At 60.1% G+C, this 56,528-nt stretch carries 56 protein-coding genes, 1 tRNA gene, 1 pseudogene and 2 riboswitches (1 of these 60 running past the window's edge); of the genes and pseudogenes, 31 read left to right on the top strand and 27 right to left on the bottom strand.

Features of this window, described 5'->3' with window-relative positions; translation table 11 throughout:
- Positions 1-1,011, bottom strand: the 5' portion of a protein-coding gene (gene tyrS / locus A6U87_RS24085; RefSeq protein WP_065693850.1) for a tyrosine--tRNA ligase. Its footprint begins 246 nt before the window's first position; only the first 1,011 of its 1,257 coding nucleotides appear in the window; its start codon is at positions 1,009-1,011; its stop codon lies off the left edge, out of view.
- A gap of 116 nt (positions 1,012-1,127) precedes the next feature.
- Here tyrS and A6U87_RS24080 point away from each other — a divergent pair, with 116 nt between their 5' ends.
- Entirely contained in the window at positions 1,128-2,246 is a 1,119-nt protein-coding gene (locus tag A6U87_RS24080; RefSeq protein WP_065693849.1) for an anhydro-N-acetylmuramic acid kinase, read from the top strand.
- 73 nt (positions 2,247-2,319) lie between these two features.
- On the opposite strand, the gene A6U87_RS24075 is transcribed toward A6U87_RS24080, so the two are convergent.
- Positions 2,320-2,997, bottom strand: coding sequence for an alpha/beta hydrolase (locus A6U87_RS24075; protein WP_065693848.1), 678 nt, complete (start codon positions 2,995-2,997; stop codon positions 2,320-2,322).
- 203 nt (positions 2,998-3,200) lie between these two features.
- On the opposite strand from A6U87_RS24075, the gene A6U87_RS24070 reads away from it, so the two are divergent.
- The 9 genes from A6U87_RS24070 to A6U87_RS24030 all read left to right on the top strand — a co-directional run bounded on the left by A6U87_RS24070 (position 3,201) and on the right by A6U87_RS24030 (position 11,139).
- Positions 3,201-4,367, top strand: coding sequence for a cysteine desulfurase family protein (locus A6U87_RS24070; RefSeq protein WP_065693847.1), 1,167 nt, complete (start codon positions 3,201-3,203; stop codon positions 4,365-4,367).
- 143 nt (positions 4,368-4,510) lie between these two features.
- Complete coding sequence (gene sufB / locus A6U87_RS24065) at positions 4,511-5,980, top strand: Fe-S cluster assembly protein SufB (RefSeq protein ID WP_065693846.1); 1,470 nt, start codon at positions 4,511-4,513, stop codon at positions 5,978-5,980.
- Positions 5,980-6,216, top strand: coding sequence for a hypothetical protein (locus A6U87_RS29980; RefSeq protein WP_065693845.1), 237 nt, complete (start codon positions 5,980-5,982; stop codon positions 6,214-6,216). Before sufB ends, A6U87_RS29980 begins: the two co-directional genes overlap by 1 nt.
- Before the next feature lie 5 nt (positions 6,217-6,221).
- The gene (sufC, locus tag A6U87_RS24055) at positions 6,222-6,977 is read left to right on the top strand and encodes a Fe-S cluster assembly ATPase SufC (RefSeq protein WP_065693844.1); all 756 of its coding nucleotides are present in this window, start codon (positions 6,222-6,224) and stop codon (positions 6,975-6,977) included.
- A gap of 23 nt (positions 6,978-7,000) precedes the next feature.
- Complete coding sequence (gene sufD / locus A6U87_RS24050) at positions 7,001-8,275, top strand: Fe-S cluster assembly protein SufD (RefSeq protein ID WP_065693843.1); 1,275 nt, start codon at positions 7,001-7,003, stop codon at positions 8,273-8,275.
- Positions 8,276-8,287: 12 nt separating this feature from the next.
- Complete coding sequence (locus A6U87_RS24045) at positions 8,288-9,529, top strand: cysteine desulfurase (protein WP_065694093.1); 1,242 nt, start codon at positions 8,288-8,290, stop codon at positions 9,527-9,529.
- 11 nt (positions 9,530-9,540) lie between these two features.
- The gene (locus A6U87_RS24040) at positions 9,541-9,921 is read left to right on the top strand and encodes an SUF system Fe-S cluster assembly protein (protein ID WP_065693842.1); all 381 of its coding nucleotides are present in this window, start codon (positions 9,541-9,543) and stop codon (positions 9,919-9,921) included.
- Positions 9,922-9,997: 76 nt separating this feature from the next.
- On the top strand, positions 9,998-10,390 hold the full coding sequence (sufA, locus tag A6U87_RS24035; RefSeq protein WP_065693841.1) for a Fe-S cluster assembly scaffold SufA: 393 nt from the start codon (positions 9,998-10,000) through the stop codon (positions 10,388-10,390).
- A 131-nt stretch (positions 10,391-10,521) separates the two neighbouring features.
- Positions 10,522-11,139, top strand: a complete 618-nt coding sequence (locus A6U87_RS24030) for a LysE family translocator (RefSeq protein WP_065693840.1) — start codon at positions 10,522-10,524, stop codon at positions 11,137-11,139.
- A 9-nt stretch (positions 11,140-11,148) separates the two neighbouring features.
- Here A6U87_RS24030 and A6U87_RS24025 read toward each other — a convergent pair whose 3' ends face one another.
- The gene (locus tag A6U87_RS24025) at positions 11,149-11,496 is read right to left on the bottom strand and encodes an acyl carrier protein (protein WP_065693839.1); all 348 of its coding nucleotides are present in this window, start codon (positions 11,494-11,496) and stop codon (positions 11,149-11,151) included.
- A gap of 133 nt (positions 11,497-11,629) precedes the next feature.
- Complete coding sequence (locus A6U87_RS24020; protein WP_065693838.1) at positions 11,630-11,935, bottom strand: flagellar basal body protein; 306 nt, start codon at positions 11,933-11,935, stop codon at positions 11,630-11,632.
- 337 nt (positions 11,936-12,272) lie between these two features.
- Here A6U87_RS24020 and A6U87_RS24015 point away from each other — a divergent pair, with 337 nt between their 5' ends.
- Positions 12,273-13,118: a class I SAM-dependent methyltransferase gene (locus tag A6U87_RS24015; RefSeq protein WP_065694092.1), complete on the top strand. Its 846-nt coding sequence runs from the start codon at positions 12,273-12,275 to the stop codon at positions 13,116-13,118.
- A 23-nt stretch (positions 13,119-13,141) separates the two neighbouring features.
- On the opposite strand, the gene A6U87_RS24010 is transcribed toward A6U87_RS24015, so the two are convergent.
- Positions 13,142-13,525, bottom strand: a complete 384-nt coding sequence (locus tag A6U87_RS24010; RefSeq protein ID WP_141684044.1) for a hypothetical protein — start codon at positions 13,523-13,525, stop codon at positions 13,142-13,144.
- Between the two features lie 697 nt (positions 13,526-14,222).
- On the bottom strand, positions 14,223-15,203 hold the full coding sequence (locus A6U87_RS24005; RefSeq protein ID WP_065693836.1) for an AraC family transcriptional regulator: 981 nt from the start codon (positions 15,201-15,203) through the stop codon (positions 14,223-14,225).
- A gap of 124 nt (positions 15,204-15,327) precedes the next feature.
- Between A6U87_RS24005 and A6U87_RS24000 the strand changes: the two genes are divergently transcribed.
- The 4 genes from A6U87_RS24000 to A6U87_RS23985 all read left to right on the top strand — a co-directional run bounded on the left by A6U87_RS24000 (position 15,328) and on the right by A6U87_RS23985 (position 20,632).
- Positions 15,328-16,353 (top strand): aldehyde reductase, encoded by a 1,026-nt coding sequence (locus A6U87_RS24000; RefSeq protein ID WP_065694091.1) that lies wholly within the window; start codon positions 15,328-15,330, stop codon positions 16,351-16,353.
- 276 nt (positions 16,354-16,629) lie between these two features.
- Complete coding sequence (locus A6U87_RS23995; RefSeq protein ID WP_065693835.1) at positions 16,630-17,262, top strand: CatB-related O-acetyltransferase; 633 nt, start codon at positions 16,630-16,632, stop codon at positions 17,260-17,262.
- 281 nt (positions 17,263-17,543) lie between these two features.
- Complete coding sequence (locus A6U87_RS23990; protein WP_065693834.1) at positions 17,544-18,758, top strand: alpha/beta hydrolase; 1,215 nt, start codon at positions 17,544-17,546, stop codon at positions 18,756-18,758.
- A 149-nt stretch (positions 18,759-18,907) separates the two neighbouring features.
- Positions 18,908-20,632, top strand: coding sequence for a SulP family inorganic anion transporter (locus tag A6U87_RS23985; RefSeq protein WP_065693833.1), 1,725 nt, complete (start codon positions 18,908-18,910; stop codon positions 20,630-20,632).
- 43 nt (positions 20,633-20,675) lie between these two features.
- On the opposite strand, the gene A6U87_RS23980 is transcribed toward A6U87_RS23985, so the two are convergent.
- Positions 20,676-21,599 carry a DMT family transporter gene (locus A6U87_RS23980; RefSeq protein WP_083199669.1) on the bottom strand — a complete coding sequence of 308 codons (924 nt, stop codon included), beginning with the start codon at positions 21,597-21,599 and terminating at the stop codon, positions 20,676-20,678.
- A 219-nt stretch (positions 21,600-21,818) separates the two neighbouring features.
- Between A6U87_RS23980 and A6U87_RS23975 the strand changes: the two genes are divergently transcribed.
- The 4 genes from A6U87_RS23975 to A6U87_RS30610 all read left to right on the top strand — a co-directional run bounded on the left by A6U87_RS23975 (position 21,819) and on the right by A6U87_RS30610 (position 24,072).
- Positions 21,819-22,694 carry an amino acid ABC transporter substrate-binding protein gene (locus A6U87_RS23975; protein ID WP_244499565.1) on the top strand — a complete coding sequence of 292 codons (876 nt, stop codon included), beginning with the start codon at positions 21,819-21,821 and terminating at the stop codon, positions 22,692-22,694.
- A 110-nt stretch (positions 22,695-22,804) separates the two neighbouring features.
- Positions 22,805-23,158, top strand: a complete 354-nt coding sequence (locus A6U87_RS23970; RefSeq protein WP_141684043.1) for a hypothetical protein — start codon at positions 22,805-22,807, stop codon at positions 23,156-23,158.
- Positions 23,159-23,308: 150 nt separating this feature from the next.
- On the top strand, positions 23,309-23,881 hold the full coding sequence (locus tag A6U87_RS23965) for a cation transporter (protein ID WP_065693829.1): 573 nt from the start codon (positions 23,309-23,311) through the stop codon (positions 23,879-23,881).
- Between the two features lie 65 nt (positions 23,882-23,946).
- Positions 23,947-24,072, top strand: a complete 126-nt coding sequence (locus A6U87_RS30610; protein WP_275078420.1) for a hypothetical protein — start codon at positions 23,947-23,949, stop codon at positions 24,070-24,072.
- Positions 24,073-24,223: 151 nt separating this feature from the next.
- Here the strand turns inward: A6U87_RS30610 and A6U87_RS23960 are convergent, their stop codons facing one another.
- The 7 genes from A6U87_RS23960 to A6U87_RS23930 form a co-directional block, all read right to left on the bottom strand.
- Positions 24,224-25,252, bottom strand: coding sequence for a hypothetical protein (locus tag A6U87_RS23960; RefSeq protein ID WP_244499564.1), 1,029 nt, complete (start codon positions 25,250-25,252; stop codon positions 24,224-24,226).
- Positions 25,253-25,612: 360 nt separating this feature from the next.
- Positions 25,613-25,885, bottom strand: coding sequence for a DUF982 domain-containing protein (locus A6U87_RS23955; RefSeq protein WP_065693827.1), 273 nt, complete (start codon positions 25,883-25,885; stop codon positions 25,613-25,615).
- A 39-nt stretch (positions 25,886-25,924) separates the two neighbouring features.
- On the bottom strand, positions 25,925-26,572 hold the full coding sequence (locus tag A6U87_RS23950; RefSeq protein WP_065693826.1) for an alpha/beta hydrolase: 648 nt from the start codon (positions 26,570-26,572) through the stop codon (positions 25,925-25,927).
- A 106-nt stretch (positions 26,573-26,678) separates the two neighbouring features.
- Positions 26,679-29,543, bottom strand: a complete 2,865-nt coding sequence (gene gcvP, locus A6U87_RS23945) for an aminomethyl-transferring glycine dehydrogenase (protein ID WP_065693825.1) — start codon at positions 29,541-29,543, stop codon at positions 26,679-26,681.
- Positions 29,543-29,905: a glycine cleavage system protein GcvH gene (gcvH, locus tag A6U87_RS23940; RefSeq protein ID WP_065693824.1), complete on the bottom strand. Its 363-nt coding sequence runs from the start codon at positions 29,903-29,905 to the stop codon at positions 29,543-29,545. Before gcvH ends, gcvP begins: the two co-directional genes overlap by 1 nt.
- 23 nt (positions 29,906-29,928) lie before the next feature.
- Positions 29,929-31,065, bottom strand: a complete 1,137-nt coding sequence (gene gcvT, locus A6U87_RS23935; protein ID WP_065693823.1) for a glycine cleavage system aminomethyltransferase GcvT — start codon at positions 31,063-31,065, stop codon at positions 29,929-29,931.
- Between the two features lie 73 nt (positions 31,066-31,138).
- Positions 31,139-31,220: riboswitch (glycine riboswitch) on the bottom strand.
- Positions 31,221-31,223: 3 nt separating this feature from the next.
- Positions 31,224-31,311, bottom strand: a riboswitch (glycine riboswitch).
- A gap of 105 nt (positions 31,312-31,416) precedes the next feature.
- Positions 31,417-31,686 (bottom strand): hypothetical protein, encoded by a 270-nt coding sequence (locus A6U87_RS23930; RefSeq protein ID WP_065693822.1) that lies wholly within the window; start codon positions 31,684-31,686, stop codon positions 31,417-31,419.
- A 457-nt stretch (positions 31,687-32,143) separates the two neighbouring features.
- Between A6U87_RS23930 and crcB the strand changes: the two are divergent.
- From crcB to A6U87_RS23895, 7 genes and pseudogenes are all read left to right on the top strand, one after another.
- Positions 32,144-32,521 (top strand): annotated as a pseudogene (gene crcB, locus A6U87_RS23925) (fluoride efflux transporter CrcB).
- An 89-nt stretch (positions 32,522-32,610) separates the two neighbouring features.
- Positions 32,611-33,606: an RluA family pseudouridine synthase gene (locus A6U87_RS23920; RefSeq protein ID WP_065693821.1), complete on the top strand. Its 996-nt coding sequence runs from the start codon at positions 32,611-32,613 to the stop codon at positions 33,604-33,606.
- Positions 33,603-34,256: an HAD-IA family hydrolase gene (locus A6U87_RS23915; RefSeq protein ID WP_065693820.1), complete on the top strand. Its 654-nt coding sequence runs from the start codon at positions 33,603-33,605 to the stop codon at positions 34,254-34,256. The genes A6U87_RS23920 and A6U87_RS23915 overlap by 4 nt, the downstream gene beginning before the upstream one ends.
- 9 nt (positions 34,257-34,265) lie before the next feature.
- Positions 34,266-35,051 carry an ATP12 family chaperone protein gene (locus A6U87_RS23910; RefSeq protein ID WP_065693819.1) on the top strand — a complete coding sequence of 262 codons (786 nt, stop codon included), beginning with the start codon at positions 34,266-34,268 and terminating at the stop codon, positions 35,049-35,051.
- A 70-nt stretch (positions 35,052-35,121) separates the two neighbouring features.
- Positions 35,122-35,580, top strand: coding sequence for a hypothetical protein (locus tag A6U87_RS23905; RefSeq protein ID WP_065693818.1), 459 nt, complete (start codon positions 35,122-35,124; stop codon positions 35,578-35,580).
- A 32-nt stretch (positions 35,581-35,612) separates the two neighbouring features.
- Entirely contained in the window at positions 35,613-37,145 is a 1,533-nt protein-coding gene (locus A6U87_RS23900; protein WP_065693817.1) for an acyl-CoA carboxylase subunit beta, read from the top strand.
- A gap of 126 nt (positions 37,146-37,271) precedes the next feature.
- Complete coding sequence (locus A6U87_RS23895; RefSeq protein WP_065693816.1) at positions 37,272-37,664, top strand: DoxX family protein; 393 nt, start codon at positions 37,272-37,274, stop codon at positions 37,662-37,664.
- Between the two features lie 123 nt (positions 37,665-37,787).
- Here the strand turns inward: A6U87_RS23895 and fghA are convergent, their stop codons facing one another.
- From fghA to A6U87_RS23845, 10 genes are all read right to left on the bottom strand, one after another.
- On the bottom strand, positions 37,788-38,621 hold the full coding sequence (gene fghA, locus A6U87_RS23890; protein ID WP_065693815.1) for an S-formylglutathione hydrolase: 834 nt from the start codon (positions 38,619-38,621) through the stop codon (positions 37,788-37,790).
- Between the two features lies 1 nt (position 38,622).
- Positions 38,623-39,084, bottom strand: coding sequence for a YaiI/YqxD family protein (locus A6U87_RS23885; protein ID WP_065693814.1), 462 nt, complete (start codon positions 39,082-39,084; stop codon positions 38,623-38,625).
- Positions 39,085-39,135: 51 nt separating this feature from the next.
- Positions 39,136-40,263 (bottom strand): S-(hydroxymethyl)glutathione dehydrogenase/class III alcohol dehydrogenase, encoded by a 1,128-nt coding sequence (locus tag A6U87_RS23880; protein ID WP_065693813.1) that lies wholly within the window; start codon positions 40,261-40,263, stop codon positions 39,136-39,138.
- 135 nt (positions 40,264-40,398) lie between these two features.
- Positions 40,399-41,667: a hypothetical protein gene (locus A6U87_RS23875; RefSeq protein ID WP_065693812.1), complete on the bottom strand. Its 1,269-nt coding sequence runs from the start codon at positions 41,665-41,667 to the stop codon at positions 40,399-40,401.
- Positions 41,668-41,768: 101 nt separating this feature from the next.
- A complete protein-coding gene (locus tag A6U87_RS23870; RefSeq protein WP_065693811.1) occupies positions 41,769-43,778 on the bottom strand; it encodes an acetyl/propionyl/methylcrotonyl-CoA carboxylase subunit alpha in 2,010 nt (669 codons plus the stop codon).
- An 87-nt stretch (positions 43,779-43,865) separates the two neighbouring features.
- Positions 43,866-44,570: a hypothetical protein gene (locus tag A6U87_RS23865; RefSeq protein ID WP_065693810.1), complete on the bottom strand. Its 705-nt coding sequence runs from the start codon at positions 44,568-44,570 to the stop codon at positions 43,866-43,868.
- Positions 44,571-44,667: 97 nt separating this feature from the next.
- Positions 44,668-45,594 (bottom strand): DMT family transporter, encoded by a 927-nt coding sequence (locus tag A6U87_RS23860; protein ID WP_065693809.1) that lies wholly within the window; start codon positions 45,592-45,594, stop codon positions 44,668-44,670.
- A gap of 137 nt (positions 45,595-45,731) precedes the next feature.
- Positions 45,732-46,127 carry an adenylyltransferase/cytidyltransferase family protein gene (locus tag A6U87_RS23855; RefSeq protein ID WP_065693808.1) on the bottom strand — a complete coding sequence of 132 codons (396 nt, stop codon included), beginning with the start codon at positions 46,125-46,127 and terminating at the stop codon, positions 45,732-45,734.
- Positions 46,128-46,178: 51 nt separating this feature from the next.
- Complete coding sequence (locus A6U87_RS23850) at positions 46,179-47,714, bottom strand: CDP-glycerol glycerophosphotransferase family protein (RefSeq protein ID WP_065693807.1); 1,536 nt, start codon at positions 47,712-47,714, stop codon at positions 46,179-46,181.
- A 391-nt stretch (positions 47,715-48,105) separates the two neighbouring features.
- A tRNA-Leu gene (locus A6U87_RS23845) sits at positions 48,106-48,190 on the bottom strand.
- Between the two features lie 176 nt (positions 48,191-48,366).
- Here A6U87_RS23845 and lipB point away from each other — a divergent pair.
- The gene (lipB, locus tag A6U87_RS23840; protein ID WP_065693806.1) at positions 48,367-49,086 is read left to right on the top strand and encodes a lipoyl(octanoyl) transferase LipB; all 720 of its coding nucleotides are present in this window, start codon (positions 48,367-48,369) and stop codon (positions 49,084-49,086) included.
- A 63-nt stretch (positions 49,087-49,149) separates the two neighbouring features.
- On the opposite strand, the gene A6U87_RS23835 is transcribed toward lipB, so the two are convergent.
- A complete protein-coding gene (locus A6U87_RS23835) occupies positions 49,150-49,515 on the bottom strand; it encodes a hypothetical protein (RefSeq protein WP_065693805.1) in 366 nt (121 codons plus the stop codon).
- Positions 49,516-49,771: 256 nt separating this feature from the next.
- Positions 49,772-50,476 (bottom strand): HAD family hydrolase, encoded by a 705-nt coding sequence (locus A6U87_RS23830; RefSeq protein ID WP_065693804.1) that lies wholly within the window; start codon positions 50,474-50,476, stop codon positions 49,772-49,774.
- Positions 50,477-50,671: 195 nt separating this feature from the next.
- On the opposite strand from A6U87_RS23830, the gene rpiA reads away from it, so the two are divergent.
- The 3 genes from rpiA to gor all read left to right on the top strand — a co-directional run bounded on the left by rpiA (position 50,672) and on the right by gor (position 53,468).
- Positions 50,672-51,370, top strand: a complete 699-nt coding sequence (gene rpiA / locus A6U87_RS23825; protein ID WP_065693803.1) for a ribose-5-phosphate isomerase RpiA — start codon at positions 50,672-50,674, stop codon at positions 51,368-51,370.
- A gap of 17 nt (positions 51,371-51,387) precedes the next feature.
- Entirely contained in the window at positions 51,388-51,969 is a 582-nt protein-coding gene (locus A6U87_RS23820; RefSeq protein WP_065694090.1) for a DUF2059 domain-containing protein, read from the top strand.
- 113 nt (positions 51,970-52,082) lie between these two features.
- A complete protein-coding gene (gene gor, locus A6U87_RS23815) occupies positions 52,083-53,468 on the top strand; it encodes a glutathione-disulfide reductase (protein WP_065693802.1) in 1,386 nt (461 codons plus the stop codon).
- On the opposite strand, the gene A6U87_RS23810 is transcribed toward gor, so the two are convergent.
- Complete coding sequence (locus A6U87_RS23810) at positions 53,469-54,806, bottom strand: pilus assembly protein TadG-related protein (RefSeq protein WP_275078419.1); 1,338 nt, start codon at positions 54,804-54,806, stop codon at positions 53,469-53,471.
- A gap of 318 nt (positions 54,807-55,124) precedes the next feature.
- Between A6U87_RS23810 and A6U87_RS23805 the strand changes: the two genes are divergently transcribed.
- Entirely contained in the window at positions 55,125-56,498 is a 1,374-nt protein-coding gene (locus A6U87_RS23805) for a class II 3-deoxy-7-phosphoheptulonate synthase (protein ID WP_065693801.1), read from the top strand.
- Positions 56,499-56,528 lie beyond the last annotated feature (30 nt).

The raw sequence follows: 56,528 nt of genomic DNA, 5'->3' as shown, positions 1-56,528 counted from the left end.
CGGAAGATTGTCGGCAAGCGCGCCTTCCTCGAACGTCTTACGGGCGGTTTCCGCAGCTTCTTCTGCAGCCTTGCGGCCGTGGAGAATGGCGGTCACTTCCGTTGCGAGGATCTTCTTGACCTCGTTGATCTCGGAGCCGGCGAGGGCCGACAGCCGCGCAACCTCATCCATCGGCAGCGTCGTGTAGAGCTTCAGGAAGCGGGACACGTCGGCATCTTCGGTGTTGCGCCAATACTGCCAGAAATCATAGGCAGACAGCATGTCCGCGTTCAGCCAGACGGCGCCGGTCGCGGACTTGCCCATCTTCGCCCCGGAGGCGGTCGTCAGAAGCGGCGAAGTGAGTGCGTAGAGCTGCCCGGTCCCCATGCGGTGACCGAGGTCGATGCCGTTGACGATGTTGCCCCACTGGTCCGAACCGCCCATCTGCAGCCGGCAGCCGTAGCGCTTCGCCAGTTCGACGAAATCGTAGGCCTGCAGGATCATGTAGTTGAATTCGAGGAACGACAGCGACTGCTCGCGATCGAGACGCGTCTTGACGCTGTCGAAGGCCAGCATGCGGTTGACCGAGAAATGGCGGCCGACGTCGCGCAGGAATTCCAGGTAGTTGATCGAACGCAGCCATTCGGCGTTGTTGATCATCAGCGCGTCCTTCGGACCTTCGCCGTAATTGAGGTAGTTCGAGAACACCTGCTTGATCGACGCGATGTTGCTTTCGATCGTGTCGATAGTCATCAGTTGGCGCGCTTCGTCCTTGAACGAGGGGTCGCCGACCATGCCGGTTCCGCCGCCCATGAGCGAGATCGCGCGGTGGCCGGTTGCCTGCAGCCAGTGCAGCATCATGATCTGAATGAGCGAACCGGCATGCAGCGAGGGCGCAGTCGGGTCGAAGCCGATATAGGCCGTCACGGTTTCCTTGGCGAAGAGGGCGTCGAGGCCGGATTCATCGGAGATCTGATGAATGAAGCCACGCTCTTTCAGCGTGCGGAGGAAATCGGATTTGAACTCGGACATGACCTTTTGCTTTCGGATCAGGATTTGCGGATTGGCTATTGTTGAAGTGAAGCGGCGCGTTTAGCACTGTTTTGCGGATCAGTCACCATTTGGTGCAAATCTTCCAGCGAGGGACAATGGGGAACATACGCACAGCCATCGGTCTGATGAGCGGGACGTCGATGGACGGCATCGATGTGGCGTTGCTGCGCACCGATGGAGAGGCGATCATCGAACGCGGCCCCTTTCTCGGCGTTGCCTACGATGCGCCGTTCAGGGACCGCTTGAAGCTGGCGCTGGAGCAGGCGAAGACGATCACGCAACGAGATCAGCGCCCGGGGGAATTGGCCGCGATCGAACGCGAACTTACGTTACGTCATGTATCTGCCGTTAGGGAATTTCTCGATGTGAACGGTATCGATGTAAGCGTCGTCGATGTCGTGGGTTTCCATGGCCAGACCGTCCTGCACCGACCCGACGAGGCGCTCACCGTGCAGATCGGTGACGGGGCATTGCTGGCGCGTGAGACCGGTATCGCTGTTGCCTATGACCTGCGTGCCAACGACATGGTACACGGCGGCCAGGGGGCGCCGCTGGTGCCTGTCTATCACGCCGCACTGGCTCGCAACGTCAGGAATGCGACGCTGCCCGTCTGCTTCGTCAATATTGGCGGTATCTCCAACCTGACCTACATCGGCGCCGATGGTTTGATCGTCGGCTACGACAGCGGTCCCGGCAATACACTGATCGACCAGTGGGTCGAATCCCAGGCCGGCATTCCCTTCGACCAGGGCGGCATGATCGCATCTGAAGGCAGGGTGATCGATGATCTGGCGAATCGCTACCTCGACAGCCCGTTTTTCACGGCAACGAAACGCCGCTCGCTGGACCGCAACGATTTTCCACCTTTGGCGGGCTCGGACGCTGAGCTTGCGGACGGTGCCCGCACGCTTGCCCATGTGGCGGCAGCATCTGTGATCAAGTCTGCGGGTCACTTGCCAGTGGCGCCGACACTCTATGTGATCTGCGGCGGCGGCCGCCTCAACAGGATCCTGATGCAGGATTTGCGCGATCTTGCTCGTGGCCAGAATGCCGACGTGATTTCCGCTGAACAGGCGGGATTTGACGGCGATGCGATGGAAGCCGAAGCGTGGGCCTATCTGGCTGTTCGCTCGCTGGATGGATTGCCGCTGACATTTCCCGGCACGACGGGGGTGCGTGAGCCGGTCACCGGCGGGATTGTGATCCGGCCGTAGTTCACGGCAACCACAAACGAAAATCGGCACGCGGGGCCGCGTGCCGATCAACAATCACAGTTTTTTCGTACGATCAGCGAATACGCTTTGCCGCCGGCTCCGGCACGAGTTCGCCGTTGAGGCGACGGTCGAGGTAGTCCTCGCACTCGCTCATCAGCGTTTCGACCTGGCCGTTGAAGAAGTGGTTGGCGCCCGGCACCGTGCGATGGGTGATCAGGATACCCTTCTGGGTCTTCAACTTCTCGACCAGACCGTTCACGTCCTTCTCAGGCGCAACCTTGTCGGCGTCGCCATTGATGATCAGGCCGGACGACGGGCAGGGTGCCAGAAAGGAGAAGTCGTAGGTGTTCGGCTGCGGCGCGATCGACATGAAGCCTTCGATCTCGGGGCGGCGCATCAGGAGCTGCATGCCGATCCAGGAGCCAAAGGAATAGCCGGCGACCCAGCACGTCTTCGAATCAGGATGCAGGCTCTGGACCCAGTCGAGCGCGGATGCCGCATCCGAAAGCTCGCCGGCGCCGTGGTCGAACTCGCCCTGGCTGCGGCCGATTCCCCGGAAATTGAAGCGCAATGTCGTGAAGCCGCGCTTCTGGAACATGTAGAAGAGCTGGTAGACGATCTGGTTGTTCATCGTGCCGCCGAACTGGGGGTGCGGGTGCAGAATGAGGGCGATCGGTGCGCTTTTTTCCTTGGAGGGCTGGTAGCGGCCTTCGAGGCGGCCTGCTGGGCCGTTGAAAATGACTTCGGGCATCGGTACTCCGGCGTTTATTTCTTAACGTTCTGGCTGCGCAGACTTGACGGACGTTGTCAGCTTTTCTAAAACGCAGTTTAGAACAATTCGAAACTTGCATGGCGATCCACGCATTGTGGATGTGTCATAAGGCAAGCCCGGCTGACTTTTCAAGGAAAATGAGCCGAGGCGGCACGCAAGCATCTAGCGCAGGACGAAAGATCATGGCGTCGGCACGCCTTTATCTCGATTGGAACGCGACATCGCCGCTGCATCCAGCAGCGCGTGAAGCGCTTCTGCGCGCATTGGACCTGTTCGGCAATCCGAACTCCGTACATAGCGAAGGCCGTGCCGTGCGTGCGGCCATCGAGGGCGCGCGTCGGCAGGTAGCTGCGCTGACGGGGGCAGATCCCGCGCACGTCATCTTCACGAGCGGTGCGACCGAAGCCGCCAACATGGTGCTGACGCCGGATTTCCGGATGGGGCGCACGCCGCTTTCCATCGGCCAGCTTTATTATTCCGCGATCGAGCATCCCGCGGTGCGCGAGGGTGGACGGTTTGCCAAGACCGACACGACCGAAATCCCCGTGGCCTCCGGTGGCGTCGTCGACCTCGACGCGTTGCGCGCGTTGCTTGAAGCGCATGATAAGACCTCTGGCCTGCCGATGGTCGCGATCATGCTTGTCAACAACGAGACGGGCATAGTCCAACCGATCAAGGAAGCGGCGGAGATCGTGCACGCGAGTGGCGGTTTGCTCGTTGTCGACGCTGTGCAGGCGGCTGGCCGTCTTGCGCTCGATATCAACGAACTCGGCGCGGACTTCATGATCGTCTCGTCGCATAAGATCGGCGGTCCCAAGGGCGCAGGCGCGCTTGTCACCCGCGGTGAGGTTCTGATGCCTCGTCCGCTCATTCATGGCGGCGGCCAGGAAAAGGGTCACCGTTCGGGGACAGAGAACTCGCTGGCGGTGATCGGATTTGGTGCGGCCGCGCAGGCTGCTGTCGCGGAGTTCGATGCACGGAACCAAGCCGTCGCGCAATTGCGCGATCGGCTGGAAAACGAAATGCGGGCCGCAGCGCCAGACGTCGTCATCTACGGGGCGGACGGCTCGCGCGTCTCCAACACCACATTTTTCACCCTGCCAGGCCTGAAGGCAGAGACCGGACAGATCGCATTCGATCTCGAAGGGGTCGCACTTTCGGCAGGTTCGGCCTGCTCGTCCGGAAAGGTCGGAGAGAGCCACGTTCTGACTGCGATGGGCCGCGATCCGAAGCTTGGCGCGCTGCGCATTTCACTCGGCTTTTCGACCACGCAAGACGACATCGACAAGGCGGTCGCCGCCTTCGCGAAAATAGCCGCCCGGCGCCGGTCAGCCGGCGAGGCGGCGTGACTGCTTCATAAATTTGCGGAAACGCAAATTTCCGCTTGCCATTCGGGCTGAAAAAGCCCTTTTGGCCACCTACATACGGGGCAAACGACATTGCCCGAACGACAAGCTGCCGGACCTTTTCTCCGGCGAGATTGGAGAACGACATGCCAGCCGTCCAGGAAACGGTTGATCGCGTCCGCGAAATCGACGTCGATCAGTACAAATACGGTTTCGAGACCATCATCGAAATGGACAAGGCGCCCAAGGGCCTGTCCGAAGACATCATCCGCTTCATCTCCGCCAAGAAGCAGGAGCCGGAATGGATGCTCGAATGGCGTCTTGAGGCCTACAAGCGCTGGCTGACGCTGGAAGAGCCTACCTGGGCTCGCGTCGATTATCCGAAGATCGATTTCAACGACATCTATTACTATGCCGCGCCGAAGAGCACGCCGGGCCCGAAGTCGCTGGATGAGGTCGATCCTGAAATTCTCAAGGTCTATGAGAAGCTCGGCATTCCGCTGAAGGAACAGGAAATCCTGGCCGGCGTCGAAAAGCCGAAGATCGCCGTCGACGCCGTCTTCGACTCCGTTTCCGTCGTCACGACCTTCAAGGAAGAGCTGAAGAAGGTCGGCGTGATCTTCATGTCGATCTCCGAGGCCATCCGCGAACATCCCGAGCTGGTAAAGAAGTACCTCGGCACGGTCGTTCCGACGAGCGACAACTATTACGCGACGCTGAACTCGGCTGTCTTCACTGACGGCTCGTTCGTCTTCGTTCCCAAGGGCGTTCGCTGCCCGATGGAACTGTCCACCTACTTCCGTATCAACGAGAAGGGGACCGGTCAGTTCGAGCGCACGCTGATCATCGCGGAAGAAGGCGCCTACGTCTCTTACCTCGAAGGCTGCACTGCGCCGCAGCGCGACGAAAACCAGCTGCATGCTGCCGTGGTCGAGCTCGTTGCTCTCGATGACGCCGAGATCAAGTATTCGACGGTCCAGAATTGGTATCCGGGCGATGCCCAGGGCAAGGGCGGTATCTACAACTTCGTCACCAAGCGCGGCGATTGCCGTGGCGACCGTTCAAAGATCTCGTGGACGCAGGTCGAAACCGGCTCGGCGATCACCTGGAAGTATCCGTCCTGCATCCTGCGCGGCGACGACTCCAGGGGCGAGTTCTACTCGATCGCCGTTTCCAACGGCCATCAGCAGATCGACTCTGGCACGAAGATGATCCATCTCGGCAAGAACACGTCGAGCCGCATCGTCTCCAAGGGCATTGCGGCCGGTGTGTCGCAGAACACCTATCGCGGCCAAGTTTCGGCGCACCGGAAGGCGACCAACGCTCGCAACTTCACGCAGTGCGACTCGCTGCTCATCGGCGACAAGTGCGGCGCCCATACGGTGCCTTACATCGAGGCGAAGAATTCGACCGCGCAGTTCGAACACGAAGCGACGACCTCGAAGATTTCCGAGGACCAGCTGTTCTACTGCCTGCAGCGCGGCATCCCGACGGAAGCGGCGATCGCACTGATCGTCAACGGCTTCGTCAAGGAAGTCCTGCAGGAACTGCCGATGGAGTTTGCCGTCGAAGCGCAGAAGCTGATCAGCATCTCGCTGGAAGGCTCCGTGGGCTGATGAATGATGACAGGACCGCGATGACTGTCGGCATGAAGGCTATGGTAATGGCCATCTTTGTCTGCATCGTCGGTCTTGTCGTTGGACTTGCAGGCCTGCTCAGCGATTGGCCCTTGGCCAAATCAGTTGGAGCCGCTTCGCTTGCCGGTCTAGCTGCAATTTTCTGGGCTTCGTCAGGAGCTCGCAACGAGACGCTGAATCGCTTTCTGTATGGAAGCAGACAAATCAAGAGATAACGAAGATGCTTGAGATCAAGAACCTGCACGCCCGTATCGCCGAAGACGGCACTGAAATCATCCGCGGCCTGAACCTGACCGTGAAGGCTGGTGAAGTTGCTGCCATCATGGGCCCGAACGGCTCCGGCAAGTCGACGCTGTCCTACATCCTGTCGGGCCGCGAAGACTATGAAGTGACCGAAGGCGAAATTCTCTATAACGGCGAGAATATCCTCGAGCTCGATCCGGCCGAGCGCGCTTCCAAGGGCATCTTCCTTGCCTTCCAGTATCCGGTCGAGATTCCAGGTGTTGCCACCATGCAGTTCCTCAAGGTGGCCATGAACGAGCAGCGCAAGGCGCGCGGCGAAGAGGAGCTGAAGACGCCTGACTTCATGCGTCTGGTGAAGGATGCGGCAGCCAAGCTGCAGATCAACACCGACATGCTGAAGCGCCCGCTCAACGTCGGCTTCTCCGGCGGCGAGAAGAAGCGAGCCGAGATCCTGCAGATGGCGCTTCTCGAGCCGCAGCTTTGCATCCTCGATGAAACCGACAGCGGTCTCGACATCGATGCGCTCAAGATCGTTGCCGACGGCGTAAACGCGCTGCGTTCGCCCGATCGTGCCGTGATCGTCATCACCCACTACCAGCGCCTGCTCGACTACATCGTTCCTGATACCGTTCACGTGCTCTACAAGGGTCAGGTGATCAAGTCCGGCGACAAGACGCTTGCGCATGAACTCGAAGCCAATGGCTATGCCGACATCATCGGAGCGGCGGCCTGATCTAGGCGGAAAGGACTGGTCGCATGAACATGCAGACGACTAACCGCCAGACCGCCGCGGAAGCGGCGCTCATCGAGGCGTTCAACAACCAGATTGGCGAGCTGCCCGGTGACGGCGCGGTGATTGCGATCCGTGACCGGCTGCTTGACGATATCAAGAAGCTTGGCCTGCCGACCCGACGCATCGAGGCTTGGCACTACACCGATCTCAAGACGCTGCTGCGCGATGTTCCGGCGCAGGCGGGCGATTCCGGTTCCGACGCTCGCGATCCGCTGGTCGAGGGTTCTGAGGTTCTGGCCGTCATCCAGGGTCTCGCCGATCACAAGGCTCGCGTTGGCGATCTTCAGGTTTCGGCTTATGCCGCGCAGCTGTCGAACGGCACTGCTGCGAGCAGCCTCGGCGCGCTCGACAAGGACGACGCGGTCGGCCGGATCAACGGCAGCTTCGTGCGCGACGGTTACGTCATCGACGTGCCTGCCGAGACCGCGCTGGAAGAGCCGCTGGAGATCCAGTTCATTCATGCCGGTGGCCAGGCGCACACGCGGCTTCCTGTTACCTTCGGCGCGAACGTCAAGGCGACCGTGATCGAACGTCACCTCTCGGTGACACCGGATGCGGCGCTTGTGTCCCACGTCAGTGACATCTCCGTCGGAGAAGGCACGGAGCTTACCTGGATCATCGTACAGCAGCAGGGTGCTGACGATACGCATCTCGGGCAGATCCGCGTCGACCTCGGCGCTGATGCCAAGCTGAAGCTGTTCGTCATCAACGCCGGCGGCAAGCTGGTGCGCCAGGAACTTCACATCAAGGTTACGGGCGAGGGCGCCGATCTGACGCTTCGCGGCATCAATCTCCTGGGTGCCGATACGCATACCGACGTGACGATGGTGCTCGGCCATAACGTGCCGCACACGGGCTCTACGGAAGTGATCCGCAACGTCGTCTTCGATCGTGCCAAGGGCGTGTTCCAGGGCATGATCCGCGTTGCGCCCGATGCGCAGAAGACCGACGCGAAGATGGCGTGCAACACGCTTCTGATGTCCGACGACGCCGAATTTTCGGTGAAGCCGGAGCTCGAGATCTTCGCCGACGACGTACAGTGCGGCCACGGCGCGACGGTTGCCGATATTGATCACAACCATCTCTACTACCTGATGGCTCGCGGCATTCCGGAGAACAAGGCACGCGCCATGCTCGTCAACGCCTTCGTCGCCGAAATCGTCGAAGAGCTGGAAGATGAAGTGCTGGTCGAGGCGCTGGAAGGCGTCATCTCGACTTGGCTCGAAAAGCACGCCTGATCGGACCTGATGATGGACAAGATAGTTCCAGCCACCGCCTACGACGTCGAAGCCATTCGTAAGGATTTTCCGATCCTTGCGCGTGAGGTCTATGGCAAGCCGCTGGTCTATCTCGATAACGGCGCATCGGCCCAGAAGCCGCAGGTCGTCATCGACGCCATCAGCCACGCCTATTCCAGCGAATATGCCAATGTGCATCGCGGACTGCACTTTTTGTCGAATGCCGCAACGGAGGCCTACGAGGCAGCGCGCGAAAAGGTGCGCCGCTTCCTGAATGCGCCTTCGGTCGATGACATCGTCTTCACCAAGTCCTCGACCGAGGCGATCAATACGGTCGCCTATGGCTGGGGTATGCCGAATATCGGCGACGGCGACGAGATCGTCGTGTCGATCATGGAGCATCACTCCAACATCGTGCCGTGGCATTTCATCCGCGAGCGGCAGGGTGCCAAGCTGGTCTGGGTTCCCGTCGACGACGAGGGCGCGTTCCACATCGAGGAGTTCGAAAAGAGCCTCACCGAGCGCACCAAGCTCGTTGCCATTACGCATATGTCGAATGCGCTGGGTACCGTCGTTCCGGTGAAAGAGATTTGCCGGATCGCGCATGAGCGCGGCATTCCTGTCCTGGTCGACGGTTCGCAGGGCGCGGTGCACATGCCTGTCGACGTGCAGGATATCGATTGCGACTGGTACGTGATGACCGGCCACAAGCTCTATGGTCCCTCGGGGATCGGCGTGCTCTACGGCAAGAAGGATCGGCTGAAGGCGATGCGGCCGTTTCAGGGCGGCGGCGAGATGATCTTCGAGGTCACCGAGGAAACCGTTACCTACAACGACCCGCCACACCGCTTCGAGGCCGGAACGCCGCCGATCGTGCAAGCGATTGGGCTTGGCTATGCGCTCGACTACATGGATAAGGTCGGCCGCGAGGCGATCGCGCGGCATGAGGCGGATCTGGCAGCTTATGCCGCCGAGCGACTGCGTGACGTCAATTCGCTGCGTGTCATCGGCACGGCGCCGGGCAAGGGCGGGATCTTCTCGTTCGAGCTCGAGGGGCTCCACGCCCACGATGTATCCACCGTGATCGACCGACGTGGCGTCGCGGTTCGCGCCGGTACGCATTGCGCGATGCCGCTCTTGAAACGGTTCGGCGTCACCTCCACATGCCGGGCGTCTTTCGGCATGTACAATACACGCGCCGAGGTCGATGCCTTGGCCGATGCGCTGGAATATGCGCGCAAGTTTTTTGCTTAAGGAGTGTCCGCATGAGCCTGGACGAAAGCGAACAGAAGATCGACGTGCGCGAAGGCATCGTGCATTCCAGCATCCCTGCCGATGAGTTGGCGCGCCTCAGCGACGACGTCATCATGGCGCTGAAAACGGTCTATGACCCGGAAATTCCGGCCGACATCTTCGAGCTCGGGCTGATCTACAAGATCGACATCGAAGACGACCGCATGGTCAAGATCATGATGACGCTGACCGCGCCTGGCTGCCCTGTTGCCGGCGAGATGCCGGGGTGGGTCGAAAACGCGGTCGGTTCGGTCGAGGGTGTGTCGGGCGTCGAGGTCGAGATGACCTTCGATCCGCCGTGGACGCCGGACCGCATGTCCGAAGAGGCGCAGGTGGCGGTCGGCTGGTATTGAAGCCTTAAGCCGCCCGCTTTACATTAGGACTCGAAGCGCCGGATCTTGACCCCGGTTGCGGAAGGAGAATGAGCCGATGGGCTTTGCAGTGATGAGCATGACGGAAGGTGCTGCGGCACGCGTGAAGGTGATCGTCGAAAATTCCGGGCCGGACGCCAAGGGTGTTCGCGTTGGCATCAAGAAGGGCGGCTGCGCGGGGATGGAATATACCATCGACCTCGTGACCGAAGCCAATCCCAAGGACGACCTGATCGAGCGCGACGGCGCCAAGGTCTGGGTCGAACCCTCCGCTGTCCTCTACCTGCTAGGTACCGAAATGGGCTTTGAGCAGACGACGTTGCGCTCTGGTTTCACCTTCACCAATCCTAACCAGACATCCGCCTGCGGCTGCGGGGAATCCGTAGAGCTCAAGCCAGCCGACCTGGCAGCGCTTGCCGCGCGTGGCGATGCCGTGGTGCCGGCGCACTGATTGTCACATCTGCCGGTATTTTGTCGCAGGCCGCCGTTTCCGGCGGCCTTTTTCGTTGCGGCGGTTCGCCAGGCGGGTAGAGAGCTTGTAAGAGCCGCGGATGACGCCGGCGATAAGGAATCAATTGAAGAATGCTACTGCTGTTCCTGAAAGGCGCTCTGCTGGGTGTCATCATAACGGCGCCACTCGGGCCTATCGGAATGCTCTGTATCAACCGGACGCTGGAGCATGGCTTTCTGGCCGGGTTTTCCTGCGGACTGGGAACGGCGGTCGGGGATGCCAGCTATGCGCTTGTTGCCGTTACCGGGATCGCGGTCTTCGCGGAGACCATGTCGGCGGCAACGCTGCCGCTTGCGATTGGGGGCGGGGTGCTGCTGCTCTGGCTCGGCTATCGTGGCTTGACCCATGATCCGGTGCGGGCGGCCGACGTGCGCACCGGCGGGCTCATGGGTACGACGCTCGCGACGTTTCTGCTGACGATCTCCAACCCTGCGACCATTCTCTCATTCGGTGCACTGTTTGCCGGCTTTGGGCTCACGGAAGAGACGCGGCGCTTCAGCTCCGCCGTGATCGTTAGCGGCGTGTTTATTGGATCGCTTGCCTGGTGGTTATTCCTGAGCGGTACCGTCAATCTGGCGAGAAACCGGCTACCGCGAGATTTCACGAGCAAGGTCGTTCGTGGCACGAGCTATCTTTTGATTGGCTTCGGCGTTCTGGCGCTGTGTTCGGCTGCGTATTCGCTGCTTTAGGACGGGTGGTCACGCAAAGCCGATGGACAGCATCGTATCCGCGATCGACTCCTGCAGCGCGCCCGCGAGGACGAGTGTTCCGAACGCGACAATCTTTTGCAGGTGTCCGGGGGCTGTCTCGGCGCTTCTCAACTGGCGGATATTGAGTTCGATCGCGGCGATGGTCTCGAATGTCGGCTTCTTCAGGAGTTCATCGGGGAATTCGACTTCAAAGACTTCCTCCAGCCGCATCATGAGCTGAACGCAGGCGAATGAGGTGAGGCCGACATCGAAGAGATTTTGCGTCGTTGAGATCCCATCTGCGTCGACCGCGAGTTTTGCATGGCTCGCGAGAGCTTTGCGAATGTTCTTCTCCATGTGCCTTACCTCTTGATCAGCCAGTCTACTGTGAAACTACACATCCAGAACGCAGCCTAAGACTTACCTGGAAGTTCGTCTATGCGCGTTGTGCATTTGGAAGGCGGCTAGCACTCGGCAATTCGGCTTAGGCTCAATCGCGCTTGATACTCATCAGTACATCCCAAAGGTCTGCGCCGGTCTCGAAGACGACGGCATTTGCCTTGTAGCTCTGTTCGGCTTCGACCAGGTCCGTCATGTCAGCGACGGGATCGGCGTCGGCTGAAGCTGGGCTTACGGCAGCCTGAACGCCACCGGATCCGGTTGTGTACAAGCCGGCAGTCAGGCGGGCGTAGCCCGGCGTGCTACTGTTTGCGACATTGCTGGCTGCAACAGAAACCCTCGTGGTCTGGGCCAGCATTCCCGACAGAGCCGTATTCATGACGCCCGATATACTCACCGACAGTCTCCTCATATGTGATTGACGATTTTTAACAGCAAGCCATTAGAGAAAGCTGAAAGCAGGTCCTTGCCAAAGAATTAAGCGGGACCGATCGGCGGGCAGTTTGTGTCGTAGTGGCACGCTTCGCGGACTGGAGCAGCATGGACGCACAAGGCATGCTGAAAGCGCCATTCAGCGCCCATTCGGCGGACTACCGCGAGCCACTTTTCTTCTGGCGGGTGGCAGCGATAGCCTCGACGCTGTGATGGTCCGTATTTGATTGTAACTTAATCCAGACGGTTCATAGTGAAGCACCCGAAAGACCGGGAAGATCTGTATGGAAGGAGCGAAGGGCATGCCTGGGAACTTCGATGCGATCCGCGATCAGCAGCGTGACACATGGGACCGCTTTTCCGCCGGCTGGAAGAAATGGGACGAACTGGTTCTCGGTTGGCTGGCGCCGTTTGGTGATGCGATGCTGAGGCTCGCGAAATTGCGCGAGGATTCGCACGTGCTCGATGTTGCCGCCGGCACCGGCGAACCGGGGCTTACCGCAGCGGCGATTGTGCCGCGTGGAAAAGTGACGGTGACCGATCTCTCAGAACGTATGCTGGCGGTGGCGGCCGAGAATGCCACGCGCCGCGGCCTGACGAACTTCGAGACCAAGGTCTGCGATGCCGGTGCGCTGCCTTTCGCCGATGCCTCCTTCGACACCGTCCTGTGCCGCTTCGGCTTCATGTTCTTTCCCGATGTCGCACTTGCCGCCCGGGAATTCGCACGCGTGTCAAAGCCAGGTGCACGTGTTTGCGCAGCCGTCTGGAGTGGGCCTGACAAGAACCCCTGGGCAACGACAATCATGTCGACGATCGCGCGGCACGTGGACATGCCGACGCTGCCCCCGGGATCACCGGGGCTCTTCCGCTGCGCTCAGGCAGGCATGATGCGCCATGCCTTCGAAGAGGCCGGTCTAAAGGATCTGCGCGAAGAGGACGTTTCCTCCATGATGACCCACGCGTCGCCGGAGACATACTGGAATTTCATGACAGACATCGCGGCACCCGTCGTCGCGGGCCTCGCGAAGGCTGACGAGGCGACGCAAGCGAAGATCCGCGACGAGGTACTGTCCTTGGCCCGACAGGCGACGCAGGAAGGAAAAGTCCGACTGCGTTCGACGGCGACCATTATCGTTGGGACGAGGTAGCTCGGCGGCGTGGAGAGGTTAGCTTACCGAGCTATATTCTCGACGACTGGAAGCGCCGGAGTTAGTATTTCGATCACATCATCTACCAAGATGATGACAACGTGATGGACTTCGACATCGTCGCTTTTCCCGAGACCTTGCTCTCTGAACCAGCGAATAAATTCGGAGTCCGCTCCGCGGTAGAATGTTTTGCCGAGCTGGCTCGATGACGCAACATCCGAGAGAAGTTTAGGCGCGTCGCCTTCATCGATTTTTCGATAGGCATAGTAAGCATCGAACCGAACGTCGATGGCTTCATCTGCATTGAGGAGCGATAGCGTCAACACGCCACCTTTGTCCGATAACTCGTTTAGATCGAAAAGCTCGTTCGGTGTTTGACTGAGTAAGATGGGTTCATATGTCGTCATTGAGCAGCCCATGCGGAAGTTTACTCGTCGTGCGGATCACTTGCACATTCGTCCATCAGTGCTAGCACATCCTCCACCGAACGGTAGGGGTGACTGTGGGATAGGGAGCGAACGACTGCCTTCGTTAACGAATGAAATACGAGCGGGGCGGATCCAACTTTCGAGTGCGCCATAGCCGTGAACGTCAGCTGTCCACTGCGCGGCAATCCAATTGAGCATTGATGAACGCCTTCAACAATTGCCGGTGTATATTCCTGGGCGAAGCCGAACAGCGTGTCTCCCTCGCACCGGTTAAGCGACCCGCTCCACGCTAAAGAGGAGTTGCGGGAGGAAACAGGAACACGCCCCTGTAACAAGCCATCCGAGCTTTCTGCGCCAAGATGGGCTGCCAACAAGCCATAGTGATACATACCTCCGCGTGGGCGAAAGTACTCGATGGCTGTGCTCGAATGCCGAGGCGTTGCCGTGCCACAGCTAAGCGAACTAAGGTTCCGTAGCTTTTCCCGTGGTACAGCGGGAAAGTCCGGCTGTTCGTCTATCCATAAGCGAATTCTGAATGAGGAACGCTCAAAATTATACTCAGCCAACCAAGTCTCCTGTTTCGCCTAGGTCTGGATGCGATGTGGTCACGGCAGTCATGTTTCATGGTGAACGGTATGCAGCATCGTTGACGCAAGGGTATCCTGCCGTAAAGCAGTCAGGGCTCTGAAGAGGCATCGCTGAGTTCGCTTGCATGGAACTCTTTCGAGGCGTCGCCATTCGACGCGAGCAGCGCTGAACGATATGCGGTCGGTGAGCTGCCCTTGATGCGTTTGAATGCGTTGCTGAATGCGCTTTCGGAGGTATAGCCGAGCGACCGGGCGACCGAAGCCACGGCTGTCCGCTCTTCTCGCAGGGCGCGCTGGGCAAGGTGCATTCGCCATTCGGTCAGGTAGGTTAGGGGCGCGACGCCCGCGACCGTCTTGAAGTGGGATGCGAAAGACGTTCGCGACATCGCGCATGATTTCGCGAGGTCCTCCAGATGCCATGCCCGAGCCGGATCGCCATGCATCAGGCGGAGCGCTGGCGCGACGCGGGGATCAGCCAAGGCGCGCAACCAGCCAGCGGGCATGAGGCTCGATGTGTTGAGGTGCGAGCGCAGGATCTCGATGAAGAGCAGCTGCGTCAACTGCGCCGAGGCGAGTTGCGCGCCCGGCTGCCCGACATCCCGTTCTTCGATGAGCCGATCGAGAAGCCAACGGAAGACGGTTGCCTGCGGCGATGCGGCCCGCGTGTGGATCCATGTGGGCAATATGTCCGCCAGCAGCCCGCCACGCGTCGGATCGAGCATCACATGGCCGCCGATATGCGCGAAGTCGCTGCCGTCGCCAAGCGTTGCCATCGTCCTGCCCTTGCCGGAAAACAGCTCCATGGCGTCGACAGCCTCAACGCTCGGGTCGCTGGCAAGCACGAAGCTCCGCCGTTTCGCCAGCAGGCCGACGTCGCCGGTTTCGAAGTGGATCGGTTCGGCCTCGCCCTCGACCGTTGCCCAGCAACTGCCTTTCACCACGGCAAAGAACTTGATCTTGTCTCGTCCGGGAAAGCGGATCGCCCAGGGGCCGCCAGCGGTGAAACCGCCGGTAACGGCTGCCTCGGCGTTGGTGAGTTTGAGGACGTCGGAAAAGGGATCAATGGACATTTCCGTACTATCGCGCAAGCTATGCGTATTTTCAGGCATTCACAGTACAGGCGCGGATGCCTACCTTCCGGTCAACAAGACAGGCCGCAGCAAAATGCGGCCAAATTCAACTATGAGGCATGACATGACCGACAAGCTTCTACTCGTCACCGGTGGCACCGGTTTCATCGCGCAATATTGCATGCTGGCGCTGCTGAACGCGGGCTACCGGGTGCGCACCACCATCCGCTCGCCTGAACGGGAAGAGGAGGTGCGGCAGTATCTTAAGGTGGGTGGCGTGGACGCTGGAGACCGGCTGTCCTTCGTGATCGCCAATCTCACGGATGATTACGGCTGGCCGGAGGCTGTCGCCGGATGCGCCTACGTCATGCACGGCGCGTCGCCGACGCCTTCCGGCGACCAGATGCGCGAAGAGGATTGGATCGGACCAGCTGTTGACGGAAATCTCAGGGTGCTGGGCGCAGCGCGCGACGCTGGGGTGAGGCGCGTTGTGTTGACCTCGGCCTTCGGGGCCATCGGCGTCGGCCACGGGCCGGACTACCGCAGGCCATTCGACGAGGCGGACTGGAGCGATCTCACCCGCAATGTTGGGCCCTATCAGAAATCGAAGACCCTTGCTGAGCGCGCCGCCTGGGACTTCATCGCGCGGGAGGGCAATGGCCTGGAACTGACGACGGTCAATCCGGTTGCCGTCTACGGCCCGGCTCTAGGGGCGGATTATTCCCATTCCATCCGGTTGATCGCCAACATGCTGAAAGGGCAACCGGGGTGCGTGAACGTCAATTCCTGCTGCGTCGACGTGCGGGACGTGGCGGACCTGCATCTGCGCGCCATGACCGACCCCGCGGCCAATGGCGAACGGTTTCTCGCCACTGTCGGTGAGAGCCTATGGATGGTCGAGGTTGCGGAGCTGTTGCGCCAACGCCTTGGCAAGGTCGCTGAAAACGTATCGACGCAGGTTTGGCCCGACGAACAGGTGCGCATCGCCGGTGAAACCAACGCGCAGCTCAAGGCGGTGGTCCCGCTGCTTGGCTACGACATGAATGCTACGGGCAAGAAAGCCGAGCGTCTTCTCGGCTGGGCTCCCCGGTCGAGGGAAGAGGCGATCATTTCCTGCGCCGAAAGCTTGATCCGGCTCGGTCTGGTCTAGGCTGGAGAGATGTGGGCGCTTGCACTGGTGCGATTTGCAAAGCGCTGCCGGCTCCGGCCCGCTCTCGCTGAGCACCAAACATAGATGCCGGATGTCGCGTGCAGACCAGATATTCGGGCGTCGAGGATGCGACATCAACATTATTCATGAGAGCGATAGACGGCTCACGATGGATTGCGCAGCTGAGAGGCAATAGCCTGATCGAGCTGAAATCAGCCCGCCGGCGCAACCAGATCGTGCTTCGGCGTGGTTTGCAACATGTTGAAAAGGTTCTCCATGCCTCTTCTCGACGCGACCGCTGTTCACCCGATTACCTTGCCCGACGGCACCATATACTGGGATACGGTGTACCTGAAGAACGTCATCGACCATCCGCGCATGGAGGTCGGTGACTTCAGCTATTACACGCACTCTGGAAAGCCGGAAGACACCGCACGGGTTCTGGCCCCTTACCTCGGCCAAGGCGTTCGCGAGCGACTGGTGATCGGCAAATTCGTTCAGATTGCCCGGGGAAGCTATTTCATCACCAGTTCGGCCAATCATCCAATGAACGGCTTCACCACCTATCCATTTCTCATCTTCAAGCCCGAGACCTTCGGTTACAAGGATCTGCCTGTCAAAGACACGGTTGTGGGCCATGACGTCTGGATTGGGCAGAACGCGACGATTATGCCGGGTGTCCATATCGGTGCGGGCGCGATAGTTGCTGCCGCTTCGGTCGTTACCCGCGACGTACCGCCGTACGCGGTTGTGGGCGGAAATCCGGCGGCGATTATCCGGATGCGTTATCCAGACGAGATCGTCGCGGAGCTTCTCGAGATCGCTTGGTGGGATTGGCCGATCGACAAGATCGAAGCCAACATAGCGGCGCTCAGCAGCGGGGACATGGCGGCACTCAGGTTGGCTTGAGTGGCGAAAACCTGCCACATCTGCGACTAGGGACGACGCATTCAACGAGACCCGGAGGGTCCGCCGCGCCGCTGCGTAAGCATGCCCGTCTGCGTCCCTTAAGATCAGCACCAGCCAATGATGGATCGTAAGAAGCGTCCGTCTGTAAGCGTGGCAAATCCGCATCATGAAGGGCTCCAGCAGTACAGATAATACGTGATGCTACAGGCCCAGTGCCGTGTGAGCTGCTAGCGTCCAGTTGTGAAAGCCCGACCTCCCAGGGCAATAGCTGGAATGCGTGTATGGTAAAACGTAGTGTACCCTTTCTTCTGCTGCTTCTGACGAGTTGCGGCCATCCGGATGGCGTGATGACGCCCGTTGCGATCTCTGCATCTGCTCCGCCGACGTCCAAGGTCGCTATGCTGGTTGCGACGACCCGCGAGCCCTCCGGAGATCCCGGTACGCTATTCAACGGTGAGCGCAGCGCGAAGCCGCACCTCACGCAAATTACGGTCTCGATCCCGCCGAAACGCGAACCGGGCACCGTCCAGTGGCCGAAGCAAATTCCGCCCAATCCGGCGACCGATTTTGCTGTGACGAACGTCCAGCAGATAGACACCGTCGAACAGGGAAGGGCGTGGTTTGGACAGCACGTGAACGGCGGGCATGCACTCGTTTTCATTCACGGCTTCAACAATACCTATGAGGATTCGGTCTTCCGGCTGGCGCAGATCGTGAACGACAGCAAGATGCAGGCGACGCCGGTGCTTTTCACCTGGCCGTCGCGAGCTGAAATCACGGCGTACCAATACGACAAGGAAAGCACCAACTATTCCCGAACCGCACTGGAGCAGGCACTTCGCACGCTCGCCGCCGACCCTGATGTCAAAGACATCACCGTCATGGCGCACTCAATGGGCACCTGGCTTGCGATGGAATCACTGCGGCAGATGGGGATCCGCGATGGCCACGTCGATCCGAAGATCCACAACGTGATCCTGGCTTCCCCGGATATCGACATTCAAGTCTTCGCAAAGCAGTTCGTCGAGATGGGCGAGCCGCGACCGAAGTTCACGATCTTTGTATCGCAGGATGACAAAGCGCTTGCTGTCTCAAGCTTCATTACCGGGCGCGTCTCCCGTCTGGGCGCTATCAATCCAGCCGAAGAACCGTACCGATCGAAGCTTGAAAAAGCCGGCATCACGGCGATCGATTTGACGAAGGTAAAGACCGGGGATGGGTTGAACCACGGCAAGTTTGCAGAGAGCCCGGAGATCGTTCAGCTAATCGGCCAGCGGCTGATGACTGGCCAGACGCTCACGGATTCGAAGGTGACGCTCGGCCAAGGCATTACGGCCGTAGTTGGGGGGACAGTGACGAACATCGGCACGGTGGCAGCGGCGACCGTCGCGGCTCCGGTCACGATCATGGAACAGCCGCTCCAGAAGAGGCGAAAGCCACTGCCGGCGGACGAAACCCTCGGCGGCGATCTGAAACCTCAGACGTTGACACAATAGAGGCGCGACATGAAGTGGTCGTGCCTTCCTGTCCAGACACTGCCTTCTATTGTCCAGTCGCGCTGGGTTCAGCGTCATGCTACAAATCCCCTTGGAGGAGGCGTCTGGCCAATCGTCATTTGTGACGGGAATGGAGCGGCGCGAACCACATGTCTGAGTTAGCACAAAAAGGTGTCCTTCGCTGGGTGCCGGGGGTTCAAGCTCTCAGACAGTACAAACCCGGCTTAATCGTCCATGATGTCACTGCGGGCGTTGTTCTCGCGACGATGCTGGTGCCGGTCGGTATCGCTTACGCCGTGGCATCCGGGGTGCCGGGTATCTACGGCCTTTATGCGACCATCGTGCCCTTGCTCGCCTATGCCATCTTCGGCCCGAGCCGGATATTGGTGCTTGGACCCGACTCGGCGCTCGCCACGGTCATTCTAGGCACCGTTCTGCCGCTTTCGGGAGGAGACCCTGCACGCGCCATCGCCCTGGCGGCCGCAATGGCGATTGTGTCGGGGCTAGTCTGTATTCTGGCCGGATTTGCCCGGCTTGGGTTCATCACCGAACTGCTTTCGAAGCCCATACGCTATGGCTACATGAACGGCATAGCACTGACCGTCATCATCAGTCAGACACCGAAGCTTCTCGGCTTCTCGATTGAAAAAGGAGGCCCGCTGCAGGATCTGTGGGCAATCGCACAAGGAATTCTTGCCGGGCGGATCAATTGGGCGGCCTTCGCATTGGGTGGGGGAGCGCTGGCCCTCATTCTTGTGCTGAAACGGTTCAAGCATGTGCCAGGCATTCTCATTGCAGTGATTATCGCAACTGTGGTCGTGGGAGTGCTGCAGCTGGCAGATCGTGAGGTGGTCTCCGTTCTCGGGCCGTTGCCGGCGGGCCTCCCTACCTTCCGGATACCCCTGATTGGCGTCTCGGATATCGGCCCGGTATTGGTCGGCGGGTTTGCGACTGCGATGGTGTCCTTTGCCGATACGAGCGTGCTGTCGCGGGTCTATGCCGCGCGGATGGGCTATCGGGTTGATCCCAACCAGGAGATGGTTGCGCTCGGTGCCTCCAATCTCGCGGCCGGATTGTTCCAGGGATTTCCGATCAGCAGCAGTTCTTCTCGTACACCCGTCGCCGAAGCCGCCGGGGCCAGGACGCAGATGACTGGCGTCGTCGGCGCAATCGCTGTCGCGCTGTTGCTGCTCCTTGCTCCGAAGCTTCTCCAGAATTTGCCGGACGCAACGCTTGCGGCAGTCGTTCTCAGCGCCGCGATCGGACTCTTCGAGTTCTCCGACCTCAAGCGGATCTACCGCATCCAGCGTTGGGAATTCTGGCTGTCGATGCTGTGTTTCGCCGGTGTGGCGATCTTCGGCGCAATTCCGGGGATAGGGATCGCGGTGGTTATGGCGGTCATCGAGTTCCTGTGGGATGGCTGGCGCCCGCGCTCGGCCGTTCTCGGCAACGCCGGTGCCAACGGCTATGTCGATGTGATCAGACATCCGGAGGCTCGGCGTATCAAGGGCCTCTTGCTCTTCCGTTTGGACGCGCCCCTGTTCTTTGCTAATGCCGAACTCTTCAAGGAGCGGGTGAGCCAGGCGCTAGAGGTCGCCCCTGAGCGGGTGAACTGGGTGGTCATCGCCGCGGAACCAATCACCAGCGTCGATGTTACATCTTCGGACAGTCTCATCGAATTCATCGGCGATCTTCGAGCAATGGGCGTAACGTTCTGCTTTGCCGAGCTCAGCGATGAGGTGAAAGGCAAATTGAAACGTTTTGGCGTGTTCGAGGAAATAGGCGAGGCGCAATTTTTCCCGACGCTCGGAGCCGCGGAACGCGCTTATGTCGAAACCTACGAGCTTGATGGGGAGCAGAACAGGAAGCCGTAGGCGCTTGATGGTTCCGGCAAGCACGGAGTTTTTGCGCCATCCCTCACGCGATGCTGATCAGCGCCGTCCCGACGATGGCCAGTGCTGCTCCACACCAGGCATGGACGCGTGGCATCTGGCCGCTTCGCAGCCACACCATTGGCAGGATGACGACGGGTGTCATGGAGGATAACGTCGAGACGATGCCGACGTTTCCTGTTCTGAGCGCTGCCATCAGCAAGGACATGCCGAGAGCCGTGCCGAAGAATGCTGCGGTGACGGCGATGCCGAGGTCGGCCTTGCGAAACGCCGTCAGCTCCCGCCGGATTTTCGGCAAGGCGAGCAATGCCCAGAAGAACAGCACGGCCAGGCTGGACCGCACGGCCATGGCCGCAAAGGGATCTACGCCTGACGCCATAGCAGGGCGGGCGAGGAGGCTTCCCAGGGCCTGACCGAAGGCGGTGAGCACGCCGAGCGAGATGCCGAGCAGAGAGGGCGACGGGCCGCTGGCCGGAACGGATTCGATCGGCTCGGCGTCCGCAATCGGTATCATTGCCGGCGGCCGGCGCCGGCGAACGCCGATTGCGATCACAATGCCGGCAAGGATCAATGCGACACCCACGGCTTGAGTAGCGCTTATCGTCTCGCCGAAAGCAAGGTAGCCCATGATTAGCGCGAAGGGGGAGGTCAAGGAAAAGAGCAAGGCCGTGAGGCGTGGTCCTGCCGTATAGATCGCAGCGAAATAGGTTGTGCTTGCAAGCGCGATGCCAAAGACGCCCGAGGCGGCCAAGTTTCCCACCTGCCACAATCCCAGGGTGGCCCAGCCTCCGGTGATGGTCGCAACCCCCGCCGTTATTGCGAAGCCTGCCGTGACTTGCCAGCGAGCGAGCCGCATCAGCGGCACGCGACCGTTTAACTCACTGATGAACATGGAGCTCAGCGCAATGCATACGGCTGAGCTAAGTGCTAACGCTTCTGATACAAACATCGACCGGCCACCTCGGTCGGCAGCAATGGAATGCCGTCGATGTTCTGTCAATGCGGTCGACGAGGCTGCTTAGACCACCCGGCGGTGTAGCTCTCATCAGGCCTGCAAGAATGCTAGCGGTGCGCTTCGGTTGACAAATGGCCGGCAGCCCATAATCTGCGTGCATACTCTCGAGATTGCCCGTTTTCGGCGATGAGGATCATGCCCATGGCGCAGTGCATGAGACGGTTTCTGCTGCTGAATCTTGTCCTTTGGCTTTCTGCTGTCGCGGCGGGCGCTGCGACACTCGACACGATCGCCCAGCGCGGCAGTGTTCGCATCGGCTTTATTGCCGACGAGGCGCCTTTTTCCTCAAGCAAGCCGGGCGCCGATCCAAAAGGCTACGCGATCGACCTTTGCGGCAAGATCGCCGATGCAATCGAGGGGCAGGTCCCGCAGCTGAAGCGCGAATACATCGAGAAGACGCTGGCCAACGGCTTCGACGCCGTGAAGAACGGCGATGTCGACCTGCTCTGCGGGGCTGTCACCGTCAACCTGAAACGGCGGGAAATCGTCGATTTCTCGCAACCGATCTTCCTCACCGGCGCGACGGCGCTGCTGCGCAAGGATTCGCCCAACTACCTGCAGACGCTCTTTCTCGAAAAGCCGGCCGTTCGCGCCGTCAGCGACCATGTCGCCTCCACCCGCATAATCGGTGTCCGAGCGAGCACGACGACGGGAACGACGCTGCGAGACGCACTGGCAACCCAGGTGTCAAAGACGAAGCTTGCTGATTTCCCGACGCACGAGGACGGGCTTGCTGCGCTGGAGAGCCACAAGATCGATGCCTACATCGCCGATCAGGTATTGCTCACCAGCCTGGCCAAGCGGGCGCGCGATCCATCCGCGCTGGAGATCGGCGACCGCCTGTTTACCCACGAACCCTATGCGATCGCAATGCGGCGCGACGACGCCAACTTCCGCCTGCTGGCCGATCGTGCCCTGACGGCATTCTATCTCTCGGAAGAATTTCTGCCGATGCTGGAGAACTATTTCGGATCGGAGGCGGCGCCGATGCTGCACACGCAGATCATCATGGAGCACGTGCCGGATTGATATCGATTATATCACGCCGAAGTCCAGGCGCCGGTGTCCGGATCGGCTCTGCGTGGCTTTATGGCTGCTTGCGCCGCCAAGCCGGTTTCTCTGGTCTGATCGTTTTTCTGTTGGGTATCGCTCCCAGCTATGCGGCGGAACAGAGTTTCGCGGGGCGCTGGAGCGAACCGGGACAAGCGTCGTCCTCAGTCGGCGTCATTCAGTATGGCCAGACAGTTGCCATTTTCGGCAGGGCCGGCTGGTCGATGGCGGTGATCGAGCCCGGATCCGATGGCATGCTGGCCTCTGGCGTGGGCAGATGGACTTTCGAAGCAAACAGTCCGGCAGTCTCTGTGCATGTGCGGATTGGCGGACGGGACGATCGCCTCTACCTCTTGATCACAACCGAAGACGCGGACGCTCCAGCTGAGCTCAAGGTCATCATGGAGCCATTCGAACCGAAGGCGGCCGCACGGAAGGCATGACTGTTTTGGGCCGGACAGCACCTCGGGCAAAAATGCCGTCTATCGAGCTCGCAAACACACCTCGTCTCCAATTGTTGAATCGTATACAGCAGGCGGCCCCCGTTTTGATCGCCACTTCTGAAGGCAGGTATCTTGCAGCCGATTGACCCTATGCTCCGGCGCGCCGTGTTTATCGTTGCGCTCGCGAATCTTGCCTATTTTGGCTTCGAGTTCGTCATTGCCCTGCGGATTGGCTCGGCTTCACTGCTGGCTGACAGTGCCGATTTTTTCGAGGATGCCTGCGTCAACCTCCTCATCTTCTTCGCCATGGCATGGTCAGCGCGCAATCGTGCGCGGGTGGGCATGGCAATGGCGCTGATCCTTCTCCTGCCGGCCCTGGCCTTCCTCTGGACCGCCTGGCAAAAGGTTCTCGCTCCAGTGCCGCCGGAACCACTCTCGCTTGGTTTGACCGGTCTGGGTGCCTTGGCAGTGAACCTTGCTTGCGCCTTTCTACTCTCCGCTTATCGCCATGCCAGCGGCTCACTGACGCGGGCGGCGTTCCTGTCGGCTCGCAATGATGCTTTTGCCAATATCGCCATCATCGCGGCGGGCCTTGTCACGGCCTACCTCTGGTCCTCGGCATGGCCGGACCTCATCGTGGGCCTTGGAATTGCGTATATGAACCTCGACGCAGCCAAAGAGGTCTGGAGAGCCGCACGGGAAGAACATCAGGCGGCTGCCTGACGGCGGCTTTTGAGCGATAGAAGGCGAAATTTGCCGATTTTGCCACGCATGAGGACGGGCCTGGAGTGCTGGAGAAGCACAAGACCGATGCCTACATCGCCTGCTCGTCCGCGAACCCCTCTGCGAGCGCGCTGCGCAGCGACTACGCCGACTTCCGTCTGCTGAGCGATAGCGCTTTGCCTGCTTGCTAGCTGTCGGGAGATCCTTGCCGATTATGGGACGCTTGTCGGACCGGAGGCGGCACCGATGCTGCACACTCAGATCCTCGTGAAGCATGTGCCCGATTGATGGAATTCAAGGAGCGATCTGGCGCTCATGCAGCCGCATTGCGCACGCAGCGGCTTAAGTGAAGTAGTTTACGACGAGTGGATCAAGCCGGCGTATCTGCCGTAGAACTTGATAATATCTGGACGAGCGGGAAACGATGTAGCGCGGCGTTGTCTCGCCGCCAAAGCCTGAAAAGAACAGGATCGCTCCCTTGCTGCTAACCCCGTCGAAATCAAAGACGAGCCCCATGGACGACGCCATTTGGATTGCGCTCCAAATCAGCAACGGAATTGCGCCATTGCCACTGTCGATGCTGCGCGTCGACATCAAGTAGTAACACGCCCGTCGGTCCCAAACGCAAAGGATCGCTGCCTTGGTGGCGCCCTGTTGGTCCTCTGCAGCCCAGATGCAACCGCGCCCACGCGCCAGCGCCTTCGTCATGATATCGGTGCAAATTGCAAAATCGATATTTGCACAGATGCCCCTGGCCGCAAGATTACCTTTCGAAAAGTGGATGAACTCTTCCGGCTCCATGTTCATGCGAACGCGGAGCGACTCTTCGGCGCGCCGGATGACGTTCCGCGTCTTGTCGCGCATGGATTCCCAGATCGTGCATGCGGGAGCCGCTGTCACTTCGAAGGTAAATTGAACAAAAACGTCATAGCCTTCGGCCTGGAACGGCAATGCATCTCGCACGCCCTTATGCAGTTTCTGGCGAAAGGACGAGAGAGGCGGCAACTTTCGAATGAGCTCTTGGGTGATGTTCTGGCGCTTGACTGAACGGTTTGTGACCTTACCTGTGCCGTCATCTATTCCTGGTCCGAGGAAATGGGTCAGGGTCGGCATGTTGGAGTTGGTTATCCCATAACGCTGCGCAACCAGATACGGCATTCGCCCGACCGTACGGCCGCCGTCTGCCACCTCGACGTAGTTCACGCGCCCGCGCGTGGCGGCGTCCAACCACCACTCTTCGTGGAAAATCGTGGGGACTAACGGATCATCGAAACCGCTGAAAACAGCGCTCGTTGCAACTGCCAGATCAGGACGCGAGTGCAGTTCCATCAAGTCCAAAACACCAAATATAGATGCTGTTGATCCGAACAATGCATTAATGATGAGACACTAATACTGTTAATCAATTGAAAAGTCAAAATATTCATAGATACGATAATGTATCGTATCGAGAATAGAGTAGAAATAGGTGTCTTGCCGTCACGTAACATGACACAACGAGAAATCGTGGACGCATTTCGCAGCGTTTCCCGACGCAATACGAATTGCAACTCATCCGGTTACGCTTCCGATCGAGAGAGCTGATACGAGGCGACAAAGGTAGAAGCGCATGTTCGCGATAGCGATCGCGGCTTCGGCGTCTAGTCAGGAGAATTTCAGGATAGTTGAACGCGCACCGCAATGATCGCCTTGTCAAACCTCACAGCGGTCTTTGGCATCGCTCGGCGCGCCTCACTCGGCTTTCATATCGATCCCGGCCTCGATGGCAGCGGCGATGAAAGCCTTGCGGGCGTCCTCGTTTGTGCGTTTGCCTTTGATGACGTCGGCGCAGATGAGCAGAGCCTTGTCGAGCGCCGGACCGTCTTCCGTCGGCCAGTCCTCGATCATTGCCCAGGACGCCGCCTGCGTAGTGGCGATGGTAACGTACTGGCCGGGCTCTTCAAATGCGAGCATTACAGGCTTCGACCAGGGCTGCTGGGTGAGATCGCCGTCGGATTTTGCCATGGGACTGGTCGCCTGTTCTCTTGGAAAGTGTGGCGTTCCTTAGCGGGGCTGTTTCTCCACGACAAGCGGAAAGAACGTTTGCGCGAGCCAGTCTCCGATGATGGCGGACTCGCGGTCGTGAAGATCGTGACCGGTGGGCGAGGTGTGGCTGACAACACTGGCTCCGGCGCCCTGGAACTGCGCCGCCACGCGGATGGCGTCCTCAGGCGCACGGCGGTCGTCATATTCGCCGGCGAGAACCAAAATCGGTTTAGCCGGCATGTCGGGCACGAGCGTATCGAGGTCCGGCGATAATGGGCGGATGAGGATAGCACCCGCGGCGCATGCGGGATCGCGGATCAGGAGGGAGGCAGCGATGATCGCGCCGTTCGAGAAGCCCACGAGGATTGGCGGGTGGGTGATCAGACCTGTTTCGAGAGCGGTCGCGATGAAGTCATGGAGACGTCCGGTCTGCAGCGCGAGGTCGACTCTGTCGAGCGTGCGGTCGGCGTTGCGGCGGAAAAAGGCGTAGCCACCGTCCCAGTCGATGCCACCGCGCAGTGACAGGTATGGCCGGCCTAGCGCTGCATTGCCGGCCAGTGGCAGCAACTCGGTCTCGTCGCGGCTGCTGCCGTGCAGGAGGAGGAGCGGTGGTCGGTCGCCGGTGGCTACCGAGCGGACATAATGGAAGGCTTGGTGTTCCGGCATGGCGCGTGCTGGTCTCGTGTTTATGCAGCCTTGTAAGTCCGGGCATCTGCCGGGCGAGCAGGTAGCAAAACGCCCGGACAAAGCCGGGCGTTTCGATGTCGTGTCCTTACTCGGCCGCTTCGGCGTAGGCTTCCAGCGGCGGGCAAGTGCAGATCAGGTTGCGGTCGCCGAAGACGTTGTCGACGCGGTTGACCGGGGACCAGTACTTGTCCACGCGGAAGGCGCCGGGGGGGAAGCAGGCCTGTTCGCGCGAATAGGGGCGATCCCATTCGCCGACCAGGTCTTCGACCGTGTGCGGGGCGTTCTTCAGCGGGTTGTTGGTCTTGTCGGAGCGGCCTTCCTCGATGTCGCGGGCTTCCTGGCGGATCGCCAGCATGGCCTCGCAGAAGCGGTCGAGTTCGGCCTTGGTTTCCGATTCAGTCGGCTCGATCATCAGCGTGCCTGCTACCGGCCAGCTCATGGTCGGCGCGTGGAAGCCGCAGTCGATCAGGCGCTTGGCGACGTCGTCGACGGTCACGCCGGCGCTGTCGACCAGCGGGCGGGTGTCGATGATGCACTCATGCGCCACGCGGCCTGCCTCGGACTTGTAGAGCACGTCGTAGGCGCCCTTCAGCCGGGCGGCGATGTAGTTGGCGTTGAGGATCGCCACCTTGGTCGCCTGCGTCAGGCCTTCGCCGCCCATCATCAGGCAGTAGCTCCAGGAGATCGGCAGGATGGATGCCGAGCCGAAGGCTGCTGCCGACACGGCACCCGAGCGTCCGTCGCTCTCGGGGTGACCCGGGAGGAAAGGAGCGAGGTGCACCTTGACGCCGATCGGGCCCATGCCGGGACCGCCGCCGCCATGCGGGATGCAGAAGGTCTTGTGCAGGTTGAGGTGGCTGACGTCGGAGCCGATGTCACCAGGGCGGGACAGGCCGACCATGGCGTTCATGTTGGCGCCGTCGAGATAGACCTGGCCGCCATGCTTGTGCACGAGATCGCAGATCTCCTTCACCGTTTCCTCGAACACGCCATGCGTCGAAGGGTAGGTGATCATGCAGCAGGAGAGGTTGTCCGCATGCTGCTCGGCCTTGGCGCGGAAGTCGTCGAGGTCGATGTCGCCGTTGTCGCGAACCTTGACGACCACGACCTTCATGCCGACCATCTGGGCCGAGGCCGGGTTGGTGCCGTGCGCCGAGGTCGGGATCAGGCAGACGTCGCGATGGCCGTTGCCGTTGGCGATGTGGTAGTTGCGGATCGTGAGCAGTCCCGCATATTCGCCCTGCGCGCCGGAGTTCGGCTGCATGGAGAAGGCATCGTAGCCGGTGACGGCGCAGAACTTTTCGGTCAGGTCGTCGATCATCTCGCGATAACCGAGGGCCTGATCAGCCGGCACGAAGGGATGGATATCCGAAAACTCGGGCCAGGTGATCGGCAGCATTTCCGCCGTGGCATTGAGTTTCATCGTGCAGGAACCTAGTGGGATCATCGATCGGTCGAGCGCCAGATCGCGGTCCGACAGACGACGGATGTAACGCGTCATCTCGCTTTCGGCGCGGTTCATGTGGAAGATCGGATGCGTGAGATACTCGCTGGTGCGGGCAAGGCCCTTCGGCAGGCGGTAGCTCGGCTCGAAATCGGCGACGGCGAAGTTGCCGCCAAAGGCGCGCCAGACGGCTTCCAGCGTCGCAGGGCGGGTGCGCTCGTCGAGCGACATGCCGATCTTGGTGGCGCCGACCTTGCGCAGGTTGACACCTTCGGCGACGGCGGCGCGAAGGATGACGCCCTGCATGTGGCCGACGTCGACGGTGATGGTGTCGAAGAAGGTTTCAGGCTCGATGGTGTAGCCGAGCTTTTCCAGGCCCTTGGCCATCAGCACGGCCTTCTGGTGGACCTGCTGGGCGATCGCCTTGATCCCCTTGGGGCCATGGAATACGGCGTACATCGAGGCCATGACGGCGAGCAGAACCTGCGCGGTGCAGATGTTCGACGTCGCCTTTTCGCGGCGGATGTGCTGTTCGCGGGTCTGCAGCGACAGGCGGTAGGCGCGGTTGCCGCGGGCATCGACCGAAACGCCGACCAGACGGCCGGGCATGGAGCGCTTGTGGGCGTCCTTGACCGACATGTAGGCCGCATGCGGTCCGCCGTAGCCGACGGGAACGCCGAAGCGCTGCGACGAGCCGATGGCGATGTCGGCGCCCATTTCGCCTGGCGACTTCAGAAGCGTCAGCGCCAGGATGTCGGCGGCGACGATGGCGATTGCGCCGGTCTGGTGCAGGCGCGAGATCAGGCCGGTGAAATCATGCACATGGCCGTGCGTGCCAGGATACTGGAAGATGGCACCGAAGACGTCGACTGGGTCGAGATCGGTGAAGGGGTTGCCGATGACGACGCTCCAGCCGAGCGGCTCGGCGCGGGTCTTGATCAGCTCGATCGTCTGCGGATGGCAGGCGGCGTCGACGAAGAAGGCCTTGGCCTTCGACTTCGAGACGCGCTCTGCCATCGCCATGCCTTCGGCGGCAGCCGTTGCTTCATCAAGCAGCGAGGCGTTGGCGACGTCGAGGCCGGTCAGGTCGCAGATCATCGTCTGGTAATTCAGGAGCGCCTCGAGGCGGCCCTGGGAGATTTCCGGCTGGTAGGGCGTGTAGGCCGTGTACCAGGCGGGGTTTTCCAGGATGTTGCGCTGGATGACCGGCGGCGTAATCGTGCCGTAATAACCCTGGCCGATCAGCGAGGTCAGGACCTTGTTCTTGTTGGCGGTTTCGCGCAGCTTGTCCAGCGCCTCGCGCTCCGTCATCGGCGCGCCCCAGAGGAGCGGCGCCTTCTGGCGGATGGAGGGCGGGACGGTCGCGTCGATCAGCCCGTCGAGGCTGTTATAGCCGATGACCTTGAGCATATCGGTCATTTCGGCCGGGGAAGGGCCGATGTGACGACGATTGGCGAAGTCGTAGGGCTGGTAGTCGGTAAACTGGAATTCGGTCGGCGTCGTCATTACGCGGTGAGCTCCTTATAGGCCGCTTCGTCGAGCAGGCCATCGGCATCGGCGGCATTGGCGAGCTTCAGCTTGAAGAACCAGCCGGCGCCTTGCGGGTCGGAATTGACCAGCGACGGATCGGCGACGATGGCCGGGTTCACTTCGGTGATCTCGCCATCCAGCGGACAATAGACGTCGGAAGCAGCCTTCACGGATTCGACCGTTGCTGCGTTGTCGTTCTTGCCGAAAGTCGCGCCAACTTCAGGCAGTTCGACGAAAACGAGGTCGCCGAGCTGGTCGACGGCATAATTGGTGATCCCGACCGTCGCGACGCCGCCTTCGATCTTCAGCCACTCGTGTTCTTCGGTAAATTTCAGCATTGTTTGTCCTCTCTGGAAATGGTTCAGCGTTTGTAGGTCGGCGCAACGAAGGGCAAGGCACTGACGGTGACCGGCAGATACTTGCCACGTACCTCGGCGTAGATTTCGGTACCCGGTGCGGCGTAGGAAACGGGCACATAGCCCATGGCAACGGGGCCTTCGACACTCGGGCCGAAGCCACCTGACGTAACTTCGCCGATCTCGGTCTTGCCCTCGGCATCGGCATAAAGCTTGGCATGGCCACGCACGGGTGCCTTGCCTTCGGGCTTCAGACCGACGCGGCGGCGGGGCGCGCCATTGTCGAGCTCGGAGAGGACGCGTGCGGCACCGGGGAAGCCGCCGGCGCGGGCGCCGCCTGTCTTGCGGGCTTTCTGCATGGCCCATTCGAGGGCTGCTTCGACCGGCGTCGTCGTGGTGTCGATGTCGTTGCCATAGAGGCAAAGCCCGGCTTCCAGGCGCAGGCTGTCGCGGGCGCCGAGCCCGATCGGCTCGACGTCGGGATGCTCAAGCAACCGCTTGGTGACATCCTCGGCCTTGTCAGCGGGAATGGAGATCTCGAAGCCGTCTTCGCCGCTGTAGCCGGAACGCGAGACGAGACAGGAGACGTCGTGCAGGCGGCAGTGGCGGACGTCCATGAACTTCATGGCGGCGACATCGGCCCAGAGTTCGGCAAGGACTTCGACAGCGCGAGGGCCCTGCAGAGCGATCAGCGCGCGGTCGAGCACCGTAATGTCGCAGGTGGCGGAGAGGTGCTTCTCAAGATGCGCGACGTCGGCGTCCTTGCAGGCGGCGTTGACGACGACGAAGAGGTGGTCGTCGAGATGGGTAATCATCAGGTCGTCGAGGATGCCGCCGTTTTCATCGGTGAAGAAACCGTAGCGCTGGCGTCCCTCGGCGAGGCCGAGGATATCGACGGGAACGAGGCTTTCCAGCGCAAGCGCGACGTCTTCATACTTGCCCGACTTCGCCTTGATGACGACCTGGCCCATGTGGGAGACATCGAAGAGACCGGCGGCTGCGCGGGTCTGCAGATGTTCCTTCATGACGCCGGCCGGATATTGCACCGGCATGTCATAGCCCGCGAAGGGTACCATGCGGGCGCCGAGCGACAGGTGCAGGTCATGCAGAGGGGTTTTTTTCAGGGCAGCAGTATCGTCCAAGGACGCCTCCGGGGTTTGCGCGTGGATTCCATGCGCGGGCTCAAATCTGAAGACGCGACTGCGCCTTGTCTTTCGAGCCCCCTCTGTCCCTTTGCCTGAGATTGTTATCCCTTCGGCGCGCGTTTCAAAGAACGCATCTCTCCAGAGTTCCGTCTGCCCCTTGCTGGTCCTTTGGCCTGAGAGTTTCCGGGGCGGTTGCTCCTTCGGCACCGATCGCGACAGACCGGCTTCTCCCAACAGGGTCGAGCGCAATTATCTGGCGATGGCGGTGCTTGGCAAGGGGGAATGTCGCCGCCGAACAAATTTTTGTCGCGGGCCTCCGGGTGCGAACAAACGAGCCCGGGTTTTCTATCAGTCTTCTTCGTAGAACTTGAGGGCCTGCTTCAAACCGGCCTGCGGTTGCCTCTGTCCCATCGTCATCAGATCGAGAGCAACTTCGGTGGAGTGAATGATGCTCGTCGGTTCGTCGACGTCCTGACCGCTGTCGGCCTTCGCCTGCCGTTCGGCCAGACGGCGCGCTTCCTTGGCTGCCGTGCTCGTTGCAACACGCTGCGGGATGCGCAGTGTTTCTATCGCCGCTGCGGCGGTGCTTGCTGAAATGGAACCAACTAGAACTGTCATAGGACAGATTTACACTTGCGCGGGTTTTCGCCTCGCTAAGAAGATCACTAAAATATTATCGAAATCCGCCCATATTCTAGATGTTTCCGATACTCAGTTTCTGGTTTGGATGTAGAGTGCCCTAAATTCGGCCTAACGACTTTGGTATTTCTCGTTTTACTATCCGATCGGACGCAACAGACTGCAGCAACCCGCGCGTCAATCTTCGAAGGAAGCGTTCAGATGAGTAGATTCCGCACACTGATGCTGGCCGCAGCACTTATCTTGCCGGTCGGCATGCTCACTGGTTGCACATCCACGGCCAGCAACACGGACCCAAACCGGTCGCTGAACTCGGCGTGCGCCCTCGGGTTTAACAACGACCGGCCATGCAGCTACTAGATGACCAAACCGGGCTTTTAACTCCCAGGCGTTTCACTCCATTGGCAGTTCATTTGAGCTGCGCTAGACAATCAGCATGACTTAAGCACTTCTCGTCGGCTTCGGCGGCGCAATTGGCTCGGTGTTTCGGTATTATGTCGGGCAGTGGTCGCTCCGACTGATGGGGCCGCACTTTCCCTGGGGGACGCTGACCGTCAATGTCGTCGGCTGCTTTGTCATCGGCTTGCTCGCGGAGCTGATATCACAACGCTTCAATGCCTCGCCGGAGCTGCGGCTATTGCTCATCACCGGCTTTCTCGGCGGCTTCACGACATTTTCCGCCTTTTCCCTGGACGCCATCTCGTTATTCGAGCGCGGCGCGATCGCCTCGGCCGCCATCTATATGGTTGCCAGCGTCGGGCTTTCGATGGCGGCGGTGTTTGCCGGGCTTGCGGTCATGCGCGCATTCATCTGAGATTCCGGTTTCCGTTTTTGCGAAAAATGCTCTAAAGCCAGCGGCAAAGGCGGCGCTCGGCGCGCGCAACTCTTTCCGAAAGATCACGAATGGCTGGCATTGAACATATAACGGTTGAACCGGACGAGGCGGGCATGCGGCTCGATCGCTGGTTCAAGATCCATTACCCCGGCCTCGGCTTCGGGCCGCTGCAGAAGCTTCTTCGGTCCGGCCAGGTGCGTGTCGACGGTGGACGTGTGAAGACCGATGCGCGCGTGCAGCCGGGGCAGGTGGTTCGCGTGCCGCCGCTCGATGTCGATGCCAAGTCGAAGAGTGGGCCGATCGCCAGCCACGACCTCAAGCATGGTGGTGATTATGAGCTCCTGCAGCGCATGGTTCTGCACGAGGACGACAAGGTGATCGTGCTCAACAAGCCGGCCGGCCTTGCCGTGCAGGGCGGGTCCGGCGTGACGCGCAATATCGACAAGATGCTCGAGGCCTGGACGAGCCCGAAGGGCGAGAAGCCGCGGTTGGTGCACCGTCTCGACCGCGATACCTCGGGCGTGCTCGTGATCGCCCGCACCCGCGGAGCGGCACAGAAGCTGACGGCGGCGTTTCGCGAGCGCGACACCAAGAAGACCTACTGGTCGCTGGTCAAGGGCGTGCCGCGCAAGCACGAGGACAAGATCTCGACCTGGTTGGTCAAGGAACAGACGCCCGATGGCGACCGGATGCGGGTCTGCAAGCATGGCGAGGAGGGCGCGGATCACGCGATCTCGTACTACCGTGTCCGCGAGACGGCGGCGCAGAACCTAGCTTGGTTGGAGATGGAGCCCTATACCGGCCGCACGCACCAACTGCGCGTCCATGCTCTGCATATCGGCCATCCGATTATCGGCGATCCCAAGTATTTCGACGACGACATCAACTGGCCGTTCCCCGGCGGGGTGCAGAAGAAGCTGCACCTGCATGCGCGCAAGATCGACATTCCGCATCCGAATGGTGGCCGACTGCGCGTCACCGCGCCGCTGCCGCCGCACATGGTCCAGACCTGGAACCTGCTCGGCCTCGATCTCGCATCCGCAGACAGGGAAGACTACGAATGAAACTCGCTCTGTTCGATTGCGATGGCACGCTGGTCGACAGCGCCGCGCTGATCCATGAGGTGATGGCGCGGACCTTCGTACATTTCGGCTACGACAGGCCTGACGTCTCGCTAACGAAGTCGATCATCGGCCTGACGCTCGACATCGCGATTGCCCGAATGCAGGGCAAGCCGCATGTCGACGACGAAGCGATTGCCATGACTGCCCACTATAAGGCGATCTACACCGACGTCAGGGGCGAGCCCGGCATGGATGTGGTTCTCTTCGACGGCATCAAACCGCTGATCCAGACGCTTGCGGGTCGGGACGAAATCCTGATCGGCGCTGTGACCGGGAAATCCCGGCGCGGGCTGGTGCATGTGCTGGAAAAGCACGGCTTTGCTCCGCACTTCGTCGTTTCGCGCACTGCGGACGATTGCCCTTCAAAGCCACACCCGGCAATGGTGGCGGAGTGCTGCAGCGAAACCGGCATGAATGCCGCCGACACCATTGTCATCGGCGATGCCATTTACGATATGCAGATGGCCAAGGCTGCCGGGGCGACTGCGGTTGGCGTCTCATGGGGCTATGCCAGCGTCGATGACCTGGTTGCCGCCGGCGCCGATAGCATCGCCTATCATCCAGGCGACATTCTGAAGCATTTTTCCTGAGGTAATGCCATGCGCGATCTGCTGAACGACCCAACCGCTGGCCTGAGCCATCCCGATCCCGTTCGCCGCGGACAGATCCAGATGAAGAAGCCGCTGCCGAAGCGCTTCTACAAGACCGTCACGATCTCGGAAGGTGATGAAGGGTTTGCGATCGAACTCGACGGCAAGGCCGTCCGGACACCGGCCCGGCACACGCTGACGGTTTCGACGCGGACGCTGGCCGAGCTGGTGGCAACCGAGTGGCAGGCGCAGACGGAAGTCATTGACCCTGCCACGATGCCGGTGACGCGCCTCGTCAACACGGCACTCGACGGTGTCGCGACAGACACGCAGGCGGTTTTCGAAGACATCCTGCGCTTTTCGACCAGCGACATGCTCTGCTACCGTGCCGAGGGGCCTGAGGCGCTGGTTCAGCGGCAGACCGAGCGCTGGGATCCGGTGCTCGATTGGGCGGCCAATGAACTCGGCGCCCGCTTCATTCTCGTCGAAGGCGTGATGCACCACGAACAGCCCCGAGACGCGATCTCCGCCTTTTCAGCGGCCCTGCGCAAGCATGACGACGCGACGAAGCTGACCGCATTGCATACGATCACGACCTTGACCGGCTCGGCGTTGCTGGCACTCGCTTTCGCCGAACAGTTGCTGCCACCAGACGAGATCTGGTCGCTCGCTCACCTCGATGAGGACTGGACCATCGAGCATTGGGGTAGCGACGAAGAGGCTGAACAGCGGCGAGCCCAGCGGTTCACCGACTTCAAAGCCGCCGTTGATGTTTTTTTGGCCGTCAACGGCTAAAAACCGGTTGCTTTGACGGCTTTTATCGCGAAATCTGCGACTCTCATGGGGCGGATGCGGGTTTTTCGAGATGAGTTTGCTTAGGTCGTGTTTTTTGCGGATGGCGCTGGTCTGTATTGCGCTCACGTCCTGCGGCAGCTTGTTTTCGAAGGGACAGCCCGGCCCGATTTATGACGTCCGCAGCGCGGTCGTCCTTGCCGGTCCCAATATGCCCGCGCCGCTGCTGGCAGGCGTGGGCGACCGGGTCAACGCCGCGATCAACGCAACCGTCCGCACGGACGTCTATCCACGCGTGATCCTGACTATTCGTATTCTCTCAGCCGAAAAAGGGCAGGGCTATAACGGCAGGCAATACATTGCCAAAGTTACGGTCGATGCCGCTTCGGTCGAAGACGGTTCCGTCATTGCGGTCAGCTCATTCAGCGTGACGAGCCTCTCGAACAACAAGGCGGCAGCAGACGAAATCCTGGCCGAGGATATTGCCGGACGAATCCGTTCGATTTTCTCGCTGAACGCCGGTCACGCATAAATCAGAAGCCGCTTGCGCGGCGAGGAGTGCCCATGAAGGAAATTCTCGAAGAACTCGAACGTCGGCGGGACATCGCGCGACAGGGCGGTGGGCAGCAAAGAATCGACGCGCAGCACACCCGCGGCAAGCTGACGGCCCGGGAGCGCATCGACCTCTTCCTCGATGAAGGCTCCTTCGAAGAGTTCGGCATGTTCGTCGAACACCGGTCGAGCGACTTCGGCATGGACAAGAGCCGTATCGCCGGTGACGGCGTCGTCACCGGCTGGGGGACCGTCAACGGTCGCACCGTTTTCGTCTTCGCCAAGGATTTCACGGTCTTCGGCGGATCTCTTTCGGAAGCGCACGCCGAAAAGATCATGAAGGTCCAGGACATGGCGCTGAAGAACCGGGCGCCGATCATCGGCATCTACGATGCCGGCGGCGCGCGTATCCAGGAGGGCGTGGCGGCACTCGGCGGCTATGCCGAAGTCTTCCAGCGCAATGTGCTGGCCTCCGGCGTGATCCCGCAGATTTCAGTGATCATGGGACCGTGCGCCGGCGGCGACGTCTACTCGCCTGCGATGACCGATTTCATCTTCATGGTGCGCGACACGTCCTACATGTTCGTGACCGGTCCGGATGTCGTGAAGACGGTGACGAACGAGACCGTGACGGCCGAGGAACTAGGCGGCGCGACGATCCATACGACGCGCTCGTCGATTGCCGACGGTGCCTATGACAATGATGTCGAAACCCTGCTTCAGGTTCGCCGCCTGATCGATCTGCTGCCGCAATCCAACACTTCACCAGTGCCGGAAATCGAATGTTACCAGTCGGTGACCGATGCCGACACCTCGCTCGATACGTTGGTTCCGGCTAATGCTCAGAAGCCCTATGACATCAAGGAACTGATCCACAAGACGGTCGACGAGGGTGATTTTTTCGAGATCCAGGCAAGTTTCGCCAAGAATATCGTCTGCGGGTTCGGGCGGATCGAGGGCGCGACGGTGGGCTTTGTCGCCAATCAGCCGATGGTGCTCGCCGGCGTGCTCGACAGCGATGCCTCCCGCAAGGCGGCCCGGTTCGTTCGCTTCTGCGATTGTTTCAACATTCCGATCGTCACCTTCGTCGACGTTCCGGGCTTTCTGCCCGGCACTGCGCAGGAATATGGCGGCCTGATCAAGCACGGCGCCAAGCTGCTGTTTGCCTATGCGGAGGCCACCGTGCCGAAGCTAACGGTCATCACCCGCAAGGCGTTCGGTGGTGCCTATGACGTCATGGCATCCAAGCATCTTCGTGGGGATCTGAACTATGCCTGGCCGACTGCGCAGATCGCGGTCATGGGCGCCAAAGGGGCGGTCGAGATCATCTTCCGGAAGGACAGTGCCGATCCGGAGAAGATCGCTGCTCATACGAAGATGTACGAAGACCGGTTCCTGTCTCCGTTCGTGGCGGCCGAACGTGGCTATATCGACGAAGTGATCATGCCGCACTCGACTCGACGGCGGCTGGCGCGGGGTCTCAAGATGCTTCGCAACAAGGATCTAAGCAATCCCTGGAAGAAACACGACAACATTCCCCTATAGAATGAACAAATCGGGGAAAACGATAAGAAATCAAGCGGATGTGATCGGAGTTCGACCAATCGTGACTTCTTTGTGTTCTGCCATAACGTTAACGCTCCTCTGTCTTTTGACCTAAGGAGAGTCTTAATGCCAAGTTTCGAACGCCTCAACGCGTATCAGCCCTACGCGCTTGCTGCGCTGCGGATCATCACCGCCTTGCTCTACATCGAGCATGGCACGATGAAACTGTTTGCCTTCCCGATCCCCCAAGGTGAAGGTGGTGCGCTTCCGCCGCTGATGATCTTTGCCGCTCTGCTCGAGACCATCGGCGGACTGGCGATCCTCGTCGGCTTCCTGACGCGCCCGGTTGCCTTCATCCTGGCAGGGCAGATGGCTGTTGCGTATTTCATGGCGCATGCCCCGATGGGCTTCTACCCGGCCGTCAACCACGGCGCCGAAGCGATCCTCTATTGCTTCATCTTCCTGTTCCTGGTCTTCGCAGGTGCAGGTGCGTTCGCAATAGACAAGCGAAACGCGTGATCTGCTGCCGCGGGCTTGCCCCGCGGCGTTCATCGCCGTTGTGGTACTTGGATGCGTTTGGGACGAACGCGTCGTTTGGTCGGCCCCCTCAGGGGCCGATCTCATTTTCAGCCGCTTATTTCCTCAGCCGAGCCGCTCCGCGTGCCATTTCAGATGATCGTCCATGAAGGTCGAGATGAAGTAGTAGGAGTGGTCGTAGCGCTCGTGCATGCGCAGCGAAAGCTTGATGTCCGTGCCCTTGATCGCGTCTTCGAAGAGCCATGGGCGCAGGCCGTTGTCGAGGAAACCGTCAGCCTTGCCCTGATCGATCAGGAATTCCGGAAAACGCGCGCCGTCCTGAACGAGGGCGCAGGCATCATACTGCCGCCAGGTCGCGCGATCTTGACCGAGATATTTTTCGAGCGCCGGCGCGGACCAAGCGGCTGTCGACGGTTCGACGATCGGCGCGAAAGCCGAGCAGCTCTTGAAACGGTCAGGGTTCTTCAGCGCGATCGTCATGGCACCGTGACCACCCATCGAATGCCCGAAAATACCTTGGCGGCTCATGTCCATCCGAAAGTGCTGACTAACGAATCCCGGCAGTTCCTCGGTAATGTAGGTGTACATCTGGTAGTTTTCTGACCACGGCTCCTGGGTCGCGTCGAGGTAGAAACCCGCGCCTTTGCCCATCTGCCAGTTCGTCAGTTCGTCCGGGACGTCGTTGCCGCGCGGGCTGGTATCGGGGCAGACGATGATGAGGCCGAGTTCTGCGGCCATCCTGCGGTATTCTCCCTTTTCCATGACGTTGGCATGGGTGCAGGTCAGGCCCGAGAGATACCAGAGAACCGGCCGCGGCTCCTTGATAGCCTGCGGAGGCACGAAGACGGCAAATGTCATGTCGCATTTGCAGGCCTCGGACGTGTGCGTGAAAACGCCCTGCATCCCGCCGAAGGCGGTCGTCTGGGAGATGATGTTCATATTAGTCTCCGGTCTTTGGAGTTATGGCTTTGGCGCGCCGGCAGAGCCGGTCGAATGTTTCGAGGAAGCGGGAGCGGTCCTTCGGGCTGAAGGCTGCATTGTAGCCCTTGCTTTCACCGGTTTCCCTGAGATGTGCGCCGAGATCGCGCATGGCGCTGGCCATACCGATGTTGGTGTCATCAAAGACACGGCCGCTTGGGCCACTGACGAAAGCGCCGGTGGCGACGCAGCGAACCGCGAGAGGCACATCGGCCGTGACAACGACATCTCCCGCACCGGCATGCTCGGCAATCCAGTTGTCGGCCGCATCGAAGGCATTGGAGACGATGACGTTGTGCACCATCGGATCACGCGACGGGCGTAGCCCGGAATTGGCAACGAATGTCACCTCGATACCGTGGCGCTCGGCGACCTTGAGGATTTCCGGCTTGACCGGGCAGGCGTCTGCGTCGACGTAAATCATGGAACAAACCTCATCGGAAGGCGGCACAGGGCCGCCTTCCGTTGGCAATCATCAATAGACCACCACGCCGCGGATCGATTCGCCCTTGTGCATGAGGTCGAAGCCCTTGTTGATGTCTTCAAGCGGCATCGTGTGGGTGATCATCGGATCGATCTGGATCTTGCCTTCCATGTACCAGTCGACGATCTTCGGCACGTCGGTGCGGCCGCGTGCACCACCAAAGGCCGTGCCCATCCAGTTGCGGCCGGTGACCAGCTGGAACGGACGCGTCGAGATTTCCTGGCCGGCCCCGGCAACGCCGATGATGACCGATTTACCCCAGCCGCGATGCGAGGATTCGAGTGCCTGGCGCATCACCTTGGTGTTGCCGGTGCAGTCGAAGGTGTAGTCGGCGCCGCCGATCAGGTCGCCATGGCGCTTCGTCATGTTAACGAGGTAGGGCACGATGTCGTCGCCGACTTCCTTTGGGTTGACGAAGTGGGTCATGCCGAACTTCTCGCCCCAGGCCTTGCGATCCGGGTTGATGTCGACGCCGATGATCATGTCGGCACCGGCAAGGCGCAGACCCTGCAGCACGTTAAGGCCGATACCACCGAGGCCGAAGACGATCGCGGTCGAGCCGATCTCCACCTTGGCTGTGTTGATGACAGCGCCGATGCCCGTCGTCACGCCGCAGCCGATGTAGCAGACCTTGTCGAAGGGGGCGTCGGGGTTGATCTTGGCGAGCGCGATCTCCGGCAGCACGGTGAAGTTCGCGAAGGTCGAGCAGCCCATGTAGTGGTGGATCTTGTCCTTGCCGATCGAGAAGCGCGAGGTGCCGTCAGGCATCAGGCCCTGGCCCTGAGTGGCGCGGATCGAGGTGCAGAGATTGGTCTTGCGCGAGGTGCAGGAATAGCATTCGCGGCATTCCGGCGTGTAGAGCGGAATGACGTGGTCGCCCTTTTTCAGGGAGGTGACGCCGGGACCGACGTCGACGACGACGCCGGCGCCCTCATGGCCGAGAATGGCCGGAAACAGGCCTTCCGGGTCGGCGCCCGACAGCGTGAAATCGTCGGTGTGGCAAATGCCGGTGGCCTTGACCTCGATCAGAACTTCGCCGGCCTTCGGGCCGTCGAGCTGTACGGTCATCACTTCGAGCGGTTTTCCTGCCTGTACGGCAACGGCGGCGCGAACGTCCATCTTCGGATTCTCCAATGCTGATTTGATCGGGCGGACTTTTGCACGCGCGGGGAGGCAGGCTCAAGGGAAAACCCGCCATCGACGGCAATTTCCTTTGCCGATGAGCAGGTTGCGCCGATCTCTGTACCGTCCGCGTCAGAAGATCCTGTCGATCGCAAAAACGACGGCGTAACCGTGCATTGCTATCGCCGCATAGAGGCCGAAGGCGACCAGCATTCGTTCGCCGTCCTTCATTTCCTCGAGCTTCTGGCGCGGCTTGACGGAACCCGCACCGATCATGCTGACGATGGTGAAGACGAGGAGACCGGCCAGCAGCCAGGTGGCGGCAAGTCCGACCTCGAATCCGACGCACATGATGCAGAGCGTCACGACGAAGCTTGCCGCTGTCTGCGAGCGTCTCGATCGGAAGATCTGGCGCAACACCTGGCCGCCATCGAACCGGTGCATCGGCAAGAGGTTGAGCAGATTGAACGCGCCCAAGATCATGATGAAAACCAGCAGAGGGCCGCGGGTCGGCGATGGAACGATCCCGCGGTCGGCGAGCTGCTCGGCAACGATCAAGATCGGCACCAGGAAGGCGGACATGCCGGCACCCATCAAGGCGCAGGTGGCGACTTCGAACAGCGAACGATAAGGCCGGCCGCCAATTGCCACGCCACCCAGCAATGGTACGAAGATCATTCTGACGGATTGGTGTCCGAACATCCGATAGGCGGCCATGTGCCCAAGTTCGTGCAATGCGATGACGAGCGTGAGGAAGGTCGAGATCATCAGCCCTTGCACCGTCAATCCGAGGAAAGGCCAGAGAAGGAGCGTCGACAAGACCGCAAGGCCAACTTGCACGAGCGGGTGCTCAAAGTAGCCCTGCGGGCGTGATTCTCCTGTCGCAAGCCAGCCCTCAAGTGCCCGCATTTCGCGACGCAATGCGACATAGCGGAATATCAGGAAGGCTAGGCCGCGATAGCGATCGGTCTGCGCGATCTCGAGCACGGCACCTTCGGGGGTCGGCCGAACGATCCTGCGTTCGCGAAATTCCTTCCAGAAGGACGGGTCCAGCGTGCTGTCGTCTATGACCGCCGAGTGGAAGCCATGCGCGCTGCCGGTGACGGCGGTCAGCGGCTCCAGCGACAACAGCCGGCGTAGCGGCTCTCCGTTCTTGTCTAGATGCTTGTAGGTCTGCTCGATGACACCGGCGCGGTGGGAAAGCGGCCTGCTGCTGATGACCGAATGATGCCAGTTGGCCTTTGAGCCGGCGGGGTTCATCGCACTCCACAGGGTTTCGGGCGTACACCGAAACGTCCTGTTTACATGCAGCGTCCGTAGACCAAGCGGGATGCGCATGAGCAGCCATAGAAGACCGATATTGATGAACAGCAGCAAGATTGCCGATTGCAGTCCAGACATATGCGTACTCCGTCCGACCAGCCCGCCCGACGGCCGAGCATAGGCCGGCAGCCGTTAACAAAGATCAATCGGATCGGCTTGGACGGCTGTGCCGAAACGGCTCAGGCAAACTCCATGATGACGGCATCGACAGCAAGGCTCTCGCCGGGCTTGGCGTTGATTTTGCCGACCGTCAGGTCACGTTCGGCGCGCAGAACGTTTTCCATCTTCATTGCCTCGACCACTGCCAGCGTCTCGCCGGCCTTGACCTCCTGGCCTTCGGTGACGGCGATAGAGACGACGAGGCCCGGCATCGGGCAGAGGAGAAGCTTCGACGTGTCCGGCGGAAGCTTGACCGGCATGAGCTTGTCGAGTGCTGCGTGCTGCGGGGTGAAGACCTTGGCTTTCACCGACAGTCCCTGCCAATCGACCCGCAGGCCATTGAGGATCGGGCGAAGCTGCGCGGTAACGGTCGCGTTTCCAACCTTGCCGCGCCAAACCGGATCGCCAGGTCGCCAATCGGTGACAACGTTGAACTGCTTGCCGCCGGCGGCGATGTCCATGTCGAAGGGAATTGTCACGAGGCCATCGAGCAGGCGGATATCGACATAGTCATCGCCGAGCTTGACCGTCCAGGCTTCTCGCAGGGCGCCTGAGTGCACGCGCAGGCGATCGTCGAAGCGCTCGCGGCGATTGGATTCGATCAGCGCGGCCGATAGAGCGACAGCGGCCAGAACTGCCTGCTGACCCGCATCCGGCGCCATCGGGGCGAAGCCGTCGGGATACTCCTCAACGATGAACCCGGTCGACAGTCGGCCTTCGCGCCAGCGCGGGTGCTTCATCAGCGCCGCCAGGAAGGGAACATTGTGCTCGATCCCATCGACAACAAAGCCGTCGAGGGCCTGCCCCATCGCTTCGATTGCCTCCAGACGCGTCGGTGCCCAGGTACAAAGCTTGGCGATCATCGGATCATAATACATGGAGATCTCGGCGCCCTCGAAGACACCGGTATCATTGCGAACAATCGCATTGCCGGAAGTGCCTTCGGACGGCGGGCGATAGCGGGTCAAACGGCCGATGGACGGCAGGAAATTGCGGTAGGGATCCTCGGCGTAAAGCCGGCTTTCGATCGCCCAGCCGTTGAGCTTGATGTCATCTTGCGCAAACGGGAGCTTTTCGCCTGCCGCAACACGGATCATCTGCTCGACGAGATCGATACCGGTGACAAGCTCGGTGACCGGATGCTCGACCTGCAGGCGGGTGTTCATTTCGAGGAAATAGAAGTTCCGATCGCGATCGACGATGAATTCGACAGTCCCGGCGCTCTGGTAGTCAACGGCCTTGGCGAGAGCCACCGATTGCTCACCCATCGCCTTGCGGGTTGCCTCGTCCAGAAACGGCGAGGGCGCTTCTTCAGCGACTTTCTGATTTCGCCGCTGGATCGAGCACTCGCGCTCTCCGAGATAGAGGACGTTGCCATGCGCGTCGGCCAGCACCTGAATTTCGATGTGTCGCGGATCGACAACGTATTTCTCGATGAACACGCGGTCGTCGCCGAACGAACTTCTGGCTTCGGAGCGTGCGCGGTCAAAGCCGTCGCGAACCTCGGCCTCGCTCCAGGCGATACGCATACCCTTGCCGCCGCCGCCCGCCGATGCCTTGATCATGACAGGATAGCCGATTTCCGCGGCGATCCGCTCGGCATGGGTGGCATCCTCGATCACGCCGAGATAGCCGGGAACGGTGGAGACCTTCGCGGCGTTTGCGAACTTCTTCGATTCGATCTTGTCCCCCATGGCGGTGATTGCCTTGGGTTTCGGACCGATGAAGACGATGCCCTCCTTTTCCAGCGCCTCGCAAAACGATGCGCGCTCGGACAGGAAACCATAACCTGGGTGAACGGCCTGGGCGCCAGTCGCCTTGCAGGCAGCAATGATCTTCTCGGCGACCAGATAGCTTTCGGCCGCCGCCGCCGGGCCGATGTGCACAGCCTCGTCGGCCATCTCGACATGGAGCGCATCGCGGTCTGCATCGGAATAGACCGCGACCGTTGCAATGCCCATGCGGCGCGCGGTCTTGATGACGCGACAAGCGATTTCGCCGCGGTTCGCGATCAGGATCTTATTGAACATGCAGACTCCACCCGTGAAATGCGTTCCGGAGTCTTAAGCACAAAGACCGGAACGCACAATCGGGCGAAACACATGGTAGAGAAGGAATCAGGCGACTGCGGATTCAGCCTCGGGGCTATCGACGATGCGAAGCCAGCGGCTGCGGCGTGGCGCTTCCGCATATTCCACGAGACGCAACGCCGAGAGCAAGTCCGACCATCGCGGATGGTTCGCCGCAGGCAGGGTCTGTTCGGCGATCCGCATCAGCACGTTCCAGGTCGCTGGCGGGACGTTGATCACCCCGCCGTCCGAAACGCCGCGCAGAATGCGCATGGCGTAGTCGATATCCTGTCGCGCAATGCCCTTGCGATCCACGGCGCGGGAAAGCTTGTAGCCGCCGACATTGTCGGACAGCGCCAGTCTCAGCTGGTCCAGCGCAAAGGCGCGCAGTTCATCCGGCACATGCTTCGAGACTTCGATCACATGCAGGACGAGTTCGAGCTCCAGCGACGAGTTGACGACGCCATCGGTCGAAACCATGCGAATGAGCCAGGCTACGTTTATCTCGTCCAGGGAACCCTGCGGATAGGTGTAGTCGACGACAAACCGCGCGAGTTGTTCGACGAAGTACGCGTTCCATTCAGGGCATTTTTCGGGGCAGGAATTATTGAGCGCAAGCATGGCGACGACGTCGTCCGATGTCCGGATGCCTTCCGGAAATGTGTGCTTGCGCAGCAGGCCGATATCTTCGACGGCCAGCCGATGCTTCCCGGCGATCACACATGCCGGAAAAGCGAGGCGGAATTCGCTCATCTTTTCTCTCCAGGCTTCATCATGAAGCCGAAGATCCTTCTAGCGCCAGCGAATTGATTATCCCTCAACAGGTGCGGTTAACGAGATGTTGGGCCAATCAGGACGCTTTTAGCGACCGTGCCTGTACTCGTTCGCGCCAAATGATGAAGAGGCCCGACGCGACGATGATCAGGATGCCGATCCATTTGGAGAAGGTGGGAAAGTCGCCAAACAGCGCATAACCGAGAACGGTCGCGGAGATGATCTCGAAATACTGAAACGGAGCCAGCAACGACAGCGGCGCCAGGCGGAATGCCTTGACGACAATCATGTGCACATAACCTGACAGCGAACCGAGGATAAGGAGCAGGACCAGGCCAAGCCACGAGGACGGGAGCGATACCTCGAAATCGGGAACGCCCATCGAGCCGCCGACGGCGAGCGCCGCCGTCATGAACAGCGTGCCGCCGATGCCTGCCATCGTTTGCATTGTCAGGGGCGAATCGGCGGTGCCGATCGCCCGGTTCATGAACAGATAGAGCGAGAACAGGAACGCGCAGCAGACTGGGAGCAGGGCCTTGAGGCCGAAGATCTCGTAGCTCGGTTGAATGACGATCATCGCGCCGCCAAAACCGACGACGATGGCGGTCCAGCGGCGCCAGCCAACCTTGTCTCCGAGGAACAGCGCGGAGAGACCGGTCAGCATGAATGGCTCGACGAAGTAGATCGCGAACACATCCGCGAGCGGCATGTATTTGACCGCCACGAAGAAAAGCAGGCTGGCTGCGCCGTGCAATGCGCCCCTGAGCAGATTCATCCACGGACGCTTGGCCGAGAGCGCCTTCATGCCAAACAGCACAAAGAGAATCGGCAAGGTGCAGACGAGCTGGAAGAAGAAGCGGTAGAACGTCACCTGTCCCGGCGACATGTGCTCGAAGGTCGCCATGTACTTGGCGATGGCGTCCATGGCCGGCAGAACGACCATTGCGCCGGCCATGAGTGCCATACCCAACAGGGGATTTTGGTGATCGGGGGAATTGCTCATGGCAGGAGACGTTCGCTTTCCGGTTCCTTGGGCTATACCGAAAAGACATGGGGTGGTCCATGCGCAAGCGGTGCCGCCCGGATATGCAAGGCTGGTGCGTCCCCAACCTTCGCGTTTCGTGCACCCTTGAACCGGCGCTAGGCTCTCAACCGAATGTTTTCAAGAGTCGAAGTGGTCGAGATGCCGTCGGTGCGGGGGAGATAGACGACCTGGCAGAGCGACTTGAAATGATCGAATCTCCCCGCCCAGTCATCTCCCATCACCAGGATATCGGCCCCGTACTGCTGGATGTAGTGGCCCTTGAGCTCAAGAGAGTGCTCCAGAAACACGTCATCGACGCCGACAATCGAGCGAACGATCTCCATGCGATCAGTCTCGCTGTAGACCGCATCCTTCTGCTTCTTGGCGTAGTTGAGCGCATCCGTCGAAATGCCGACCGTCAGATGGTCTCCGAGTGCCTTTGCTCTCTGGAGAATGCGAATGTGGCCGATATGCAGCACATCGAATGTGCCGAACGTGATGACTTTTCTCATTCTTTCTCCTTCACATCCGCTGGTCGGCACAGTTCTCGAACTCGCCCAATGTCATGACGCGCGTAACGCGAGATTGGACTGCTCGGCCGAGATGCCTGTTACGATGGCGTCCAGAATGCTGGCGGATGCCTTGCCCTGATTGGGCAGAATCGTGTCCAGCAGCGTGCGTCGTTCGGCCTGGAACTCCCAGGCTTTGCCGTTCTTGTATTCGAGCGTTGCCTGCTTCATTTCCTCGAAGGTGCGAACACGGCGGGTCGCGGCTTCCGTCATCCTGCCAAGCCCATTGAATTCCACATGCTGTTCGGAATCGAAGAAGACGATCGGCTTGTCGAAGAGCTGATATTCCGCCAGAAACGACAGGCCATCCGAGATCATCATGTCGGAAGCGGCAAACAGCTCGCCATACTGCTGCATTTCGATGGCGCAATTCGGTAAACGCGTCCAGGCGTTCTGGAACAATCCGACGTTTTCGCCCGTCAGCGCATGCCCGAACAGCGCGGGGTGAGGCTTCAGCACGAATTCGATGTCGGGGCTTTCCTTGGCCCATCTGAGCATGCTGTCCCAAATGCGGTCGAACACGCCGAAACCCAGGCCATGGCCGCCGACCGAATGGTGCGGCGCCCAGATGACCCGGAAGCCTCGGGTACTGCGCGTCGGTATCGGCCACGCGTCCGTCTTGTCGGCTTTCATCAGCCTGTCGAACTTGGGATATCCGCTCAGGATGAACTTCGCCGGATCGGAATGTTCGAAGGAGCGATAGTAGGATTGGGTCGTGGCCGTTTCGCAGAAGATCCGCCAGGCGGCGCGGTGATAGGCCTGATCGAAGCCGAAGGCAGATACCTCGGTGATGATTTCATCGCCAAGCGATGCCGCGAGATTCAGCGCGTAGGGCACGAGGCAGAGGCGAGCAAAGGTCAGTTCGTTTGTGCGGAACGCCGGCGGCAGGCAATAGTCCCACTGCTGCTGGCGAAAGATCACGGCAGGCCGAAGCGCCTTCAGGATGTCGAGCCCCTGATACGAATCTTCCATGTTGAAGCGCAGATGTTTCACGCCAAGCTGCTTCAGGGACTGACTGACAACATCCTCGCCTTCATAAGCCCCGAATCCCAGCGGGGTGGAGTTTACGGATATGACGACGGGGTCAAAGCGCTTGTCTTCGAGCATCGCTGCATAAACATCGGACAAGGCGTCCCACATGGGGATGGAATGCACCATGAAGACGCAGCGTATCGGCAACTGCACCGAGCTGCCAGCGCGCAGAGCAAGGTTGCTCGTCTGCTTGATGGTGTTCAATTCGTGACCCAACTGCAGAGCAAGATTGGACAGGGCATCGGTAAATTCAGCGACGTCCGTACGCGGCTCACCTGCCTCTCGGCCCGGCGCTCCGCCCAGCGCTTCGAACAGCCCGGCGATACCGGTCTGCATCTGGCTTTGAATCATCTGCAGGAGCTTGGCCGATTCGAGATAGATCTCGCCCTGAATATTCTGAGTTTCGACGAGGGCAGCGAACTGCTGCTCCATGTCGTCAAGCTTCGCAGAGATTGCACCGATCTTGTCGATGAGGCCCGGGGTATGACTGCTGTCCATTTGCTTTCCCAAAAACCAAGCGGTTCGAATGCTGACATTCCCGCTTAGAAGACAGCCATTCGCAGTGATGGTTTCTCTGGATACGAGCGAAAGCTTTAGTGAAACTTGCGCGAACAGGGTGGCCCCAAGGGTGCAAGCGCGAATCAAAGCCGCATCGTCAGCAAATGCCGTTTGAGCGATTCGATTCGCGGGAGATGGCCGCAGACGATTTATTTTCGCGGGAGAGGAGTTTCGACAGAGCTTGAGGAAAATCTGCTAGCTTACGAGAAAGCTGAGCATTTCCTGATCGAATTCGGTATGACTGAGTTATCTGAGGAGAAGAGGGCGGCCTTCAAAAACGAAGGCGCCAAGACCCAGACTAATCTGGTCAGCCTCACTATCAAAAGTGAGATGGTGCGGTCGAGAAGACTCGAACTTCCACGGGTTGCCCCACAGCGACCTCAACGCTGCGCGTCTACCAATTCCGCCACGACCGCATCGTGGTAGGTGCCGGTTTGTGCCGGCGACGCAGCATGTAGCAAAAGGATTCCGGCGACACAAGTGCGATGTGACAGTTTTTTTCAACAGACGTCACGACGTTTGAATCACACGAGAAACGACGCCATATAGACGCTCGAAGCTGCCGCCCCTGCACGGCCAGCCGTGACGAGGAATAACCATGCTGCGCACCGATCTCGACCATTCCATGTTTCCGATTACCGGCTCGCGACCGGTTCGCTGGCGCATCGCCGACGGGCTCGTTCCCTATGAAGAGGCTGTGGATATCATGGAACGGGAGGTCGCCAGGATCGCAGAGGGCGGCGACGAACTGGTCTGGCTGGTCGAACATCCGCCGCTCTACACCGCCGGCACCAGCGCTGATGCCAAGGATCTCGTGCAGCCGGATCGTTTTCCTGTGTTTTCCACAGGACGGGGAGGTGAATACACCTATCATGGGCCAGGACAGCGGGTCGCCTATGTCATGCTCGATCTAAAGCGTCGGCGTCAGGATGTCCGCGCTTTCGTCGCTGCGCTGGAGGAAGTCATCATCCGAACGCTCGATTCGATGAATGTTCGCGGCGAGCGGCGCGAGGATCGCGTCGGGGTCTGGGTTCGCAGGCCGGAAAAGCCGCCATTGCCGGACGGTACGGTGGCGGAGGACAAGATTGCAGCGCTCGGAATCCGACTGCGGAAATGGGTCACCTTTCACGGGCTCTCGCTGAACGTCGAGCCCGATCTAGACCATTTCGGCGGAATCGTTCCCTGCGGAATTTCCGCGTATGGCGTGACCAGCCTCGTCGATCTCGGCCTGCTCGTCATGATGGCGGATGTGGATATCCGGATTCGTGAAGCCTTCGAATCGGTTTTCGGCGAAACCGTGAACGACAATTGATGTTAGCCCACGTTATGGGAGAGGGGCCGTAGGGACGGCCCGCCTCCTGTCACGCGTGGCGAGCTACTTGTCGCCGGTGTCACGGCATGCATCCGTATGCGAGGCGCCGCTATCGCCACCGAACGTGTGGACGCCTTTCTTCGAGGTGTAGTCGCAGTTCGGCAGCGGCTTGATGCTTGCGGTCGTCATCTTGTCGACGCCGGGGCTAACACGAACGGGAGCGAAGCCGTCGCTGTCATTCGTGTAGTCACTCGAATACTCCGGCGCCTTGTGCTGCGTGTAATGGATAGCCTTTGGTGGCGCCACCTTTACCGGAGCGAATCCGTCGCTGTCGTTCGAGTAGTCGCTGGAATACTGGGCGGTCTGGGCAAATGCCGTGCCGGCCATGCCGAGGGCCAGAAGCGCGGCGGCAGCAAATTGAATTCGCATGGTAGATCTCCTCAATCATTAGTTGCAAACAACGTTACGCAAAAACCCTCGGCAACGACCAGTTCGCGCCCGAATTGAGGCGGGAATGTGAACGATTAGCGCACTACCGACCAACGTTTAATCAAATGAAATCACGGAGCCGCGACTGGACTTGATCGGATAATGACGCGATTTTGATGTGGGGAACGGGAGCGCGATTCGTCGAGTTTACCGCAATCAGAGGACGCTATCGTTGATAGAAACAACCGCCGAGCCGCTACTGAGCGGCTGCGACGGTTGCCGGAACGAAATCGCGGATGATGCCTTCGACCAACTCGGGCGTTAGCTCGCTGAAATGCGAGATGATATGGGTGGGATTGAGTTGCTCGATCGGGACGTCGGAATAGCCGAACGGCACGGCAATCGAGGGAATCCCGGCGTTCTGCGCGACCAGAATGTCGTTGACGCTGTCACCGATCATGATGGACCGCCCGGGATCACCACCTGCCTTTTCGATGGTGCCGAGCAGATGGCCCGCATCCGGCTTGCGGACGGCAAACGTATCGCCGCCCGTAATCACATCGAAGCGATGAGTGAGGTTCAACCGGTCGAGCAATGTTTTAGCCAAGCTCTCGAGCTTGTTGGTGCAGACGGCAAACCGGAAGCCGCTTGCCTTCAGCGTATCCAGGGCGTCCTCGAGGCCGGGATATGCGGCCGTCTTGCCGGGCATGTTCTTAGTATAATGCGTGATGAAGCGATCCAGGAGCGGCGGCAGCGCCTCCGGTTCGAGCTTCAGACCCTGCAGCTTACAGGCGCGCTCGATCATGACCTTGGCGCCGTGGCCGACAAGGTGGGTGAGATCGTCGTAGCTCACCGGCGCCAGATCAAGTGCTTCAATGGTGTGGTTCAGGCTTTCGACCAGATCGACGTGCGTATCAAGGAGCGTTCCATCGAGATCGAATACAATGAGGGCAGGGGTCAAGGGAGTTTGCCTGTGCGCTTGTTGGGATGCTCAGGAAGTAGGCGATGAAGGCCGCAAAAGCAACACTTTGCCCGCCTGCGCCATAAATCCCAGATCTATTCCCAATTTCGAAAAGCGCGACGCTATTTTGGCTTTCGTTTGGCAAGCGAGCCGTGTAAACACCTCACCCAACGTAACATTTGGAGTAAGCGGCGCATGGATGCCCGCGAAATGAAGATCAAAGCCGCCGAGGTTGCCCTGACCTATGTCGAGGACGGCATGCGGCTCGGTATTGGAACCGGAAGCACCGCCGAAGAGTTCGTACGGCTGCTCGCCGAACGGGTCGCCGGCGGCTTCAAGATCGAAGGCGTTCCGACATCCGAGCGCACGGCGCGGCTTTGCGTCGAACTCGGTGTGCCGCTGAAATCGCTCGACGAGCTGCCGGAACTGGATCTCACCATCGATGGTGCTGATGAAGTGGATGCGGAGCTGCGCCTGATCAAGGGTGGCGGCGGTGCGCTGTTGCGCGAGAAGATCGTCGCGGCCGCTTCGACACGAATGATCGTGATCGCTGACGAAAGCAAACTCGTTCAGACTCTCGGCGGCTTTGCGCTTCCGATCGAAGTCAATCCATTCGGGCTGGTTTCGACCCGGATCGCCATCGAAAAGACGGCGGCGAAGCTTGGCCTCAGCGGCGATCTGACGCTTCGGCAATCCGGCGGCGATAACTTCACCACCGACGGCGGACACTACATCATCGATGCATCTTTTGGCCGCATTCCTGATGCAGAGGCGCTCTCAAACGAGCTGAATGCGATACCCGGCGTCGTGGAACACGGACTCTTTCTCAATATGGCCGCGGTTGCGATCATCGCCGGCCCAGCAGGCGCGCGCACGCTGCGGGCAAACAGGTAACAGGAGCTATGAAACTCATGATTAAATTTGCAGGTCTTGGCCGTTTTGCTGCTGCGACCGTTATTCTTTCGGGTATTGCCCTCGGCTCCGTCGCCCAGGCACAGGAAGCATCGCCGGAGCAGCTGAAGGCAGCGCGCGCGGCAATCGACGCCATCGGTGCGACGACGCAGTTCGACAACATCCTGCCGGGCCTCGCCGAGCGGTTGAAGGCCGACCTCATCCAGGATTCGCCGAACTACCAGGATCAGATCACGGCAGAAGTCGACAAGCAGGCGCTGGCACTTGCATCGCGTCGCGCCGACCTCGAAAAGGAAGCTGCCCTGACCTATGCAAAGGCATTCTCGGTCGAAGAGCTGAACGCTATCGCTGCGTTCTACAGCTCGCCGGTTGGCCAGAAGCTGCTGAAGGACGGCCCGATTGCTTCGCGCGAAACCGTCAAGGCAGCCGATATCTGGGCACAGGGCATTTCCCGCGACCTGCAGAAGCAGACCAGTGTCGAGCTCAGCAAAGTCATCAAGGTGACGCCGGCACCGGCAGTCGATCCGGCTGCAGCCGCTGCCCCCAAGGCAGCCGCACCGAAGCCCGCTGCAAAGCAGTAAGCGCTTCCTCAATCATGATCTCTTGAAAGCCCGGCACCGACCGGGCTTTCGTTTTTGTGCCGATCGATACTATATCAATCCCGTCTTTCAGCAGATTCTATCCGGAGTTTCCCATGACGTCCTATGATTACGACCTCTTTGTCATCGGCGGCGGATCCGGCGGCGTGCGCAGTGCGCGCGTGGCGGCATCCCTCGGCAAGAAGGTCGCGATCGCGGAAGAGTATCGCTATGGCGGCACCTGCGTCATTCGGGGATGCGTTCCGAAGAAGCTCTTCGTTTACGCTTCCCAATATCATGAGCATTTCGAGGATGCTGCCGGCTTCGGCTGGACGGTCGGCGCAAGTTCCTTCGATTGGAAGAAGCTGATCGCTGCAAAGGACGCCGAAATTTCGCGGCTGGAAGGGCTCTACAAGAAGGGGCTTTCCGGCGCCAACGCTGAAATTCTGGAGACGCGCGCCGAGCTCGTCGACGCCCATACAATTCGTCTCGTGAACTCAGGCGCAACGGTCACCGCGAAGACCATCGTCGTTGCGACCGGCGGGCGACCAAACCTGCACGAAGCCCTGCCTGGCCACGAGCTCTGCATTTCCTCCAACGAGGCATTCCATCTCGAAGAACTTCCGCGTTCGATCGTGATCGCCGGCGGCGGGTACATTGCCGTCGAATTTGCAAACGTTTTCCATGGCTTGGGGGTCGAGACGACGCTGATCTATCGTGGTGCGGAAATCCTCTCCCGCTTCGACCAGGACCTGCGGCGGGGCCTGCATGAGGCGATGACCGCCAAGGGCATCCGGATCCTCTGCCACGATACGATGCAGAAGGTGTCGAAGGACGGTGACAGCCTCGTCGTCGACACATTGAACAACGGCGCATTGAAGGCCGACGTCGTGATGCTGGCGCTAGGTCGCGTTCCAAATACGCAGGGGCTGGGCCTGGAAGCCGCCGGCGTCGCGACGGACAAGCAGGGGGCGATCGTCGTCGACGAATACTCCCGCACGAACGTCGAGAACATCTATGCGCTAGGCGATGTCACCGACCGGGTACAGCTGACGCCGGTCGCCATCCATGAGGCCATGTGCTTCATCGAGACAGAATACAAGAACAACCCGACGAAGCCTGATCACGACACGATCGCCACGGCGGTCTTCTCGCAGCCCGAAATCGGCACCGTCGGGCTGACCGAAGAAGATGCCGCCCAGCGCTACAAGGACTTGGAAGTTTACCGCGCTCAGTTCCGGCCATTGAAGGCGACGCTGTCTGGGCGCGCGGAAAAGATGATCATGAAGCTGGTCGTCGACGCAGCGAGCCGTAAGGTCGTCGGGGCCCATATTCTCGGTCACGACGCCGGCGAGATGGCGCAACTGCTGGGCATAACGCTGAAGGCCGGCTGCACCAAGGACGACTTCGACCGCACCATGGCCGTGCATCCGACTGCTGCCGAGGAGCTCGTCACGATGTATGCGCCGAGCTACCGTATTCGCGATGGTGTGCGGGTCTGATCAGCCCGTCAGGCGCGGCATCCGGACAATTTTGAGGAACAGCGCCTGCATGGCTTCGGTAATCCCTTGGGTTGGCGTGACCTCGAAGTAGAGGCCGGGGGACGCGCAGGCCTGCATCTTGGTCGGAATTTCGCTCTGGAACGGCTTGATCCAGGTGTTGTACCAGTCGTTGGTAGGGAGTGGTAGGTACGTGGTATAGAGCACGGCAATCTTGATGCCGCGATCCTTTGCCGCCTTGCAAAAGGATGTGTCGATCGGCTCCTGACAGCGGGTGCCAGTCGTTTTCTTCGTGCAGGTAGAGGCTTTAACGCTGTCACCGACACCGTCGGATACGAAGAAGATGATTTTCTGGGTGTCGGCTGCGCTGGCACCCGAACCGGCGGACGGAATCTTGTTGTTCAGCTGTGTTAAAGCGCTGTCAAAGCTGGTCTGGGTATCGTTGTTGTATCCCTGCTGGGGAATGGTCATCAGGTCCAGAACGTACTCGCTGTCACCCACCTGAGGATTGGGAGTCTTCTCGATAACTTTGTTGCCCACTTTGTCGAGATCCGCCGTTAACGGGACGATTTCACTTAATCCCGCGGCTTCAGCTTTTGCGCCGAGGGTGTAGATGGCCATCTGAAATTGGTTATCAGCGTCTGCCTTGGCGGACGCTGTCAGCGCCTGCGTTGCTTGGCGCACCACATCGATACGCATTGTCACTTTGTTCTTCTTGGCAAGGGCATAGTAGTCCTTGCCTTTGTTGCTGCCGCTCTCATGGCATGCAAAGGCGCAGGACGCGTTGGAACTATTGTTCTTCGTCAGGTTCACCATCGTGGCAACGTCTGTCGGTGTTGCACCAACGCCCATCGACGGCGTGTTGTCGATCAGGATGTAGAAATCCATGTAGGACGCTGTCTGAACGGTAGCGGTTGCGGTCCCCGAGATTTGGACGCTGTTCTGTCCAAATATCTGCATGAAAGTCGTTGGAACGGCGGCGCTGAAGGAGACGGAGGACGTCATCTTGTTGCCGGTCTTGGCCACAGCAACCGTCGTCTCGACCTTGCTTGCAGTTAGTTCTCCCTGCATCTGCGCCACAAAAATGCTGCGGGCATTGTCCTGGCCGATGGAGATGGCGCCGTCGCCGCTCATCTTCATCGCGGCGGCGGTTGTCGACTTGTCCGAAAGCGTCCCGATAGCCGCCGCATCTGCGGCTGCGTAAAGCTGTGTCTTGAGGCTCAGCGCGTGCGCGAAATCAACAGCAATGCCTGCCGAGCCCAGAAGAGGCACCATCAGCAGAGCGGTCATCAGGCCAAAATTGCCAGATCGATCCGTGAGAAGATGATTGAATGTCGACACTATACTGTTCCCATAGATCACCTACATCGGTGAAAAGGCGGGAAACATCATGTCGCGCCGGCTGAAATTAGGGCGTTTCTAATCGGAAAGTTTGAATTAGATACAAAGTGTTTTGGTATATTGAACGTTAAGGCGGCGGTTATGGTTTGAAAAAGCGCGACAGCACACCTTTATATGACGCCATTCGCGAAGCTCTGTAACGGCTCTAAACTAGGCTTGAACGGTGCTATGCAAGATGGCGGTAAAGGTCTATAAGCCGCCCAACATTTTTACGACGGGACATCCGGCAGAGGCCGGATGCGGAAACAGGTGAGTGAGATGGCACAGAATTGGACTCCGAACAGTTGGCGGCAAAAACCGATCCAGCAGGTTCCGGACTATCCGGACCAGGCAGCAGTAGCAGCAACGGAAGCCCAGCTCGCATCTTATCCTCCGCTCGTTTTTGCCGGCGAGGCGCGTCGCCTTAAGAAGCATCTTGCCAATGTTGCCGAAGGCAACGGCTTCCTGCTTCAGGGCGGCGATTGCGCCGAGAGCTTCGCCGAACATGGCGCCGACAACATCCGAGACTTCTTCCGCGCGTTCCTGCAGATGGCCGTCGTGCTGACCTACGGCGCGCAGCTGCCGGTCGTGAAGGTCGGCCGTATTGCCGGTCAGTTCGCCAAGCCACGGTCCTCCGGCACCGAGACGCTGGATGGCGTTACGCTGCCAAGCTACCGCGGCGATATCATCAACGGTATCGAATTCACGGAAGAGGCTCGCATTCCGAATCCGGAACGTCAGGCCATGGCATACCGTCAGTCGGCTGCGACGCTCAACCTGCTGCGCGCGTTCGCGATGGGTGGCTATGCCAACCTCGAAAACGTTCATCAGTGGATGCTCGGCTTCGTGAAGGACAGCCCGCAGGGCGAGCGTTACCGCAAGCTTGCTGCGCGCATCAGTGAAACCATGGATTTCATGAAGGCGATCGGCATCACCTCGGAAAACAATCCGAGCCTGCGTGAAACCGATTTCTTCACCAGCCACGAGGCTCTGCTTCTCGGCTACGAAGAAGCGCTGACGCGCGTCGACTCCACCTCGGGCGACTGGTACGCGACATCCGGCCACATGATCTGGATCGGCGACCGTACGCGCCAGGCAGACCATGCGCATGTCGAATACTGCCGCGGGATCAAGAACCCGATCGGGCTCAAGTGCGGTCCTTCGCTCCAGGCGGATGATCTGCTCAACCTGATCGACATCCTGAACCCGACCAACGAGGCTGGTCGCCTGACGCTGATCTGCCGCTTCGGCCACGACAAGGTCGCCGAGCATCTGCCGCGCCTCATTCGCGCGGTCGAGCGCGAAGGCCGCAAGGTGGTCTGGTCCTGCGACCCGATGCACGGTAACACGATCACGCTGAACAGCTACAAGACGCGTCCGTTCGAGCGGATTCTGTCGGAAGTTGAAAGCTTCTTCCAGATCCATCGCGCGGAAGGCTCGCATCCGGGCGGCATCCATATCGAGATGACCGGCAAGGACGTGACCGAGTGCACCGGTGGTGCCCGCGCCGTGACGGCAGACGATCTGCACGATCGCTACCACACGCATTGCGATCCGCGCCTCAACGCCGATCAGGCACTCGAGCTGGCGTTCCTGCTGTCCGAGCGCATGAAGAGCGGCCGCGACGAGAAGCGGATGGCCGTCAACGGCTGATCGATCCATCGATCCTGAGTTCGAGAAGCC

This window comes from Rhizobium sp. AC44/96 (genome assembly GCF_001692185.1).
Taxonomy (GTDB): Bacteria; Pseudomonadota; Alphaproteobacteria; order Rhizobiales; family Rhizobiaceae; genus Rhizobium.
Note: the sequence above shows the minus strand (reverse complement) of the source record. Positions and strands in the feature narration are given on the sequence as shown.

Bases quoted from the DNA above. Each gene is read 5' to 3' on its own strand.
- A6U87_RS24080 (WP_065693849.1), top strand. From the start codon at position 1,128: ATGGGGAACATACGCACAGCCATCGGTCTGATGAGCGGGACGTCGATG.
- A6U87_RS24075 (WP_065693848.1), bottom strand. From the start codon at position 2,997: ATGCCCGAAGTCATTTTCAACGGCCCAGCAGGCCGCCTCGAAGGCCGC.
- A6U87_RS24070 (WP_065693847.1), top strand. From the start codon at position 3,201: ATGGCGTCGGCACGCCTTTATCTCGATTGGAACGCGACATCGCCGCTG.
- sufB (WP_065693846.1), top strand. From the start codon at position 4,511: ATGCCAGCCGTCCAGGAAACGGTTGATCGCGTCCGCGAAATCGACGTC.
- A6U87_RS29980 (WP_065693845.1), top strand. From the start codon at position 5,980: ATGAATGATGACAGGACCGCGATGACTGTCGGCATGAAGGCTATGGTA.
- sufC (WP_065693844.1), top strand. From the start codon at position 6,222: ATGCTTGAGATCAAGAACCTGCACGCCCGTATCGCCGAAGACGGCACT.
- sufD (WP_065693843.1), top strand. From the start codon at position 7,001: ATGAACATGCAGACGACTAACCGCCAGACCGCCGCGGAAGCGGCGCTC.
- A6U87_RS24045 (WP_065694093.1), top strand. From the start codon at position 8,288: ATGGACAAGATAGTTCCAGCCACCGCCTACGACGTCGAAGCCATTCGT.
- A6U87_RS24040 (WP_065693842.1), top strand. From the start codon at position 9,541: ATGAGCCTGGACGAAAGCGAACAGAAGATCGACGTGCGCGAAGGCATC.
- sufA (WP_065693841.1), top strand. From the start codon at position 9,998: ATGGGCTTTGCAGTGATGAGCATGACGGAAGGTGCTGCGGCACGCGTG.
- A6U87_RS24030 (WP_065693840.1), top strand. From the start codon at position 10,522: ATGCTACTGCTGTTCCTGAAAGGCGCTCTGCTGGGTGTCATCATAACG.
- A6U87_RS24025 (WP_065693839.1), bottom strand. From the start codon at position 11,496: ATGGAGAAGAACATTCGCAAAGCTCTCGCGAGCCATGCAAAACTCGCG.
- A6U87_RS24015 (WP_065694092.1), top strand. From the start codon at position 12,273: ATGCCTGGGAACTTCGATGCGATCCGCGATCAGCAGCGTGACACATGG.
- A6U87_RS24010 (WP_141684044.1), bottom strand. From the start codon at position 13,525: ATGACGACATATGAACCCATCTTACTCAGTCAAACACCGAACGAGCTT.
- A6U87_RS24005 (WP_065693836.1), bottom strand. From the start codon at position 15,203: ATGTCCATTGATCCCTTTTCCGACGTCCTCAAACTCACCAACGCCGAG.
- A6U87_RS24000 (WP_065694091.1), top strand. From the start codon at position 15,328: ATGACCGACAAGCTTCTACTCGTCACCGGTGGCACCGGTTTCATCGCG.
- A6U87_RS23995 (WP_065693835.1), top strand. From the start codon at position 16,630: ATGCCTCTTCTCGACGCGACCGCTGTTCACCCGATTACCTTGCCCGAC.
- A6U87_RS23990 (WP_065693834.1), top strand. From the start codon at position 17,544: ATGGTAAAACGTAGTGTACCCTTTCTTCTGCTGCTTCTGACGAGTTGC.
- A6U87_RS23985 (WP_065693833.1), top strand. From the start codon at position 18,908: ATGTCTGAGTTAGCACAAAAAGGTGTCCTTCGCTGGGTGCCGGGGGTT.
- A6U87_RS23980 (WP_083199669.1), bottom strand. From the start codon at position 21,599: ATGTTTGTATCAGAAGCGTTAGCACTTAGCTCAGCCGTATGCATTGCG.
- A6U87_RS23975 (WP_244499565.1), top strand. From the start codon at position 21,819: ATGAGACGGTTTCTGCTGCTGAATCTTGTCCTTTGGCTTTCTGCTGTC.
- A6U87_RS23965 (WP_065693829.1), top strand. From the start codon at position 23,309: ATGCTCCGGCGCGCCGTGTTTATCGTTGCGCTCGCGAATCTTGCCTAT.
- A6U87_RS23955 (WP_065693827.1), bottom strand. From the start codon at position 25,885: ATGGCAAAATCCGACGGCGATCTCACCCAGCAGCCCTGGTCGAAGCCT.
- A6U87_RS23950 (WP_065693826.1), bottom strand. From the start codon at position 26,572: ATGCCGGAACACCAAGCCTTCCATTATGTCCGCTCGGTAGCCACCGGC.
- gcvP (WP_065693825.1), bottom strand. From the start codon at position 29,543: ATGACGACGCCGACCGAATTCCAGTTTACCGACTACCAGCCCTACGAC.
- gcvH (WP_065693824.1), bottom strand. From the start codon at position 29,905: ATGCTGAAATTTACCGAAGAACACGAGTGGCTGAAGATCGAAGGCGGC.
- A6U87_RS23930 (WP_065693822.1), bottom strand. From the start codon at position 31,686: ATGACAGTTCTAGTTGGTTCCATTTCAGCAAGCACCGCCGCAGCGGCG.
- A6U87_RS23920 (WP_065693821.1), top strand. From the start codon at position 32,611: ATGGCTGGCATTGAACATATAACGGTTGAACCGGACGAGGCGGGCATG.
- A6U87_RS23915 (WP_065693820.1), top strand. From the start codon at position 33,603: ATGAAACTCGCTCTGTTCGATTGCGATGGCACGCTGGTCGACAGCGCC.
- A6U87_RS23910 (WP_065693819.1), top strand. From the start codon at position 34,266: ATGCGCGATCTGCTGAACGACCCAACCGCTGGCCTGAGCCATCCCGAT.
- A6U87_RS23905 (WP_065693818.1), top strand. From the start codon at position 35,122: ATGAGTTTGCTTAGGTCGTGTTTTTTGCGGATGGCGCTGGTCTGTATT.
- A6U87_RS23900 (WP_065693817.1), top strand. From the start codon at position 35,613: ATGAAGGAAATTCTCGAAGAACTCGAACGTCGGCGGGACATCGCGCGA.
- A6U87_RS23895 (WP_065693816.1), top strand. From the start codon at position 37,272: ATGCCAAGTTTCGAACGCCTCAACGCGTATCAGCCCTACGCGCTTGCT.
- fghA (WP_065693815.1), bottom strand. From the start codon at position 38,621: ATGAACATCATCTCCCAGACGACCGCCTTCGGCGGGATGCAGGGCGTT.
- A6U87_RS23885 (WP_065693814.1), bottom strand. From the start codon at position 39,084: ATGATTTACGTCGACGCAGACGCCTGCCCGGTCAAGCCGGAAATCCTC.
- A6U87_RS23880 (WP_065693813.1), bottom strand. From the start codon at position 40,263: ATGGACGTTCGCGCCGCCGTTGCCGTACAGGCAGGAAAACCGCTCGAA.
- A6U87_RS23875 (WP_065693812.1), bottom strand. From the start codon at position 41,667: ATGTCTGGACTGCAATCGGCAATCTTGCTGCTGTTCATCAATATCGGT.
- A6U87_RS23870 (WP_065693811.1), bottom strand. From the start codon at position 43,778: ATGTTCAATAAGATCCTGATCGCGAACCGCGGCGAAATCGCTTGTCGC.
- A6U87_RS23865 (WP_065693810.1), bottom strand. From the start codon at position 44,570: ATGAGCGAATTCCGCCTCGCTTTTCCGGCATGTGTGATCGCCGGGAAG.
- A6U87_RS23860 (WP_065693809.1), bottom strand. From the start codon at position 45,594: ATGAGCAATTCCCCCGATCACCAAAATCCCCTGTTGGGTATGGCACTC.
- A6U87_RS23855 (WP_065693808.1), bottom strand. From the start codon at position 46,127: ATGAGAAAAGTCATCACGTTCGGCACATTCGATGTGCTGCATATCGGC.
- A6U87_RS23850 (WP_065693807.1), bottom strand. From the start codon at position 47,714: ATGGACAGCAGTCATACCCCGGGCCTCATCGACAAGATCGGTGCAATC.
- A6U87_RS23835 (WP_065693805.1), bottom strand. From the start codon at position 49,515: ATGCGAATTCAATTTGCTGCCGCCGCGCTTCTGGCCCTCGGCATGGCC.
- rpiA (WP_065693803.1), top strand. From the start codon at position 50,672: ATGGATGCCCGCGAAATGAAGATCAAAGCCGCCGAGGTTGCCCTGACC.
- A6U87_RS23820 (WP_065694090.1), top strand. From the start codon at position 51,388: ATGATTAAATTTGCAGGTCTTGGCCGTTTTGCTGCTGCGACCGTTATT.
- gor (WP_065693802.1), top strand. From the start codon at position 52,083: ATGACGTCCTATGATTACGACCTCTTTGTCATCGGCGGCGGATCCGGC.
- A6U87_RS23805 (WP_065693801.1), top strand. From the start codon at position 55,125: ATGGCACAGAATTGGACTCCGAACAGTTGGCGGCAAAAACCGATCCAG.